55 protein-coding genes and 2 pseudogenes (2 of these 57 running past the window's edge) are annotated in these 57,671 nt (G+C 34.7%); 23 read left to right on the top strand and 34 right to left on the bottom strand.

What is annotated here, in order from left to right; all coding sequences use genetic code 11:
* The 7 genes from LF886_RS12510 to LF886_RS12540 form a co-directional block, all read left to right on the top strand.
* Positions 1-784 carry the 3' portion of a hypothetical protein gene (locus LF886_RS12510; protein WP_236849874.1) on the top strand. It extends 710 nt beyond the left edge of the window, so the window shows 784 of its 1,494 coding nt (coding positions 711-1,494); its start codon lies beyond the left edge, outside the window; the stop codon is at positions 782-784.
* 106 nt (positions 785-890) lie between these two features.
* Positions 891-1,418, top strand: a complete 528-nt coding sequence (locus LF886_RS12515; RefSeq protein ID WP_236849875.1) for a DUF1697 domain-containing protein — start codon at positions 891-893, stop codon at positions 1,416-1,418.
* Positions 1,419-1,751: 333 nt separating this feature from the next.
* Positions 1,752-2,561: a 3-deoxy-8-phosphooctulonate synthase gene (gene kdsA, locus LF886_RS12520; RefSeq protein WP_124531689.1), complete on the top strand. Its 810-nt coding sequence runs from the start codon at positions 1,752-1,754 to the stop codon at positions 2,559-2,561.
* A gap of 43 nt (positions 2,562-2,604) precedes the next feature.
* Complete coding sequence (locus LF886_RS12525; protein ID WP_236849877.1) at positions 2,605-4,842, top strand: TonB-dependent receptor plug domain-containing protein; 2,238 nt, start codon at positions 2,605-2,607, stop codon at positions 4,840-4,842.
* Between the two features lie 132 nt (positions 4,843-4,974).
* The gene (locus tag LF886_RS12530; RefSeq protein WP_236849879.1) at positions 4,975-5,355 is read left to right on the top strand and encodes an HYC_CC_PP family protein; all 381 of its coding nucleotides are present in this window, start codon (positions 4,975-4,977) and stop codon (positions 5,353-5,355) included.
* Positions 5,356-5,474: 119 nt separating this feature from the next.
* On the top strand, positions 5,475-5,948 hold the full coding sequence (locus LF886_RS12535; RefSeq protein WP_109738635.1) for a DUF3347 domain-containing protein: 474 nt from the start codon (positions 5,475-5,477) through the stop codon (positions 5,946-5,948).
* 104 nt (positions 5,949-6,052) lie between these two features.
* The gene (locus LF886_RS12540; RefSeq protein WP_410685632.1) at positions 6,053-8,584 is read left to right on the top strand and encodes a multicopper oxidase domain-containing protein; all 2,532 of its coding nucleotides are present in this window, start codon (positions 6,053-6,055) and stop codon (positions 8,582-8,584) included.
* 373 nt (positions 8,585-8,957) lie between these two features.
* On the opposite strand, the gene LF886_RS12545 is transcribed toward LF886_RS12540, so the two are convergent.
* The 10 genes from LF886_RS12545 to LF886_RS12585 all read right to left on the bottom strand — a co-directional run bounded on the left by LF886_RS12545 (position 8,958) and on the right by LF886_RS12585 (position 18,173).
* Positions 8,958-10,991 (bottom strand): alpha/beta hydrolase family protein, encoded by a 2,034-nt coding sequence (locus tag LF886_RS12545; RefSeq protein ID WP_236849886.1) that lies wholly within the window; start codon positions 10,989-10,991, stop codon positions 8,958-8,960.
* A gap of 75 nt (positions 10,992-11,066) precedes the next feature.
* Positions 11,067-12,185: an FAD-dependent monooxygenase gene (locus LF886_RS12550; RefSeq protein WP_236849887.1), complete on the bottom strand. Its 1,119-nt coding sequence runs from the start codon at positions 12,183-12,185 to the stop codon at positions 11,067-11,069.
* 77 nt (positions 12,186-12,262) lie between these two features.
* Positions 12,263-12,763 carry a GNAT family N-acetyltransferase gene (locus LF886_RS12555; protein WP_236849888.1) on the bottom strand — a complete coding sequence of 167 codons (501 nt, stop codon included), beginning with the start codon at positions 12,761-12,763 and terminating at the stop codon, positions 12,263-12,265.
* 14 nt (positions 12,764-12,777) lie between these two features.
* Entirely contained in the window at positions 12,778-13,398 is a 621-nt protein-coding gene (locus LF886_RS12560) for a hypothetical protein (RefSeq protein ID WP_236849889.1), read from the bottom strand.
* Positions 13,382-14,182 carry an alpha-ketoglutarate-dependent dioxygenase AlkB gene (locus LF886_RS12565; protein WP_236849890.1) on the bottom strand — a complete coding sequence of 267 codons (801 nt, stop codon included), beginning with the start codon at positions 14,180-14,182 and terminating at the stop codon, positions 13,382-13,384. The genes LF886_RS12560 and LF886_RS12565 overlap by 17 nt, the downstream gene beginning before the upstream one ends.
* Positions 14,183-14,190: 8 nt before the next feature.
* On the bottom strand, positions 14,191-15,426 hold the full coding sequence (locus LF886_RS12570) for a hypothetical protein (protein ID WP_236849891.1): 1,236 nt from the start codon (positions 15,424-15,426) through the stop codon (positions 14,191-14,193).
* 94 nt (positions 15,427-15,520) lie between these two features.
* On the bottom strand, positions 15,521-16,096 hold the full coding sequence (locus tag LF886_RS12575; protein WP_236849892.1) for an Imm26 family immunity protein: 576 nt from the start codon (positions 16,094-16,096) through the stop codon (positions 15,521-15,523).
* A gap of 87 nt (positions 16,097-16,183) precedes the next feature.
* A complete protein-coding gene (locus LF886_RS12580; RefSeq protein WP_099767369.1) occupies positions 16,184-17,050 on the bottom strand; it encodes an RNA polymerase sigma factor RpoD/SigA in 867 nt (288 codons plus the stop codon).
* Positions 17,051-17,382: 332 nt separating this feature from the next.
* On the bottom strand, positions 17,383-17,658 hold the full coding sequence (locus LF886_RS24120; RefSeq protein WP_410684818.1) for a S1/P1 nuclease: 276 nt from the start codon (positions 17,656-17,658) through the stop codon (positions 17,383-17,385).
* Positions 17,598-18,173: a S1/P1 nuclease gene (locus tag LF886_RS12585; protein ID WP_410684820.1), complete on the bottom strand. Its 576-nt coding sequence runs from the start codon at positions 18,171-18,173 to the stop codon at positions 17,598-17,600. Before LF886_RS12585 ends, LF886_RS24120 begins: the two co-directional genes overlap by 61 nt.
* Positions 18,174-18,678: 505 nt before the next feature.
* Here LF886_RS12585 and LF886_RS12590 point away from each other — a divergent pair.
* From LF886_RS12590 to LF886_RS12605, 4 genes are all read left to right on the top strand, one after another.
* Entirely contained in the window at positions 18,679-19,620 is a 942-nt protein-coding gene (locus LF886_RS12590; RefSeq protein ID WP_236849893.1) for a type VI secretion system baseplate subunit TssG, read from the top strand.
* Positions 19,621-19,740: 120 nt separating this feature from the next.
* Complete coding sequence (locus tag LF886_RS12595; protein ID WP_236849894.1) at positions 19,741-20,577, top strand: TssN family type VI secretion system protein; 837 nt, start codon at positions 19,741-19,743, stop codon at positions 20,575-20,577.
* Between the two features lie 24 nt (positions 20,578-20,601).
* Positions 20,602-21,741: a hypothetical protein gene (locus tag LF886_RS12600; RefSeq protein ID WP_124531663.1), complete on the top strand. Its 1,140-nt coding sequence runs from the start codon at positions 20,602-20,604 to the stop codon at positions 21,739-21,741.
* Between the two features lie 101 nt (positions 21,742-21,842).
* Positions 21,843-23,018 (top strand): aminotransferase class V-fold PLP-dependent enzyme, encoded by a 1,176-nt coding sequence (locus LF886_RS12605; protein ID WP_236849895.1) that lies wholly within the window; start codon positions 21,843-21,845, stop codon positions 23,016-23,018.
* Here the strand turns inward: LF886_RS12605 and blaIND are convergent.
* Positions 23,015-23,759 (bottom strand): annotated as a pseudogene (gene blaIND, locus LF886_RS12610) (IND family subclass B1 metallo-beta-lactamase). The gene LF886_RS12605 and the pseudogene blaIND overlap by 4 nt on opposite strands.
* A 294-nt stretch (positions 23,760-24,053) precedes the next feature.
* Between blaIND and LF886_RS12615 the strand changes: the two are divergent.
* Entirely contained in the window at positions 24,054-24,908 is an 855-nt protein-coding gene (locus LF886_RS12615; protein WP_236849896.1) for a TonB-dependent receptor plug domain-containing protein, read from the top strand.
* Positions 24,909-24,958: 50 nt separating this feature from the next.
* Entirely contained in the window at positions 24,959-26,482 is a 1,524-nt protein-coding gene (locus LF886_RS12620) for a TonB-dependent receptor (protein ID WP_236849897.1), read from the top strand.
* A 68-nt stretch (positions 26,483-26,550) separates the two neighbouring features.
* Here the strand turns inward: LF886_RS12620 and LF886_RS12625 are convergent.
* Positions 26,551-27,203: pseudogene (locus LF886_RS12625) on the bottom strand (metal-dependent transcriptional regulator).
* Positions 27,204-27,530: 327 nt separating this feature from the next.
* On the opposite strand from LF886_RS12625, the gene LF886_RS12630 reads away from it, so the two are divergent.
* The 3 genes from LF886_RS12630 (at position 27,531) to LF886_RS12640 (ending at position 32,170) form a co-directional block, all read left to right on the top strand.
* Positions 27,531-30,542: a zinc-dependent metalloprotease gene (locus LF886_RS12630; RefSeq protein ID WP_236849898.1), complete on the top strand. Its 3,012-nt coding sequence runs from the start codon at positions 27,531-27,533 to the stop codon at positions 30,540-30,542.
* A 293-nt stretch (positions 30,543-30,835) separates the two neighbouring features.
* On the top strand, positions 30,836-31,057 hold the full coding sequence (locus LF886_RS12635; protein WP_236849899.1) for a hypothetical protein: 222 nt from the start codon (positions 30,836-30,838) through the stop codon (positions 31,055-31,057).
* Between the two features lie 84 nt (positions 31,058-31,141).
* Positions 31,142-32,170 (top strand): threonine aldolase family protein, encoded by a 1,029-nt coding sequence (locus LF886_RS12640; RefSeq protein ID WP_236849900.1) that lies wholly within the window; start codon positions 31,142-31,144, stop codon positions 32,168-32,170.
* A 180-nt stretch (positions 32,171-32,350) separates the two neighbouring features.
* On the opposite strand, the gene LF886_RS12645 is transcribed toward LF886_RS12640, so the two are convergent.
* On the bottom strand, positions 32,351-32,719 hold the full coding sequence (locus tag LF886_RS12645) for a hypothetical protein (protein ID WP_236849901.1): 369 nt from the start codon (positions 32,717-32,719) through the stop codon (positions 32,351-32,353).
* A 159-nt stretch (positions 32,720-32,878) separates the two neighbouring features.
* Here LF886_RS12645 and LF886_RS12650 point away from each other — a divergent pair, with 159 nt between their 5' ends.
* Positions 32,879-33,838, top strand: coding sequence for a hypothetical protein (locus LF886_RS12650; protein WP_236849902.1), 960 nt, complete (start codon positions 32,879-32,881; stop codon positions 33,836-33,838).
* Positions 33,839-34,597: 759 nt separating this feature from the next.
* On the opposite strand, the gene LF886_RS12655 is transcribed toward LF886_RS12650, so the two are convergent.
* The 11 genes from LF886_RS12655 to LF886_RS12705 form a co-directional block, all read right to left on the bottom strand.
* Entirely contained in the window at positions 34,598-35,152 is a 555-nt protein-coding gene (locus LF886_RS12655; RefSeq protein ID WP_236849903.1) for a DUF4256 domain-containing protein, read from the bottom strand.
* 251 nt (positions 35,153-35,403) lie between these two features.
* Positions 35,404-35,802, bottom strand: a complete 399-nt coding sequence (locus tag LF886_RS12660) for a DoxX family protein (RefSeq protein WP_236849904.1) — start codon at positions 35,800-35,802, stop codon at positions 35,404-35,406.
* A 17-nt stretch (positions 35,803-35,819) separates the two neighbouring features.
* On the bottom strand, positions 35,820-36,398 hold the full coding sequence (locus LF886_RS12665; RefSeq protein ID WP_152288843.1) for a YdeI/OmpD-associated family protein: 579 nt from the start codon (positions 36,396-36,398) through the stop codon (positions 35,820-35,822).
* A 132-nt stretch (positions 36,399-36,530) separates the two neighbouring features.
* Positions 36,531-36,995: an SRPBCC domain-containing protein gene (locus LF886_RS12670; RefSeq protein ID WP_236849905.1), complete on the bottom strand. Its 465-nt coding sequence runs from the start codon at positions 36,993-36,995 to the stop codon at positions 36,531-36,533.
* 142 nt (positions 36,996-37,137) lie between these two features.
* Positions 37,138-37,470: an ArsR/SmtB family transcription factor gene (locus LF886_RS12675; protein WP_236849906.1), complete on the bottom strand. Its 333-nt coding sequence runs from the start codon at positions 37,468-37,470 to the stop codon at positions 37,138-37,140.
* A 151-nt stretch (positions 37,471-37,621) separates the two neighbouring features.
* Positions 37,622-39,736 (bottom strand): carboxy terminal-processing peptidase, encoded by a 2,115-nt coding sequence (locus tag LF886_RS12680; RefSeq protein ID WP_236849907.1) that lies wholly within the window; start codon positions 39,734-39,736, stop codon positions 37,622-37,624.
* Between the two features lie 314 nt (positions 39,737-40,050).
* Positions 40,051-41,985: a DUF3732 domain-containing protein gene (locus tag LF886_RS12685; protein ID WP_236849908.1), complete on the bottom strand. Its 1,935-nt coding sequence runs from the start codon at positions 41,983-41,985 to the stop codon at positions 40,051-40,053.
* 10 nt (positions 41,986-41,995) lie between these two features.
* Positions 41,996-42,487 (bottom strand): three component ABC system middle component, encoded by a 492-nt coding sequence (locus LF886_RS12690; RefSeq protein WP_236849909.1) that lies wholly within the window; start codon positions 42,485-42,487, stop codon positions 41,996-41,998.
* A 1-nt stretch (position 42,488) separates the two neighbouring features.
* On the bottom strand, positions 42,489-42,965 hold the full coding sequence (locus LF886_RS12695; protein ID WP_236849910.1) for an ABC-three component system protein: 477 nt from the start codon (positions 42,963-42,965) through the stop codon (positions 42,489-42,491).
* Between the two features lie 203 nt (positions 42,966-43,168).
* Positions 43,169-43,657 carry a hypothetical protein gene (locus tag LF886_RS12700; protein ID WP_236849911.1) on the bottom strand — a complete coding sequence of 163 codons (489 nt, stop codon included), beginning with the start codon at positions 43,655-43,657 and terminating at the stop codon, positions 43,169-43,171.
* A 55-nt stretch (positions 43,658-43,712) separates the two neighbouring features.
* The gene (locus tag LF886_RS12705; protein WP_236849912.1) at positions 43,713-44,138 is read right to left on the bottom strand and encodes a helix-turn-helix transcriptional regulator; all 426 of its coding nucleotides are present in this window, start codon (positions 44,136-44,138) and stop codon (positions 43,713-43,715) included.
* 149 nt (positions 44,139-44,287) lie between these two features.
* On the opposite strand from LF886_RS12705, the gene LF886_RS12710 reads away from it, so the two are divergent.
* Positions 44,288-44,521, top strand: coding sequence for a SymE family type I addiction module toxin (locus tag LF886_RS12710; protein WP_236849913.1), 234 nt, complete (start codon positions 44,288-44,290; stop codon positions 44,519-44,521).
* Between the two features lie 353 nt (positions 44,522-44,874).
* Here LF886_RS12710 and LF886_RS12715 read toward each other — a convergent pair whose 3' ends face one another.
* The 3 genes from LF886_RS12715 to LF886_RS12725 form a co-directional block, all read right to left on the bottom strand.
* Positions 44,875-45,636: an O-methyltransferase gene (locus LF886_RS12715; RefSeq protein ID WP_236849914.1), complete on the bottom strand. Its 762-nt coding sequence runs from the start codon at positions 45,634-45,636 to the stop codon at positions 44,875-44,877.
* 813 nt (positions 45,637-46,449) lie between these two features.
* Entirely contained in the window at positions 46,450-46,923 is a 474-nt protein-coding gene (locus LF886_RS12720; protein WP_236849915.1) for a DUF6265 family protein, read from the bottom strand.
* 66 nt (positions 46,924-46,989) lie between these two features.
* Positions 46,990-47,802 carry a helix-turn-helix domain-containing protein gene (locus tag LF886_RS12725; RefSeq protein ID WP_236849916.1) on the bottom strand — a complete coding sequence of 271 codons (813 nt, stop codon included), beginning with the start codon at positions 47,800-47,802 and terminating at the stop codon, positions 46,990-46,992.
* A 153-nt stretch (positions 47,803-47,955) separates the two neighbouring features.
* Here LF886_RS12725 and LF886_RS12730 point away from each other — a divergent pair, with 153 nt between their 5' ends.
* On the top strand, positions 47,956-48,738 hold the full coding sequence (locus LF886_RS12730) for a YdcF family protein (RefSeq protein ID WP_236849917.1): 783 nt from the start codon (positions 47,956-47,958) through the stop codon (positions 48,736-48,738).
* 384 nt (positions 48,739-49,122) lie between these two features.
* Here LF886_RS12730 and LF886_RS12735 read toward each other — a convergent pair whose 3' ends face one another.
* On the bottom strand, positions 49,123-49,992 hold the full coding sequence (locus tag LF886_RS12735) for a DMT family transporter (RefSeq protein WP_236849918.1): 870 nt from the start codon (positions 49,990-49,992) through the stop codon (positions 49,123-49,125).
* A 197-nt stretch (positions 49,993-50,189) separates the two neighbouring features.
* Positions 50,190-50,585 (bottom strand): VOC family protein, encoded by a 396-nt coding sequence (locus LF886_RS12740; protein ID WP_236849919.1) that lies wholly within the window; start codon positions 50,583-50,585, stop codon positions 50,190-50,192.
* A 231-nt stretch (positions 50,586-50,816) separates the two neighbouring features.
* On the opposite strand from LF886_RS12740, the gene LF886_RS12745 reads away from it, so the two are divergent.
* On the top strand, positions 50,817-51,410 hold the full coding sequence (locus tag LF886_RS12745; protein WP_236849920.1) for a hypothetical protein: 594 nt from the start codon (positions 50,817-50,819) through the stop codon (positions 51,408-51,410).
* 235 nt (positions 51,411-51,645) lie between these two features.
* On the opposite strand, the gene LF886_RS12750 is transcribed toward LF886_RS12745, so the two are convergent.
* From LF886_RS12750 to LF886_RS12760, 3 genes are all read right to left on the bottom strand, one after another.
* Positions 51,646-52,803, bottom strand: coding sequence for a hypothetical protein (locus tag LF886_RS12750; RefSeq protein WP_236849921.1), 1,158 nt, complete (start codon positions 52,801-52,803; stop codon positions 51,646-51,648).
* A gap of 143 nt (positions 52,804-52,946) precedes the next feature.
* On the bottom strand, positions 52,947-53,477 hold the full coding sequence (locus LF886_RS12755) for a T9SS type A sorting domain-containing protein (RefSeq protein ID WP_236849922.1): 531 nt from the start codon (positions 53,475-53,477) through the stop codon (positions 52,947-52,949).
* 266 nt (positions 53,478-53,743) lie between these two features.
* Positions 53,744-55,192 (bottom strand): PLP-dependent aminotransferase family protein, encoded by a 1,449-nt coding sequence (locus LF886_RS12760; RefSeq protein ID WP_236849923.1) that lies wholly within the window; start codon positions 55,190-55,192, stop codon positions 53,744-53,746.
* A gap of 116 nt (positions 55,193-55,308) precedes the next feature.
* On the opposite strand from LF886_RS12760, the gene LF886_RS12765 reads away from it, so the two are divergent.
* From LF886_RS12765 to LF886_RS12775, 3 genes are all read left to right on the top strand, one after another.
* Positions 55,309-55,479 (top strand): antibiotic biosynthesis monooxygenase family protein, encoded by a 171-nt coding sequence (locus tag LF886_RS12765; RefSeq protein WP_236849924.1) that lies wholly within the window; start codon positions 55,309-55,311, stop codon positions 55,477-55,479.
* A gap of 75 nt (positions 55,480-55,554) precedes the next feature.
* The gene (locus tag LF886_RS12770) at positions 55,555-55,890 is read left to right on the top strand and encodes an antibiotic biosynthesis monooxygenase family protein (protein WP_236849925.1); all 336 of its coding nucleotides are present in this window, start codon (positions 55,555-55,557) and stop codon (positions 55,888-55,890) included.
* Positions 55,891-55,914: 24 nt separating this feature from the next.
* Entirely contained in the window at positions 55,915-56,322 is a 408-nt protein-coding gene (locus tag LF886_RS12775; RefSeq protein WP_236849926.1) for a GNAT family N-acetyltransferase, read from the top strand.
* Between the two features lie 73 nt (positions 56,323-56,395).
* On the opposite strand, the gene LF886_RS12780 is transcribed toward LF886_RS12775, so the two are convergent.
* Positions 56,396-57,331, bottom strand: coding sequence for a TonB-dependent receptor (locus LF886_RS12780; protein WP_236849927.1), 936 nt, complete (start codon positions 57,329-57,331; stop codon positions 56,396-56,398).
* A 23-nt stretch (positions 57,332-57,354) separates the two neighbouring features.
* On the bottom strand, positions 57,355-57,671 hold the 3' end of the coding sequence (locus tag LF886_RS12785; RefSeq protein WP_236854311.1) for a TonB-dependent receptor. It continues 1,084 nt past the right edge of the window; 317 of the gene's 1,401 nt are visible here — the last part of the coding sequence; the start codon falls outside the window, past its right edge — the gene reads right to left on this strand; it ends in the stop codon at positions 57,355-57,357.

The following is a 57,671-nucleotide window of genomic DNA, read 5'->3' on the forward strand; positions in this document are numbered from 1 at the left end:
TATCGGCTACTTTTTTAAGAGTTTCGGGAACTTCTGGGGAATGCTTAAAGTTCCTAGAGATTTCAACCCTATGACTGTTGTTATCTTGATTTTTGAGCTGGTTTGCTTTATTTATCTTATCAGACAAAGAGAAAAGAGAAACTATTTTTTATGGATGATCTTTATTTTTGGATGGGCAAAACAGATTATTTTTCTTTCTCAGAAAAGCCTGTTCGACTGGTATTACTGGGTACCACAGCTACTACTTTTTGTTCCTATTCTTATTTTCGTATTGGAGCAGAAAGAGAGGAGAAACCTATGGCTGTCATTACTGGTTATATTCTATATCTTCCCAATGCTTATTTTCCAGACTGTTCACTGTATTGCAACAGGAAACGGAGAATGGAACTACCGTAGAACGATTGGAACATTTTTAAACCAATATGAGAAAGACAAAAATCAGTGGATCTTATTGGAACCGGCTGGTTATGTTCCTTATTTTTCTGGATTAAAAACAATTGATGAGGTTGGGTTGGTAGACAAGCAGATTCAGGAAGAAATTAAAAAGGACAAAGTGAATTACTGGATCAATACGGTAAAAACAAGAAAACCGAAATATTTACTTTCCTACCAAAATATCTATGAAGGGAATAATGCCAATGCATTGTATTACCAAACCCATTACAAACTTTTAAAGGAATTCAGAGTGAAAGACCACCTGAAAAGTGACAATAAGATTTTAGAAAAAATATATAATCTGAAACCTTCCGGAACAGACTATAATTTGTACATTAGGGTTGATTAAAGGATTGAAAATTGCAGAGAGTTCAGAAACAAGGGTTAAAATACTCTCTCAAACCCTCAAACTTAAAACCTGCAACCTAATATCTAAAAACTAAAACCTAAAAAAAATGAAATACTGTGCTTTTCTCCGCGGTGTCAACGTAAAAGGAACCAATATGAAAATGGCTGATGTCTGCCAGGTTTTTAAAGATGCCGGAATGAAAGATGTGAGTTCAATATTAGCTTCAGGAAATATTGTTTTTTCTTCAGATAAAAATGCAGAAGATTTAAAAACAGTTCTGGAAAAAGCAATGTCAGAGCATTTTTCTTATGAAGCTTTCCTGTTTGTAAAATCTCAGGAAGAGACAGCCGTTTTCTGGAATGGTATTCCTTTTGAAAAAAACGAAAATCTCCATATTTATAGTTTTGTCGGAATGCCGGGAGTGGAAAAAGTGCTGATGGACGAGTTTCAAAAAGCTGCACAGGCAGAAAACGAAAAGGCAGAAATTATCAATGGTATATTTTACTGGCAAGTCCCGAAAGGAAATACCTTAGATTCTACCTTCGGAAAAGTATTAGGCAAAAAAAGTCTTAAAGATCAGTTCACCAGCAGGAATGTAAATACGTTTGAGAAAGTCTTGAAAAAGATGAATTAAAATGTTTCATCAGTGAATTTTTAAACGTTCTGTTTATTTTTTAAGTTTTGGCTGAAGCTAAACTGATGGTTTGTTTTTTATTAAACGGGCTAAAGCCCGTTCCTATTGAATGTTAGAATTGCCCACAGATTGCGCAAATTTATACAGATGATTTTGCTTAATTAATTATAGAATAAAAACGTACGGTTTGTCATTCCGTAGCAATCTAATCTATTATATATTAAAGAAAGATTATTTTAGTCTTCGGTTTCCCTAAACCCTAACTAACCCCCAAATAATTTCCAAGTCTGAAACTTTCTCAGTATTTTTACTGAACTTTTTAATTACAACAAAATGATTCAGTATTTAGATAATATTTCGCACAAAGATTCAAAAAACTTTTTCCTTATTGCCGGACCTTGTATTATTGAAGGAGAGGATATGGCATTGAGAATTGCTGAAAAAGTAATCACTATAACGGATAAATACAATATTCCTTATATTTTCAAAGGAAGTTTCAAAAAGGCCAACAGAAGCCGTGTAGATTCTTTCACAACCATTGGTGAAGAGAAATCTCTTGAAATCCTTAGAAAAGTAGGAGAGACATTCAATATTCCGACAACTACAGATATTCATGAGAATGAGCATGCAGCATTAGCGGCTCAATATGTAGATGTTCTGCAGATTCCTGCATTCCTTGTACGTCAGACCGATTTATTGATCGCTGCCGCTAAAACAGGAAAATGTGTTACCCTGAAAAAAGGACAGTTCCTTTCACCGGAAGCAATGAAGTTTGCTGTTCAGAAAGTGACGGATTCTGATAACCAGAAAGTAGCCATCATTGAAAGAGGAAATTCTTTCGGATATACAGACCTGATTGTAGATTACAGAGGAATTCCTACGATGAGAGAATATGCTCCTGTTATTCTGGATGTTACACACTCTCTACAGCAGCCAAACCAAAACTCAGGGGTTACTGGAGGAAGACCGGACCTTATTGAAACCGTTGCCAAAGCAGGAATTGCAGTAGGTGCAGATGGAATTTTCATCGAAACGCACCCTACACCGGAAACTGCTTTATCTGATGGTGCGAACATGTTAAGATTAGATTTATTAGAAGATTTGTTACAAAAATTGACAAGAATTAGAGAATCAATTTTGTAATTGTTAAAAAAACATTAATTTTAGAAATTCTAAAACATTTCTTTTGAAAAAACTAGTTTTACCGCTAAGCCTTATGGTCCCTTTTCTGATTTTCTCCCAACAAAGAAAAAAGGATACGGCGACCACTAGAGTGACCGATATAGAGGAAGTTGTCTTCCAGAAAAAAGTAACAGGAAGAACCAATGACCTTACCAATGTGAGAATTTCAGCAAAAGAAGCGAAATCAGTAGCTTCTATTAATGGTGGGATTGAAGGATTGCTTAAGACGCTTCCTTCCGTAAACTCCAATACCGAGCTGTCTTCCCAATATATGGTTCGTGGTGGAAACTATGACGAAAACCTTATCTACATCAATGATATTGAGATCTACAGACCTTTCCTGATCAGAAACTCTCAACAGGAGGGGATGAGTATCATCAATCCGGATATGGTATCTGCAGTGAATTTCTCAGCAGGAGGATTTGAAGCCAAGTATGGTGATAAAATGTCTTCTGCTTTAAATATCTATTACCGTGAACCTGAAAAATTTGAACTTTCAGGAGAGGCAAGTTTAATTGGAGGCAGACTGACAACTGGTTTGGCTTCAAAAAATAAAAAATTTACAGCCTTATTTTCCGGAAGATACAGAAATACCAATCTTGTTCTTAATACCTTAAAGGAAGATACAGATTTTAACCCAACGTATTGGGATTTCCAGTCTTATCTGAATTACCATGTTAATGATAAACTCTCCATGTCATTCATTGGGTACTATTCCAAGAATGACTATGAGATGATTCCTAAGGCAAAAAGTGTCACTTTTGGAAGCCTTCAGCAGCCTATTACAGTGAATATAGGATATGCAGGTAAAGAAAATGACCAGTATAAAAATATGATGGGGACATTCTCCATGAACTATAAGCCGACAGACAAATGGAAGCTTACCTTGGATGCCTTTGCTTATCAGAACAGAGAAAGAGAATATTATACAATACAGTCGCAATACGAATTGCAGACCTTTGATCCTGTTACAAAGCAGCCTGTGACATCTTTCGATATTGGAGGGCAGATAGAGCATGCAAGAAATGATTTATTTGTAAGAACATACGGAACACAGTTCAGAGCGAAATTCTCTCCCAATGTAAATACGGATATTGAGGTTGGATTCAAATATGAGAAAGAAAACCTTAAGGATTTTACCAATGAGTGGAAGCTTGTAGATTCTGCCGGATACAGCATTCCAAGACCGGAAATTATTGATCCGAGAACAGGGACTACAGGAGATCTGAAGCTTGCTTATTATATTGCCGGACAAAACAATATTGAGCCTACAAGACTTTCTGCATATGCGCAGTATTCTCAGAAATTCTATTGGGGAGCCAGTAAAGTATTTGTGAACGCTGGAGTACGTGTTGCCAACTGGAGTTTCAATAAAGAAACCATATTCTCTCCAAGAGTTCAGTTTGCAATAAAGCCCGACTGGGATAACGATATGCTGTTCAAGATTTCCGGAGGGATCTATTATCAATCTCCTTTCTATAAAGAGATCAAAGATTTAGATGGTAATTTTAACTCTAATATAAAGTCACAGCGCTCTATTCAGGTGATTCTTGCCAACGATTATGAGTTCCAGATGTATGACAGACCCTTTAAGCTGACTACAGAACTGTACTATAAAAAAATGGATAACCTGATTCCGTACTACATGGATAATGTGAGAATCCGTTATTCCGGGCAGAATAATTCTAAAGGATATGCATATGGTATTGATACCAGATTATTTGGAGAATTTGTTCCCGGTGTAGATTCGTGGTTGTCTGCGAGTTATGCCAGAGTGTACGAAAATATTGACGGAAGGGGTGATATCCCAAGACCTACAGATCAGAGGCTGAGGTTTGCGATGTTCTATCAGGATTATATGCCGAGTTTCCCGTCTATGCGTGTCAATCTTACTTTAGTATATGCAATGGGATTACCAACAGGAGCCCCTGTACTATTCAACAGCAATGGACAGCCTGATTTTAATGCAGCTTATAATTATCAACAGACTCTTCCTTCTTATAAAAGGTTAGATTTAGGATTAACAAAAGTATTTATTGATCCGAAAGAGAAAAATAAGAGATCCGGTTTCTGGGGTAATTTTGAAGAACTGACATTAGGGGTTCAGGTTTTCAATGCATTTAATATCAACAATACGGTAGCCAACCAATGGATTACAGATTACAACAGCAATTACATGTATCCGGTTCCAGTACGTCTTACAGGACGTTTCTTTAATGTAAAACTGGAATTCAGACTATAAGCTGAAATCAAAAAATAAAATAATAAAAAGCTTCCGGAAAATTCGGGAGCTTTTTATTTTCCTGAATTTTATAACAACATTACCAAATTTTATAACAATGCTGTCATAGATATTTTTAAATTTGTCCTATCAATGAAAAAGATTCTTGCCATATTGTTTTCTATTTTCTACTTCGGTTTTTCTTCCGGAGCGGCTTTTAGCATTCATTATTGCATGAAAGAACTTGTTTCTGTGAGCCAGAAAACAAGTGATATCTGTGCTAAATGTGGCGTTAAAGAGAAAAAAGGATGCTGCAAAACAGAGATCAAAATAGTAAAAGTAGATGATTCCCAGAAGTCTGATTTCCTGAAAATTGATTTTTTAAGTCAGATTTCAGAAATTCCGGTGAGACATCAGGTTGCTGTTGTTGATAAGTCTTTTTCGGCCACCAAGTTTACTCAAATCCAGATCAATGCACCGCCTGAATATCAGCAGGTACCGATCTACATCAATCATTGTAATTTTAGAATTTAGAATCCGTCAGTCGTTTCTGGTATCATCAATTGTATACTGTTGTGAACGGCATGTCCTGATGCATTTTCTGATGCATCACCCATTCTTTATTAAAAAACTTAATTCTAAAATTTAAAACAATGAAAAAATATATCATCACAGCAGCTTTCTCTTTATTTTCAATTATTTCACTATCAGCACAATCTAAAAAGGATGCTCAGGTTTCTAAACTGTATCAGAACTATATCGCGATCAAATCGGCCTTAGCTTCAGATGATGCTGACAAAACTTCAAAGGCAGCAACAGAATTCATTAAAACAGCATCTGTTATCGATTACAAAGTAGTTTCTGAGGGCAATCTTAATGTTCTCAGAAAAGATGCTTCTGTTATTTCTGAAGCAAGAAATGTTGCCGCACAGAGAGAAACGTTTTTAAATCTTTCAGACAATATGATTGCTTTGACTAAGCAGTTTAAACTTTCTGAGAAACCAGTCTATGTTCAATATTGTCCAATGGCAGACGGAAGCTGGTTAAGCGATGAAAAACAGATTGCTAATCCATATTACGGGAAGTCTATGCTTACTTGTGGAAGTGTAAAGTCGGAAATTAAATAATTACCGTATTATTCTTTAAAATAATGAGTTGCATAGTTTAATGTATAATTAACTTTAAGCTGTGCAACTTCTAAAAAGTTCGAAATATTATGAAAAAGCTTATAATGTTTCTGGTACTTTTGTTCTCTGTATTTACTTTCGCACAAACTACAAAAACATTTTATACCTGTCCGATGCACCCTGAAGTGGTGTCCTCTAAACCTGGAGACTGCCCGAAATGCGGAATGACTCTGGAGGAGAAAACTGTTGTCTTAAAACCAAAAGCGAAATCTATATCTAACACAGAGACAAAACTCTCAGAAACAAAAATAAATAAGGATAAAAGTGAGAAAAAAGAAGCTGAAAATCCAAAAGAAGAAAAATCTGTTTTAAGAAGGAACTCCGAAAACGGAAGAATAACCTTCGGAGGAAAAAAAGTTCGCTATGACCTGTATGTAAAAGATACCATTGTCAATTTTACAGGGAAAAACAGGAGAGCGATAGCGATCAACGGGAAACTTCAGGCTCCGACTTTATATTTTACAGAAGGAGATACAGCTGAAATTTACCTGCACAATATGCTGAAGGAAAAAACAGGACTGCACTGGCACGGAGTAATTCTTCCGAATGAACAGGATGGCGTTCCGTTCCTTACCACAAAACCCGTAATGCCGGGAGAAACCCATTTATACAAATTCAGAGTTTCCCAAAACGGAACGTATTGGTATCATTCCCATGAAGCGCTTCAGGAACAGATTGGAATGAATGGGATTCTGGTTTTCAAAAAAAGAGAAGGCGAGCCTAAAACAGAATATAACGCTGAGATTCCTGTATTGCTGGGAGATTGGAGTGATGATGACCCGATGCAGATTGCCAGAAGGCTTCATATGGCCAATACAGACTGGTATGCTGTAAAGAAAAATGCCGTACAAAGTTATTGGGAAGCCATTAAGTCTGGAAACTTCGGGACAAAAGCTCTGAATGAATGGAAAAGGATGGAAGCTATGGATGTGAGTGATGTCTATTATGACAAATTTTTGATCAATGGTGCTCCCAGTTCAGATTATTCCAATTTAAAACCTGGGGATAAAGTAAGATTAAGAGTGGCAAACGGAGGTTCCTCCACTTATTTCTGGCTGAATTATGGAGGTGGAAAGATCAAAGTGGTAGGAAATGATGGGAATGATGTGGTTCCGGTAGAAGTTGACCGTTTGATTGTTGGGGTTTCCGAAACCTATGATATTGAGGTTACTATTCCTGAAAATAAAAGCTTTGAATTCAGAGCGACTTCAGAAGACAGAATAGGACATGCTTCCCTTTGGCTGGGTTCCGGTGAAAAGGTAGAAGCTCCCAATCTTCCAAGATTAATGCTTTTTGAAGGAATGAAAATGATGAACGGAATGATGGAAATGAGTGGGAATATGAAGCCAATGAATATGACGATGGGAAATCAGATGATGGATATGAACGAAGTAATGTATCCGGAATTATCTGAAAACCAGAGAAAAACTACGGCAAAGCATATCAATGAGATGATGGGAGTAAAAACAAAAGATGATAAAAGTGAAGATCATTCTCAACATTCCGGAATGGATATGAAAGAGGAAAAAACGATCAAAAGATTGTCTTACAATATTTTAAAGTCTCCTGAGAAAACAATTCTTCCAACAGACAGTATTCGTGAAATGAAATTTACGCTGGAAGGAAATATGAACCATTATCTGTGGACACTGGATAATAAAACCGTAACGGAAACAGATAAAATTCTGATCAAAAAAGGAGAAGTTCTTAGAATTAAAATGTATAACAATTCGATGATGCGCCACCCAATGCATCTTCACGGTCATGATTTCAGATTAATCAATTCAAAAGGAGAGTATTCACCATTGAAAAACGTAGTGGATATCATGCCTATGGAAACGGTAACAATAGAATTTGCAGCTAATCAGGATGGTGACTGGTTTTTCCACTGTCATATTTTATACCATATGATGGCGGGAATGGGAAGAATCTTCAGTTATGAAAACTCTAAACCCAATCCACAGCTTCCGAACAGAAAACTGGCCTGGAAAAACTTTATACAGGATAATAAAATGACCAGTTCTATGGCCATGCTGGATGTAGCAAGCAATAAGATTCATGCAGAAACCATGACGATGTTCGGACCAAGATGGGCCAACCTGAATGAGTTTCATTCCAACTGGAATTTTGATCACTTTGAAGGAAGTGCAAAAGTAGGACGATTCTTAGGAAAATTTCAATGGGCGCTTCCTTATGCAGGAATCAGAGTTCAGAAAAATCATGAAATCATGGAGAGACAGATGGCTGAAGATATGGGAACGGATTTTCATGGTAAAAAGACCTGGTTTGGACAACAGAAAGCTTCAAAAAACAAATTTGCTTTTATGGTGGGGATGCAGTATGTATTACCTATGTTGATTACCGCTGATGCAAGTGTCGACCAAAACGGAAAAGTACTCTTAGAGCTGAGCAGAGAAGATATTCCACTTTCCAGAAGGTTGAGAGGAAACTTCAGTGTAAACTCCGATGGCGAATTTTCTACCGGAATACGATATATCGTTCAGAAATGGTTTTCGCTTTCCGGAAATTATGATAATGAAATGGGCTGGGGTGCAGGTGTTACTTTAACCTATTAAATAAAAATAAATTATATTAAAAAGCTGTCTCACTGAGGCAGCTTTTTTGCTCAGATAAATGGTAGCCATAGGGAAACTTTTTTGTGAACGCAAAGAATAGGTGATTCCAATGCTTAATTTTAGAAGGCAAAGAACTGAGACTTTGTCGCTGATGAAGCTTTAAAGTAATACATTCGCTTAGAAAAATCAATGAAATTGATTCTATCTTTGCTCACTTAAAATATTACAGATTAAAAATGAAACCTTTGCGTTTTTAATACTTTCCTGCAAATTGTCATTATATCTGCTTACCTATTACTTTTACATTTATCTAGTTAAAACAAAAATCCACCTCATTTTCATGAGATGGCTTTATATAATTGATACAAGTACTTTATTTAGAAGCTCCTGCTGGCTTTTCAGTTTTTGCTGGTGTATAGGTCACTTTTGAAATATCAACAGTCATTTCCTTCAGACGTTTTGCCACATTTTCAGGCATTTCTTTCTGATATCTTCCTCCAATTACTTCTGAAAGGAATTTCTCTGTTTCGGCATACATCGCCATGCTGTTCACTGGCTTACGGAATCCGTGGCCTTCATCATCGGCAAGGATGTAATTTACCTTTTTACCTTTATCACGAAGAGCAATTACAATCTGATCTGCTTCAGCCTGTTTTACCCTTGGATCATTAGCGCCCTGAACGATCAACAAAGGTTTGTTGATTTTATCTACGCTAAATAACGGGCTTGCAGCATGCATTAACTTTTTACCTTCTTCAGTTTTAGGATCACCTACCATACCATATAGGAAGGCGCGTGCAGCTTCCCAGTAAGCAGGAACAGAATCCAATAGAGTAAACAGGTTGCTTGGTCCTACGATATCTACGCCGGCAGCATATACATCAGGCGTGAAGGCTAACCCAGCCAGTGTTGCATATCCACCATAGCTTCCTCCCATGATAACGACTTTGTTTTTGTCTGCAATTCCTTGATCAATAAGATATTTTACGCCCCATGTAATATCATCCTGCATCAGTTTTCCCCACTGAAGATCTCCGCCATTCTGGAACTTTTTACCATATCCGCCACTCGCTCTGAAGTTAGGCTGTAATACGGCATATCCTCTGTTGGCTAGAAATTGTACTGTTGAGTTGTATCCCCAGTAATCTCTTGGACCTTTTGGACCCCCGTGAACCAGAACTACTACAGGAACATTTTTTCCGGTTGATCCCACAGGTAATGTCAGGTATGCCGGAATTTCAAGTCCGTCACTGCTTTTATAAGTAATAGGTGTCATGGCAGCCAGATACTTTTCAACTTTCTTCAATTCTGTTCTTGGAGTATACTGAAAAATCAGCTGTTTGGTTTTTGCATCAAAGAAATACGCTTCGGACGCATATTTATCACCTCCAACACCAACTAAGAATTTAGAATAATCATTGGTTGAGCTTGAAAAATTAACTTCTCTTCCCGGGAATTTACTTTGCAGAAATTTATAATTAGCTTCCCATGTTTTATCTTTCCAGTAGTATTCTGTTTTATCTCCTGTGTAAGAGGTATAGATCATCTTTCTGGTATTTCTGTCTAGGGACAGCCCTCCAAAATCTACTTTATCTTTGGGATCGCTTTCTATTTTTGTGATCTGCTTGGTTTTTGGATCCATCAGGAACAATGTAGATTTGTCAAGATTCCCTTTGTTGGTTACCAGATAGAATTTAGAATTATCTTCATTCCAGTTCGAGATATAAGCACTTTCCGTTACTAAAGTCTCATAAATAGGGGTAAGTTTATCTCCTTCTTTATAAAAAAACTGGGTAGTCCCTTTATCATCCGTTTTGGACAACACTCTCAATTTTTCATCCCAGTCAAACTCATAACTTGTGATACGGTCTGTATTTTCAAAAATCTTTTTCAGCTCGCCTGTAGAAATTTTCAATGAATATAAATCATGCCACGCTTTATCACGGTTGTTTAGCCCAATCATCAATAAGTCAGGATTTTTTCTGCTTACCATGTAGATTTGGGCGGTTACATCTTTAAGAGGGGTTATATTTCTAGACTCAGGAACTCCACTCGTTACTTTTGCCATGGGGTCTACAGCGAAAATATTCATGTTTTCATCCCCGTTACCATCTTTTACGTAAAGAATATACTTCCCGTCTTCTGACCAGAAATATCCGCTCATCGGTCGTTTACTATCCGTTAATGGGCGGGCTTTTTCAAAAGGTTCATCAATTTTTTTCACCCATATATTCATGATGCCTCCGTATTCTTTTGTAAAGGAGATCCATTTTCCATCCGGGCTCAGCTGTCCTCCGGCAATTTCCGGGTTTCCAAAGAATAGACCTCTGTCCAGTACCGGGACTTCTTGTGCTCGTGCTGTATGAACTCCTATGAATAAGAGCAATACATAAAAGATTTTTTTCATGTTTTTTTGATTTAGTTGTTATTAATAAATTGAATATAATTTTTTACATTTTATCTTTTCTTAAAAACGTAATCTCTACATTTCCAGTTTTATAATCTTTTTAGCCATTTTTTGATTCATACTTTCCGGAATTAAGCCCATCAGAAAATTACGAAGAGAATTTCCTCTTTCCCATTGAGAAACCTTTCCGATAGTCCGGCTTGTATTGACAATATAATCTACTTTTTTTCGTCTGATGCTTTGAAACGTTTTAAAAATGGTATTGAAATCCTGACTCTTTTCCAGCAGCTTGCCAATAATATAAGCGTCTTCAATAGCCTGGCAGGCACCTTGCCCCATATTGGGAGTTGTTGCATGGGCGGCATCTCCGATCAGGCATAGATTTTCAGAATACCATTGGGGAATAGGAGCGAGGTCGGAAATGGTGTTACAAATAATATTTTCGCTTACTGTAGCTTCAATAAGTTGTAAAACTAAGGAATCAAAATCATTGAAAATATCCGCGATTTCAGTAGATTTCCCGAAACTTTTCTCATTGACACAGGCATACCAATACACTTTTTTGTCAGAAATTTTCACAAATCCGAAACGTTTTCCCTTTCCCCACATTTCAAAAGCTTCCTGATGATGTCTTTCAGGCAGATCGAAATCCAGCAGACCACGCCAGCATTTCTGACCTGAATTCCTGATCGTTCCTGTTTTTAAAATCTGATTCCGGATAGGGGATTTTATACCATCAGCTCCAAAAACGATCTGACTTTCAATATGATTTCCGTTTTCAAAATCCAGAATATAGTGCTCTCTCTTTTCTATTTTTTGTAATGAATGATTGAGCTGAATGGCATCAGGAGATAGGTTTTCAGCCAGAATTCTTTGAAGCTCTGCCCGGTGAATGGCAACATTGCAGGAGTTGTACTGCGCTTCCAGTTCCAGAATTTCCGTTTTGGAGATAGGTTGTAAAGATTCATTGGCGATAACAATTCTATGAACTTTATTTCCTGCATTTTCAATCTTCTCTTTTAAACCCAATTGATCAAAAACCTGCATCGCATTGACCGCCATCATGATTCCGGCTCCTACAGGTTTTATTTCAGGAGCAGCTTCATAGATCGTGAAATCATACTGATGCTGTTTCAGTATATTTCCGAGGGTAAGTCCTCCGATTCCGGCTCCGATGATTGAAATGGTGTTCATAAAGATTTGGTTTTTGTTGTCCGCTGTAAGGCGCTGAAATTTTTATATTTGATACAATTTCACTCTATTATTTTAATTTATAACGTTAAAATATAGCTTTCCGATACCTTTTTAAAGCCATATTTACTAAAAAAGTTATGAGCTCCATGATTGTTGACTCCGCTTTCCAGCAAGATAAAACTGATATTCCAGTTTTTGGACTCAAGAAGGGCTTCCTCCAAAAGTTTGCTTCCAAGAGATTGACCTCTTATAGACTGGTTCAAAAGCATATCCTCTAAAATCGCATACTTTTTAAAAGGGCTGTTGATCACATTGAAAACAAGCATCCCTACAATATCCCCGTTTTCATTTTCTGCAATTAAAATATTCAATTTTGAAGCTTCATTATAGTCATAATCGTTCATAAGCTGCTCTGTGAATACAGCTCTGACATCAGGATTCCAATGATTAGAATCTAAAGCTCTTCCATACATGATTTCACTATGGGAGATGTATGAATCTGTTTTATGAGTAATAAAAAAGTCTACCAGTTCTGCTACGCGTGTTTTATCCGTAAGCCATTTTGTAGTATATTTCATGAGGTGTAGTGTATTTATTTTAATTTTTTCAGTTCTTCCAGCAGTGTATTCTGCTTATTGATGAATTGAGTGAGGCTGTCCGTTTTCAAAAGATGAGCATTCTGATATTTTTCAATTTCCGGAAGCGTTTTTCTGATTTTGAATGCAGAATACAAACTATAAATGCTCTGTTTATTGCGGCTTATTGCATGTTTAAGCTCTTTTATTTTTTGAATTTTCAAATAATATTTATCTGAACTTTCTTTGACAAGGTTCATCATTTCCTTTCTTAAAACCGAATCGTTAATCGCTTTTGCCTCGCTTTCCGCAATCAGATAATAATCTTCGGAATTAGCAATAATAGTATTATATATACTTTGCATTTTGCGGGCATTTTCTTGCATTAAAGAAATTTTTTCATCCATTTTCTTTAGTGCATCATCATTTTTTATTTTCTCATAATAAATGCCATTAAATATATCTTGGGTTTTGCTAAGTCTCTTTATTGGCATACTGGATTCTGTGTTCTCAGCAGCTTTCTCAACAATATCATGATTTTGCGATTTGTTTTCTCTACAGGAAAGTACAGATAATGCCAGGGCAGAGGCGAAAAGTATTTTTTTCATACGTGTTTGTTTTTTAATATTTTTTCTCAACAGGAGGAATCAGATCTCCCTGGCTTATTGTATACAACAGATGGGGATAAACGAAATCCAATGATCTGTTTTCCTGACCTCTGAGCTTAAAAAAATCTGATTCCTGCTCTTTATCAGCTAATGTTAATACTTCTCCGGAAGAAAAATGAGGTTTTTCATTATTAAACTGAATAGATGTTTTCGATTTTCGGAAGGTAATTCCCAGCCATTTATTATCATTAACAGTCTTTTTTTGATCATGGGTTGAATTCAGGATAATCTTATGTTGAAATTTTTTATTGGTTTCCACAGAAAATAAAACAACAGAGTTATGATGTAAAATAATTTCAAATTCTTCATCTGTTATTTTATCTTTCACTATAAGCTTTCTCAACTGAAAATCTTCTAATTCGTCCGGCTGCTCATAACATGAAAAAAGTCCTATAAAAGAATTATTTTCTAGGTCTAAAGCCTGGTCAGAATGAAAACTCATCTTGGAGTAGGTAGAATCATAAACTTCAATTAACGCATTGTCAAAATACTGTACAGGTATTTCTGTATTTTCAGATAAAAGAGTCGCATTAATTTGTTCAACAAGTTTCTCATGAATTTCCGAAAATGCAGCTGCCGGAATATGATATCGGGTAGTGGTTCTTACAATTGAGATATACTTACCTTCTACTTTTACCAGATGATTTCCAAGTCTTCCTTTTCCTGTTGACTCAAAATCAACAGAATGGAATAAATTCATAAACATATTGCTGTCTAAGGGAAGCCGTATTTTTTGAAACTCAGTTCTATTCATTCTTTCTATTAAAATATAGGTTTTTCATAATCTCCTGAGTTCATACTGAAATGAACTTTGCCATATTCTATCATGTTTTCAGTACTGTTTTCTTCGTAATAAGAACTTCTTAGCTCTTCACGAAGTTCCGGAGTCATCTCTTCAAGCTTAATATAGTGGCCATTTTCTTTTATATAGGTCTGATTATTGGTATGCATCGCTTCCACATTAGAGCAACGAACTACATATCCCATTCTTATCGGGATTTGGTTAACACCCAAAGCTGAAGGTCTGATTTCATGAGTATACAGCCTGTTAGTAGAAAGTGGAATAAAAAATGCAGAATTTGGGTATAAAGTAACAGTGAATTCTTTTTCCAGTGAATCATCCTCAACCGTTTTTTTTAGCCTAAAATGAAGTCTTGTTAAAGCACTTGTCTGTTTATAACACCAGTCGAACCTGTCAGTAGCTGATGGCTTTAATTGTTCTATATTTGAATGATCATAAAACGTACAAAACGCAATAAGTCCTTCTTTAGGCATATCTTTGGTCTTGTCGGAATGGGCTTTGATTTTGGCTTTTACTTCCTTGTCAGAATCAGTTGTTTTCTGTTTATTTTCATAAATCTGGACAAGAGCATGATTCATATCTGTTCTATACTCAAATGTATCCTGTACACATTCATTCAAAAGATTGATAATCTGAGTATCTACATCGCGGAAATTATCAGTAGGGCCTGTTAAATTGCTTGAACATCGTAAAAGGTTGTAATGAAAAGCTTCTTTTCCTTCCTCAGTAATTTCTTTGGTAACTTTACTCAGATAAATTCCTTTTCTGAAAGCTTTAGTTTCTTTGTTAGACTCTGTTAATTCTTGAAAGTCGTGTTGAGATTTAATGGTATCGAAACTGTAGTCATCACCAAAGAGTTTTCTGTAATAAACTCCGGCATTGCTGATAATAATAGGAACTTCTCCTAAACTTACTGTTTTTAAAAGGTTTTCAGGATAATTTTCATAATTCACCGAAAGCTCTTTTATAACGGATAAATATAAAGTATTTTCTTCAAGGCTCTTGAGATCCCCGCAAATATAGATTTTTTTACTGCTTACATTTTTAATGTTTATATCAGAAAATCTATTGACAACCGATCCGCAAAAATGATCAATTAAATATTGAAGTTCCGGATTGATATCTTTATCATGCTGCAAAACAACAAGAATATTTTTGTCATGAATAATTTTATTTTCAAATGATAGAATAGTCATTGTTTTTTTAATAAGGTATTATAGGGTATTAGTTGAAAATATTTTTAGGTTTGTTACAAAAACATATGAAATAGAGTTTAGATTATTCAACCCTTTATCCCCAGCTTTTAAATTTGTCATGCATTATTTCTGCTATCTCGTTTACTCTTTTCTGAGCTATCTCATTATCCTGTCTGTATTCCATAGGTATCTTGTCATAGTCCATAACTTCATCGTTAGACAGGAATCCTTTTAAATGATTTAATACTCTAAAGATCATATGGTCCATACGCCAGCAAATAGAAGGCTCAATGTTTTGCATTTCATCAGTTTTTATTCCTTTCGTTTCACCGCCGACCCAGAGACTTCTATCAAATACGAAAGTAATGTCCTTATAATTTGACTCAGATTTATCATATTCAGGATTACTGAACAGTATTTTCCATCTTGGAATACCTGCTGCGAAGCGCATACTGCAAAATATGGGCTGGAATAATCTTTTACTTGTATCTACATCAGAAATATTTTTTGGAGGCTCGGTGTAAAAATGGTCAAAAACCTCAATAAGATGACCTAAATTGGGTTTAATAAATTCAATATAACGGGCAATAACAAATCCATTTTCATTCGATTGGCTGATAGAAGGAATATAAAACAGATCCCCTGGTTTTGGCTTCATTAATGACTTCATTATACAATATTTTAATAGTACTATCTGGATATTTATAAAAAAACGGAGCCTGAAAACAGACTCCGTATAAAATTTTTTACGCTAAAATTATTTACCTAGATAAGATTTAAGGATCTTGCTTCTGGTATTGTGTTTTAGTCTCTTAATTGCTTTTTCTTTGATCTGACGAACTCTCTCTCTTGTAAGATCGAAAGTTTCACCAATTTCTTCTAAAGTCATTGGGTGTTTTCCGTTCAGTCCGAAGTATAATCTTACTAAATCAGCCTCTCTTGGCGTCAAAGTATTTAATGCTCTTTCGATCTCGATTTGTAGAGATTCAAGCATCAGATCTTTATCTGGACTTGGAGATTCTCCTGAACGCAATACATCATAAAGATTAGAATCTTCACCTTCTACTAAAGGCGCATCCATAGACAGGTGTCTTCCGGAGTTTTTCATTGATTCTTTAATATCTTCCTCGCTCATGTCAAGAACTTCAGCCAATTCTTCCGGAGAAGGTGGTCTTTCATTTTCCTGCTCAAGGTGAGCGTATGCTTTATTGATTTTGTTGATAGAACCAATTTTGTTCAATGGTAGTCTTACAATTCTTGACTGCTCAGCCAATGCCTGTAAAATTGATTGACGGATCCACCATACTGCATAAGAGATAAATTTGAAACCTCTAGTTTCATCGTACCTTTTTGCCGCTTTCATGAGTCCTAAGTTACCTTCATTGATCAAATCGGGTAAAGAAAGACCTTGATTTTGGTATTGCTTAGATACAGAAACTACGAAACGAAGGTTGGCTTTGATTAATTTCTCCAGTGCGGCTCTATCGCCAGCACGTATTTTTTGTGCCAATTCTACTTCTTCGTCCGCAGTGATCAGTTCCACTTTACCAATTTCCTGCAAATACTTGTCTAATGAAGCAGTTTCCCTGTTGGTAACCTGCTTAGTGATTTTTAATTGTCTCATTTATTTTATCCTCAAAAAAAGAGTTACTATAATATATACGTATGAAAAGGTAAAAAGGTTACACGAGGTAGAATCTTTTTTCTACAATGTATACTATAAAATGTGTTAATGTTTTTATAAGGCTTTTTAATTGTTTGATAATAAGCGCGTTGGCGTTGTTTTTTATTGAAGTTTAAAATGTTTTTTAATGATAAAAGAATTAATATTCGGGATACTTTGTTATAAATGAAATCAAGTATTTATAATGATTAGACTTTAAAACTCATACTTTAAACAAAAAAAAACGAAACCGAAGTCCCGTTTTTTTTATATTATTTTAAAATAATTTTCAACTAAAAAAGTTCGTTTAAAACTTTTGCCAGTCTCAATCCTCCGTATAGAAGCTGTCTTTCCATCGTATCGTTGAACTTATACTGGTAGTCGTAAGATAGTTTAGAATCGTTAGGAGTCTGTGCATAGATTTTGTTGGCAATTTTATGAGAATCATATAACCAATCTTCTAATGTTCCGGACTGGATCTGTGCTACTTCTTCTTTAGATTTAATGTCTAAAAGCTTAGAATATTCTGTGTAGCTGTATTTTGAGAGTCTACCAATTTTCCGTCCCAAACTGAGTGTAAATTGGTTTTTTCCCCGAAATAAGTAACATTGATCTTGTTTCCACCCAAATCTTCCGCTCTTCCTACGTGTAGAGGCTGTGCCAGGTCTCCCATAATATGGATAAGGAAGATTAAAGCAATTTTTCTGTCCTTTTCAGAAGTGTTTTTGTCTTTGATCTGGCTAGACAGTGTGTTTACCTGTGTATAAAGGCTTGGCCCTGCCTGTGCTTTTAAGTTTTGTTCAAAAGCTTTAAAGTCAGTCTGTGGATCAATGTTTACATAATGCCACGATGAAGCCTGCTTCCATGCACCTGTTGTATCAGATTTGATAAAATCCGGCCAGTTTGCCCAGTAAGCCAGACGTTCTCTTCCCATCATTTTTTTAATTTCTCTTCTCGCCTTGCGGGAAAGATGGTTTTCTGCAATGTCTGCAATAACCCTGTGTCCCGTTAATCCCCACGCATAAGAATAAAGTGAAGAGGCCATGAATGCTAAAATCAGAATTTTAAAATAAATACTTTTCATTTTGAATAACAATTTTCAGTCTGCAAAGATACGGCCCACTTTCGAAATGAGCATGCATTATCCTGAATTTATTCTATAAGATGATATTAATAAAAATTAATCTCAATAAAAGAGGTAATTACCCTAGGTTTGAAAGGTCGTTTTTTGAAAAATACAGAAAGAAAAGCAGATGTATACTATACTATACTATACTATACTATACTATACTATACTATACTATACTATACTATACTATACTATAAGGATAGGGAAGCGTGGAGAGAAAAGACAGTAAGATAGTAAGCCTCTGAAAAATCCATGTGGTTTAAACATTTGATCCTGAACAAGGAATTTTATTTTTAAAAAACAAGCAAATCTTGTATTTACCGTATTTTTACGGAATTTGTTAGAATTTATTCTATCTAATATTAATAAATTACTATTTTTAGGATAAAATTATTGTAAAAATATTTTTTCAAACTTATGAGATATATTATCTTTACAAGTCATAATCAGAGGAAACACTATGTATGAGAATAATATTGTAGATATGCATTACAATAAGCTGCAGACAGATTTTAAAGCTGAAGCTGTGGCGGTTAACCTATTGAAGTACCATCGTGCGGTAAGCAATATATTCATCGAGCGTGTCGGAGTGAATGACCGTGCCTACCTGAAGGATATAAAAAGTATCTCAAGCAGTTATTTAGGATTTGATGAGGAAGTATTTACCATAGAGAGTTATAGGGAAGGCATTTATGACTACCTTCCGGAAGGATTGTTCCATCCGCCATCTCTTGGAGCTTCCAGAAAGAATGTAGATACTGTGGTAAGGGAAATCCGGAAACAGAAAAGGGTAGAAGATGACGCCCGTAAGTTTTTCCGTCCTTTTGAACTGGAAGTCTTTTTTACGGAGATCAGCGCTTTGCTTAAGGAGTCTGAATTTGATATGGCAAGCAATACAGATTCTTTACTGGAAACAATGAGTGAGCTTTGGCCTCTGGTAAAAATGCTGGATAAGCAGAGTGCGTATGTCTTCATGCATATTTTACCTTTTTTCCATCAGATCAGAGGAGATAAAAAATGGTTTGAAAGATGTATGACCGCTTTTCTGCAGGTGCCGGTAAAAGTAAGTTTTTCACCCAATATTATCGATCAGATTGAGAAAAATAATGATTCGATGTTATTGGGCAATTCAAGATTAGGGGTAACCTATATCCCAAGTGGTCCGCATATGGACGGGCAGCGAAACTGGGTGGTAAACATTGGTCCTATTCCTTATGGAGATATGAAAAAGTATATTCCGGGAAGTCCGTTCAGAAATGTGCTTCAGGCATTATATGATTATTTTCTTCCGGTAACAGTGGATGTGGAAGAGAATTTTGTCACAGAAAAAGAGGAATATTCATTCAGCCTTGAGGATGATGAAAGAAACGCCAGCCGCCTTGGATACTCTACCTTCCTCTAATTTATTTTATTATATTTACAGCTACCAACAAAGTATAAATTCGAAAAGAAAAAAATGGAAATTTCTTCAGTAAAAGGTATTTTTCTAAGGTATATCTTAATGCCTTTAATCGCAATTATTATGATGGTTATACTCGGTGTAATCAGGAGAAATAAGCCTGCGATCAAAATTAAAGTAATTATTGTATACGTACTTCTGTGCAGTTTATGTCTGGCAATCCCGGGTGTATTTGGATTTGCCGGAAATCTTTTTAATCCGTACTGGTATCTGATAGCACAGGTTATTTACCTTATTTTTGGGATTATTCATGTGAATTTATTACACAAATATTTCAAAAAACACATCGAATCTCTTTCAATGAGCATTCTGTTTGAATCTATACTTTCTTTGACGTGTATTGTATTAGGTGGGTATCTTTTCACTCTGATCTTTAACTGGATGAGCAAAGGGACAGGATATTCAGTAATGGCAGCAACAAGTATGGTGATCTTTGTGGTTCCTATGGTATTTTATTACTGCTATATCCAGTTTATCAGTATTCCATTTGATATTTATAAAACATGGAGGTATTCTCCGGATCAGAAGCTGCCAGATTTTGAAGGAGCAGATTTTGATAGATTAATGGTATTGAATGTTGAATTAAGCAAAAAATTAGAAGACACCAACCGTTTCAGAATTAAAGCTAAAACACTTCCGACTGGAGTTACTTTCGGAGATTGGTTTTACAGAGTAGTGGATGATTACAACCACAAAAATCCGGGATCTGTTATTCATCTTTCTGACGAAGGAAATGAGCCTTATTACTGGATCTTTTACACTAAAAAATCATTTTTCAGTTTCAGAAAATATATAGATTTCGACCAGGACATTACTTCAAACAGCATTTCTGAAAATGAAGTGGTGATTTGTAAGAGAGTTATTCAGCATGAAGAGGAGGGAGTCGCAAAAAAATCATAAACACAAAATTTAAAAAGTATTAACATGATACAACCTATTAAACATTTTGCAATCAATTGGGTGGATGGGATGAAAGTTTCCCAGAGACACCTTAATGATCAGGATAATTTCTTAATTGATACCATCAGAGATTCCAATTCCCTTGGAATTACTACATATAACTATGGGCTACTGCCTATTTCCACTGAATTTACAGACCGTACCATTTTTGATGTTCACAATACAGCAACCAACGATGTGCAGTTGGTCATTAAGCGTTGTAGCGCTGTTACCATGGCGGGATATCGTATTGAGCTGACGGACAGAAGAATCAGCGTAAAATCATTGGCGAAATCCATGAACGAAGAGCAGGCAGATGGTGAATATTATATTTTAATCTCTGTAAATCCTTTTGATAAAGTACCTTTTGGTGATATTGATCCTGAAGAAATTCCGCCTCGTCACCCAAGTGCACAGCCGAATCATCATATTGAACTTCTACCTGTCACTTCTTTGAACAGCAGCTACTCAGGAGGAAATTATCTAATTATCGGTAAAGTAGATTTAAAAGGGAATATTGCTCAGGTAGATTCCAACTTTATTCCGCCTTGTGCTTCCGTTCAGAGTCATCCGGCTTTAGTAGAGTATTATAGCAACTTTGCAAAATCTATAGGAAATCTTCAGCAGTATGCTTTTAAAATTATTCAGAAAGCATCTCATAAAAATCAAAATACAGCACTGGCACAGAATGTTAAATTCCTGTGTACGACCATGGTAAATACCTTTGGTGATATGTATTTTCAGTTCAGAAATGTTACTCCTTGGCAGCCGCCTGTATTTTTGATTGAGTCTTTTGCGAGACTGGCGCTTCATTTATACAACTCAACACAGCTTCTTATTCCGGCTGAACTGGAAGAAATGCTGAACTATAGCCTGGAGTGGAGTGAAATTGCTCCTCATACTTTATTGAACCAGCTTTCTATTGTTGCAGAGACCAATTATGATCATCATAACTGTGGTGAACCATTGCTTTACATTCAACAGATGTTGAGAAGCCTTGAAACGATTTTCTCTAAATTGAGCGAACTTGATTATATCGGTCAGAGAAAAGAAAACATTATCGTTAATGAGCAGGAAGTTTCAACGAACACGAATCCAAAAAGAGGTTGGAGTGTTTTAGATTAATAACATTGAAATAAATACAAGTCCCGGATGAAAATTCGGGATTTTTATTAATCGTAACAAACAAGATTTAAAGTACATTTGCTTTTACAGATTTATAGATAATGAATTTAGATTTAATAAGACAAGACACCCCGGGGTGTTCGGATAAGATATTCTTAAACAGTGCAGGATCTTCATTAATGCCTAAAACTGTGGTAGACACTATTGTGAACTATTTATATGAAGAACAACAGGTTGGAGGCTATACCGCAGCCGATAGAAACTCGGAACAAATCCATCAGTTTTATGAAGAAGCTGCAAAACTGATCAATGCCAAACCTTCCAATATCGCTTTTATGAGCAGTTCTACGGATGGGTATGCAAAGGCTTTGTCCAGTATCAATTTTAAAGATGGTGACTGTATCATTACAACCAATGACGATTATGTTTCCAATCAGATTGCTTTTATTTCTTTACAGAAAAGATATCATATTGACATTGTCAGAGTTGCCAATCTGCCGGATCATGAGCTGGATCTTGAAGATATGGAAAGACTGATTAAAAAACACAACCCAAAGTTAATTGCAGTAACCCATATTCCTACCAATTCCGGTTTGATTCAAAATGTAGAAGGTGTAGGAAAACTTTGCAGGCAATACAATATTCTTTATCTCGTGGATGCCTGCCAGTCTGTAGGTCAGATGGTGGTGGATGTGGCGGAAATCAACTGTGATTTCTTAACAGCAACAGGAAGAAAGTTTATGAGAGGACCAAGAGGAACAGGGTTTTTATATGTTTCAGAAAGAGTCTTAATAAGTGATTTAGCTCCCTTGTTTCTGGATAATAATGGAGCCGTCTGGACAGCATTTGACAACTACCAGTTAGACGACACCGCCAAAAGATTTGAACTTTTTGAAAGACCTAATGCTGCATGGCTTGGATTTATAGAGGCTTTGAAGTACGCCAATACGATTGGAATGATGCATATCCAAAATTACAACCGTGAACTGGCCGAAAAGTTGAGAATGAACCTGCAGAATAGCGGTTTCAGGATTTTGGATAAAGGAAATAGATTAGGCAGTATTGTCACTTTTTGTCAACAGGATAATAAAATTGAAAAAATTCATAAAGTGCTGAAGGAAAATAATGTATTTTTCACGGTCAGTAATAAAAGCAATGCATTAATTGATTTTACATCAAAAAATGTAGATCAGGCTATCCGCTTATCACCTCATTATTTCAATACCATGGAAGAAATTGAAAAAGTATCCCGGCTTTTGGAAAATATTCATCGTTAAAAATAACGTCTTAAATGATTATAAGAAAGCCCCGGCAGATGCCGGGGCTTTTCAATTTTATTTTTGTTCAAAAGATCAAGAGTATGTTCTACATGCCCGCCGCCTTTCCATTCATCATGTCCCGGAATAATCAGGGTAGCCTGGGAATACTTAGACTTCAGTTTCTCCATCGTTTTTGGCCATTGTGCAACGTTAGCTTCTCCAGTGTAGCCCAGATCTACTGCGGCTTTGCTTTTTACAAGACATCCGCCATCTAATATTTTATATTTTGGAAACCATACCACTACATTATCAGCAGTATGCCCTTCACCAAGAAAATCTACGGTAAATTCTTCTCCACCAATACGGTAAGGTTTTCCAGTTTTTATAAGTTCTGTAGACGTAGCTTTTCCATCTTTCTTTAGCAGTTCATTGGTTTTTGCCGTAGCATAGGTTTTAATTCCTTTTTATTATAAAAGCTTAAATCTCCAGCCCTGTCTTCATGAGAATGAGTGGCAAATACTGCAATGACAGGAAGGTTATGACGTTTTTGGATCGTATCCAGCAGACTCTGGTACTGGGTTTTCTGCCATGGAACATCAAATAAAACGACTCCTTTTTAGTAACAAGATACACCGCATTGGTAGAATATTCCTTCCCTCCGAATACGCCGAAAGTTTTGTAAATATAGAAGTTGGGTTTAATCTGGGGCTCAATAACAAAATCTCTTACCTGAGCATTTGCAAAAGGGCTTAACAACATCGAAATAATAAAAAACGGAATGCTTTTTTCATAATTTTTTTAAGTACTAATTAAATGTTTGTATTTGTCAGAAAAGACAATGCTATAGAAAGTTTTGCAAACCTAATAAAATTAAATTGTCATTTATTTTATGAAGGAGAGTTTAACCGTTTTTTAACAATTATCGAAAAGGCAGAAATAAATTCAAATTAATAATGCAACTTTGTTGCGATAATTGTTTTTTTCATTACATTTGATTTTTATTAATAACCATTTTTCAAAGTTTAAAAGACCTTAATAAAAATCTTAATGTATATGAAATTAAAATTAATGCTGTCAGTATTCCCTATTTTTATTATTTCGATGATGAATGCTCAGGATAAAGAAGTTGTGGGTAAGATACTTTTTGAAAATGGAGCCAACCCGGAAGCTGAAATAATACTCAAAGAGACTTCGGCAAAAACAACGGTCAATAAAAATGGTGATTATAAAATCAGAAATCTCACTCCTGGAAATTATCGACTTTTGGTGAAAGCTAAAGGATATGAAGACGTTGAGCAAAAAATTTATGTTGAACAAAAAAAAACGATGATTCCTGATATCTTTCTCGCTAGAAGCAGCAGCAGAATTGATGAAATAACAATAACAGGAGTTTCAAAAGAGACTTTAATTAAAGAAAATCCTGTTGCAATCCTCAGTATTTCTTCCAAACAGATTGAAAGGGCTGTCGCTACAAATATAATCAGTTCATTGGTGAAATCTGCTCCGGGATTAAGCGTTGTAGAAACGGGCCCGAATATTTCAAAGCCTTTTATCAGAGGATTAGGTTATAATAGGGTGTTGACTCTTTATGATGGTATACGTCAGGAAGGCCAGCAGTGGGGAGATGAACACGGTATAGAAGTCGCTCCGTATATCATTGATCATGCAGAAGTAATAAAAGGGCCAGCCAGTTTAATGTTTGGCTCTGATGCATTGGCTGGAGTAGTAAGTCTTTTTCCCTATATGCCTGTTCAGAATGATGGTCTTGTGCATGGGAAAATAATTGGTGAATATCAGGGAAATAATAACCTTATTGGAAACGGGATGATATTGGGCTACAAAAAAAACTCTTTTATAGCTTCGTTAAATGCTTCTTACAGAATGGCAAAAATTACAGAAATGCTATAGACGGCAGAGTATATAATACCAATTTTGAAGAAAAAAACTTTTCTTTCCTTTTGGGGCGCAAAACAAGCAATAGCTTTTCAAAAATCAATTTCACACTATACGACAATCTACAGGGAATCCCAGATGGGAGCCGTGATCCGCACACCGGAAAATTTACCTATCAGACTGGAGAAGGTGATGATGACGATGCAGAAAAAAGACCTGTTGTTTCAGAGAAAGATCTTAATTCATACACTCTTTCTCCTTTGCATCAGAGAATTCAGCATTATAGACTCTATGCGCAGCACAGTCAGCAGATTGGAAAAGGAGATCTGGATGTTCATTTTGCCTTACAACAAAATATTCGTAGAGAATACAATCATCCAACTGTACCCTCACAACCAGGGATGTATGTACGGCTTAATACCCTAAACTATGGGGTCCGTTATAATTTTCCCAAGTTTTCATCCATTGAAATCTCTGCAGGCGCTAATGGAATGATTCAAAATAATAAAAATAAATCAGCCACAGATTTTCCTATTCCCGATTACGATTTGAATGAAGGAGGTCTTTACACATATATCAAATGGAAATATAAAAGACTCAACATCAGTGGGGGAGCACGTTATGATATCCGAAACATCAGCTGGGGAAACTTCTACATCCAGACTAATCCGATAACCCAGTTTGAGGAACAGGCTGCTCAGGCATCTTCTACTACCAGACTTGGATTTGCATCCTATAACAAAACATTCGGAGGTTTATCAGCCAGCATAGGATCTGCTTTTCAATTGACAAAACAGATCAGTTTAAAAGCTAATGTAGGAAGAAGTTACAGAGCACCCAATATTACGGAGATTGGTTCGAACGGATTGGATCCCGGAGCTCATATTATTTATAAAGGCAACAGGGATTTCAATCCTGAGTTTTCACTGCAGGAAGATCTGGGAATCAGTACAAGGTTCAAAGATTTCTCGGCAGATGTAAGCTGGTTCAACAATAATATTCAGAATTATATTTATTTGTCATTACTTGTAGATGCACAGGGAAATCCTCTCGTAGATATGCAGGGAAATAAAACCTATCAATATCAGCAGGCTTCTGCTCAGCTTTATGGAATGGAAGCATGGCTGTCATTACACCCCGAAAAATGGAAAGGATTTAATTTTGAAACCAGTCTATCCCTTATTTACGGGTTCAATCGCGATAAAAAATTTAAAAATAAAGAAACCCAGGGAGAATATCTTCCTTTGATTTCTCCGTTAAAGTTGTCCGGGAACCTATCCCAGAAAATACCTGTGAGGTCAAAACTAGTTTCATCAATTACTCCCACAGCAGAAGTGGAGTTCTCAGGAATGCAGAACAGATATTTGGGATTGGATAATACAGAAACTGCAACGAATGATTATACTTTATTTAATATTGGGACATCCGTTGAACTTCATTATTCTGAAAACCATTCTGCCGTATTGCAGCTTCAGGTCAATAATGTATTTGACCGTGCTTATCAGTCGCATCTTAGCCGGTTAAAATATTTGGGAAATATTTACAATATGGGAAGAAATATCTCTTTAAAACTTATCGTTCCTTTCTAAATATAGAATATAAAAAAGGTGACCGAAGTTTTTGCGGTCACCTTTTTATATCATGTCATTGTAATTGATTACTTTTTAACCAATATTTTCTCAGTAGCTTTTTTGCTTAAAATTTCTGTTTTACCATCAATTTCTATAGCCATCGATTTATCGAAACTTTCAATTTTAATGATCTTTACTTTGGTGTTGAGTAGCAATTTCCTGTCATTAAGGTAAGTCAGGAAAGCATCATCAGAAAGAGTAACTGAAGCAAAAGTTACATTTTCACCAGCTTCGCAGCTGCTTAGTCTTTGAAGATCCTGTGAAATTATGTTTCCGTCTTTATCAGGAATAGGTTCTCCATGAGGATCAAACTTAGGATAATCCAATATTTCATCCATCTTATCAAAGAAGATTTGAGAATGTACATGCTCTAGCTGTTCTGCAATCTCATGAACGTTTTCCCAGCCAAAATTCATTTTTTTACCAGGAACATTTCGGTAAGTCTGTGCTTACGAACGACAAGAGCTGCCTCCCGTTTTCCGTTTTCCGTAACGATTAAAGGTTTGTAGGTTTCATAAATGACCCACTTCTTTTCTGCAAACTTCTTCATCATGTTATTGACACTCGGCATTTTTACATTTAAAAATTTGCTGAGCTCATTAATCGTAACCTTTCCTTCATTGTCAACTAAGTGAAACAAAGCTTTCAGGTAATTTTCTTCTGTTAGGGTTGTTCTCAAAATGTTAGATGATTTTCAGTGCAAAACTAACAAAATAATATTAAATCTATTGTGCTTATGAACCAAAATGATTGGGAAAAATTTTTAATAAAAAAATAGGATTATGAGTAAATTAATATGAATAAAATTAAAATTGGTTATAAATAAGGTTGTTATATCTGAGTTTATAGGTTTTGATATTTTTATTTATTCTGTTTTTAATGAATATTATTTTAAATAGTTGAAAATATTTATATTTTTTAATAGTATTCTTAATTAAAGTGTATGTTTTTCTTTTTATAAGATTTATTGCTTAATTACTTATCTTAACTCTCAAAAATTATAGCAATGAAATTAAAAATTACTTTTCTTTCAATCTGTGCATCTTTTTTTATGAATGCGCAGATATTGAACCCCATTGTGTCAAATAGTGATGATCTTCCCGGAACAACTTTTAAACTTAATATTGATGATTTTAAAAGAAGTATCAATGCAGATAGAAAAAAATCTGAAAAGATCAGCAATCAATCTATTGTTTTAACACTTATTGATGGTACTAAAAAAGAGTTTATTCTTTCTGAAAATAATCTTCTAAACAGGAAACTTGATCATATTGTTACTTTTGACGGATATTCAAAGGACAGAAAAGATAAGATAAAACTTACCCTGGTTGGAAATGAGATCTCTGCAATGGTAAAATCCGGTACAGGATATTATATTATTGAACCTTATAAAACTAAAAAAGGGGAATACCGTATTTACAACTCTTTTGAAATGTTTGGTGAGAAATTCATATGCGGAACGGATGAAAATGATTTCAAAGAAAGTCTGGAGGCTGTAGCCAAAGGGCTGAACGTTCAGAAGTCGGCGACAGGATTCCCTTATGGAAGCTCATTGAAAACTTTCAGAATGGCAGTGGCAACGACTGGCGAATTTACAACTGCTTTAGGAAATCAGGATGCTGCTCTTGGAGAATTGGTCGCTATGATGAACCTGATCAATCAAATATATGAATCAGAATTATCCATTTCTTTTACATTAATTGATAAAACAGTTAATAAAACCCTGATTTTTACCGATGGAACCACGGATCCTTTTACAATAGACCCATCTTTTGCTTCCGCGGCTAATTCACAATCCGGTTTTGACATTATGAATACGAACGGAACGCTGCCATACGCAGATTACGATATTGGTCATACCTTTAACATTATGCCGGGAGCCGGTGGAAGTGCCCAAGGACAGGCAGGTCCTCGTCCGTGTACGGCATCTCTTAAAGCGAGAGCCTGGAGCCAGTGGACGCTATCTATGCCAAAATCGTTATCTGCTAACCTGATCGTTCATGAAATGGGGCATCAGTTTGGGGCAGGACATACCTATAATGCGATAGGAGGAACTCCTTCAAGCCCTACATTCTGTACTTCCGGATGGAATTCTGCAGCAGCTACAGAGCCGGGTTCAGGATCTACCATTATGGCTTATAAAAATAACTGTACCACTCCTAATGATCAAACGAATACAGGAAATAACGGTTTGAATTATTTCCATGCTAAAAGTATTGATCAAATTTTAAATACACTTGCAGTATCTTCTACCTGCTATACTTCTGTGGCGGTAAATAATACACCACCTTCTGCCAATCCAGGGAATACAGCTATCAGTATTCCAAAAAATACTCCTTTTAAACTGAAAGGGATTGCAAGTGATGCTGAAGATACAAACCTTTCCTATACTTGGGATCAGGTAGACGTTGCTGTGGCTAACGATAAAGGAGCTTTTGGAAGTACTATTAACGGAAGTGGAGGTTACTCTGCAGTAAACAGTACTACAGCTCCATTGTTCAGATCTGAGCAGAGTACAACGACTACAGAACGATATTTTCCAAAAATGAAATTTGTTCTGAATAACCAGAATAATCCTCCTGTTAATGAAGCAGAAGCACTTCCTTTGGTAGCACGAACAATGAAAATGAGATTTACTGTAAGAGATAACAGTGTGATTTCAGGTGGGGCAGATTCTGATCAGGTGGTAGTGACGGTAACCAATCAAGGACCTTTAGCGGTAACATATCCTAATTCAAATGTAACAGTGAATGCTGAAACAAACATCAATGTAACATGGGATGTAAATCAGACCAACGTTCTAAAGAATACTGTAAATGTCCTTCTTTCTACGGACGGAGGAGATACTTTCCCTTATGTACTTGCTTCCAATGTTCCTAATAATGGAACTGCTGCTGTAGCTTTGCCATTTGTTCCTTATACAAGTAAAGCAAGAATTAAGGTGACTGCAGTAATCAATGATTATGCAGAATTTTTTGATGTTTCCGATACTAATTTTATTATCAGCTCAAACTGTAATGCTTTCCAAACCATTATGGTAGAAAATCCGAAGGTGATAACAGCAATACAGGGAAGCTCACAATCTAATCTTAATCTGTTGCCACAAACGCCATCTAATGATACCTACAATTCTAAAACATTGACTTTCGATGCTGCGAATATGAGCTCAAATAGCTGGTATATATTTAATCAGGCACAAACAGCTCCTTATCTGCTTAATGCAAGCTCAAGTATGCTGCCTTTAAAATTCAAAGCAACGGAAACCGGAAGTTATACATTAAGCTATCCTTCTCCAAGTGGAGTAGCTATCACTTTATATAAAGGAACTCAGACAGGAACGGCTAATTTCCTGACTTCGAATGCAGTATATTCAGGAACTGGTACCAGCTTTACTTATTACAGAACATTCACTGTTAATTTGGAAAAGGGTGCAGAGTATTTCATGACTTCAAGAAATCTGAGCAGCACTCCAGCAGGATCAAGTGTTGTGGTTAGCATTAACGGGCCTGGGCAATTCTATGATACTGTAAGTCTACCTGCAGGCGTTAGTTTCACTTATGCAGCTATTAATACAACAACCAATACAATCATTGCAACAAGTTCAACAGGTAACTTTACGACTTTACCTGTAGGAACATATACGGTACAGGGTATTTCGTTTACAGGAGCGGAAAGTGCCTTGGTTAATAAAACGATTGCGGAACTTAATCAGGCAAAAGTTTGTTATCAATTAAGCAGAAACAATATTACTTTAAATATTACTTCTGTATTAAGTACCAAAGAGCTTTCTAAAAAAACAATTGGTTTAGTTCCGAATCCGGTAAAAGATTTTCTTCAGGTATACAGTGATGAGAAGATCACTCATTATGAAATTTATGATATCTCAGGAAGATTAATGGAGAGTAATACGTTGAATAATTCAGTAATCAACTTTACTAAATTTGAAACCGGTGTTTATATGTTAAAATTATTGAATAATAAAACACTGATTCATCAATCAAAAGTTATCAAAAAATAATCGATACTATATATTTAAAGGGAGCTATATCATTATAGCTCCTTTTTTGTATAGAATTTGTATAAGTATCAATACAATACCATCCAGATGAAAAACATTATATTATTTCTGCTTTTTACACTGTTCTGTAATGTATCGGGGCAATCCGGAAGCTTTACATTTAATTTTAATCCTAAAAATTTATAAAGGAAAATAAACTGAATAAGGGAGGAGGAAAAGAGATTGTTTTTAATTTATATGATATCAATGGTAAGGAGACAAAATATATAACGGCAGATAGAACATCCGATGCATTGAGAAAAGAGGAAATATACAGTTTTAAAGGGAAATCCGAAGATGGCACCAAGCTTATTACTTTGACCATCGCCTCCGGAAATTTAACAGGAGCTTATATGGAGAATGGAATATCTTATTTTATTGAGCCGCTGGAAAAAAAATGTAAAAAGAAATATAAAATATATATGAATCCCGAAAAAGGGTTCCAGGTTGGGCAGCCTAATGATGTTGTCAAATAAACTCAATATGTACAGACATTGAATTTTTAAAAATATTTAGCTTTTTCATAGGACCAATTTTCTTTTATTTTTTAATTTTACTCTATGAAATTTTCATTCAAAAATGATTATTCTGAAGGATGCCACCCAAATATCTTACAGGCTCTTTTACAGTATAATCTTGAACAGCAGGCTGGCTATGGAGAAGATGAGTATTCATTAAGAGCTAAAACATTAATTAAAGAAAAAATCAACAACCCGGATTCGGAAGTTTTTTTAGTTTCAGGAGGAACGCAGGCCAACTTAATTGTTATTTCTGCGATCTTAAAACCTTATCAGTGTGTGATTTCTGCCGCTCCCGGACATATTCTAAATAATGAGACCGGAGCTATTGAAGCTACAGGTCACAAAGTACTGAGCATTGAAACAGCAGACGGGAAAATAAGACCATCAGATATTATCCCTGTTTTAGAGGGGCATAGTAATGTACCGCATCAGGTAATGCCTAAACTGGTGTATATTTCCAATTCTACAGAGCTTGGAACAATCTATCAGGCGAAAGAACTGGAAGAGCTTTCGGCATTTTGTAAGCAGAATAAACTGTATCTGTTTATGGATGGAGCAAGGCTGGGACATGGTCTGACAGCGGACATCAGCGATCTTACGTTAGAAAAAGTAGCTGCTCTTACTGATATTTTCTATCTTGGAGGAACCAAAAACGGAGCTTTAATAGGAGAGGCAATCGTGATTAATAATCCTGTTCTTCAGGAAGATTTTGCTTTTAATATCAAACAGAAAGGAGCATTGCTGGCAAAAGGAAGACTGTTGGGAATTCAGTTTTTGGAACTGATGAAAGATGATCTGTATTTTGATCTGGCAAGACATGCCAATCAGCAGGCGATGAAGATTAAAAATGCTTTGCAGAAAAAAGGAGCTGCATTTCTTTCTGATACGTATACCAACCAGATTTTTCCTATCCTGAATAACCATCTTATTGAGGTGTTATCTGAAAATTTTGAATTCTATGTATGGAAGAAGGTAGATGAAGATTCTTCTGCGATTCGTCTTATTACTTCATGGAGTACCGGGGATGAAGCTGTGAATCGTTTCATTGAAATTATTGAACAGAATTAACATAAAATAAAACAGCCTTGAAATAAGGCTGTTTTTTGTTTATAATGGATTATTTTAAAGCTTTGTTGACTGCTTTACAATCTGCAGTACTCAGCTTTTGACCGTCTTTATAGCTCACCTTTTTGTCGTCAGCATATTTAGACTGTCCGTCTTCCTCTTTATGATCACCAATTCCTTCCGTTAACGTATTATCTTTCTGAAGGAAGTAAATATCTGTTTTACTTTTTTACCTTCAGAAGTGAATTCATAAGTAAGCTTCAGGGTATCTCCGGATTTGAAACCGGTTACGTCTCCTTTTGAGCTGTCTTTTTCACTGTTTTTATAAGATAATTTTCCGGTGATTGTTCCTAAGTTGTCATCAATAGAAACAAAAACACTGTCTTTTCCTGTAGCTCCGATATAACAGAACGATTTTGGTCCAAGAGTATCTATTACAGGCTCAGCAACAGCAATCGTGTCCGCTTCTACTTTGGGAGCCGGAGTTTCAGTTTTCTTATTACAGTTAATTAAAAAAGCTGATACAGCGCCCAATAAGATTAATTTTTTCATATCCTTAATTGTTAAAATCAAATTTTTACCTTCCAAAAATAACAATACTATTTATATATTAAAGAATATTGTTGATAAATAAGAATAATTTTCAGTAGTCTTAAAAATGACAAATGCTTTTAGGCATGATAAATGATTTACCTTTTAAAATTGATTTTAATGAAAAAGATTACTAAAGTACTGGGATTGGGATTATTTATTTTAGGGTTACAATTTGTGACGGCACAGGCTCCTCAAAATTACATTTATACTTCCTCGGGAGACCTTCATGATATTGAAAAGATGATTATGAGGAAAGATATTGGTGGAGTACAGATTGTATATAACTGGAGGGCTTTGGAAACATCAAAAGATGTGTATGATTTTTCTGTTATTGAAAAAGATCTGGATTATTTAACTTCCGTAAATAGAAAACTATTTATCCAGCTTCAGGACAGGTTTTTTGAGCCACAGGCAAGATATATTCCTGATTATGTTTTGAATGATAAAGAGTATACCGGAGGATTGGTTCCTCAATATGATAATCCAGGTGAGAATAAACCTGTTGGAAGCGGTTGGGTGACTCAGCAGTGGAATCCCGCTGTCCGTGAAAGATTTCAGAAGCTGATAGGAGAGCTGGCAAAGAAATTTGACGGAAAAATTCAGGGGATTAATCTTCCGGAAACATCAATAGATATAGAAATGAAAGCAGATAAAACCGGTTTTAGCTGTGATCGTTATTTTCAAGCTGAATTGGAAAATCTAAAATTTGCGAGAAGTGCTTTCCATAATTCTTACGTTTTGCAATATGTTAATTTTTTTCCGTGTGAATGGGATAATGATCACCAGTATATGTCCAGACTGTTTGATTTCGCCTATAAAAATAATATAGGGCTTGGAGGGCCTGATATTGTTCCGAATAAAAAAGCGCAGATGAAAAACTCTTATCCTTTTTTCAATCAATACAAAGGAAAGCTTCCTCTGGTAGCAATGGCTGTTCAGGAGCCGACTCTTACGTATAAAAATCCTAAAACTAAAAAACCTTTTACCAAAGAAGAGTTTGTAGAATACGCGGAAAATTATCTTGGTGTGAAAATTATATTTTGGAGTGTGGAATCTCCTTGGTTGAAAGATTCCTAATTTTTACTGGAAATGAGTTTTTTTTTTAACCACAAAAGTCACAAAAGATTTTTAACACTTTAGTTCTTTTAAGTTTCCTACTTTGCGTATATGAAGTACACTTAAGTTTTTTTGAAAATCTTTGATTTTCTTCTAGAGAGAACTTATTTATGCAGGCCGATATTAAACTTTCTAAAGTGTACTAAAGTGTTTTAAAATCACAATGTTTATATTCTATTTTAACTACAAAAGTCACAAAAGGTTTTTAACACTTTAGTTATTTTTAAGTTTCCAGCTTTGTGTATATGAAGTACACCTAAGTTTTGAAAATCTTTGATTTTCTTCTGAAGTGAACTTATTTATGCAGGCTGATATTAAACTTTCTAAAGTGTACTAAAGTGTTTTAAAATCACAATGTTTATATTCTATTTTAACCACAAAAGTCACAAAAGGTTTTTAACACTTTAGTTATTTTAAGTTTCCAGCTTTGTGTATATGAAGTACACTTAAGTTTTTTTGAAAATCTTTGATTTTCTACTAAAGTGAACTTATTTATGCAGGCCGATATTAAACTTTCTAAAGTGTACTAAAGTGTTTTAAAATCACAATGTTTAGATTCTATTTTAACTACAAAAGTCACAAAATATTTTTAACACTTTAGTTATTTTAAGTTTCCAGCTTTGTGTATATGAAGTATACCTAAGTTTTTGAAAATCACTGTTTTTTTTGCACACTTTCACACCCTAATACTCTCATACTCTCAAAACTCTCAAACCCAATCTACACTCTCAAACTTCCCCTAAACCCTCTCGCTGCATAATAAGAATCTGCGCCATTGTGATACGTAAACACGGTGTTGTATCTTCTGTCACAGAAAAGGGCACCTCCAAGTTCCCGAATTTGCTGAGGTGTCTTGATCCAGCTTGAGGTTTTAAGATCAAATTTTCCCAGTTCCTGAAAATGGCGGTATTGTTCTTGTGTCAAAAGTTCGATGCCCATTTCAGAAGCGGTATCAATGACATTGCTTTCGGGTTTGTTCGCTTTTTTGGCATCCCAGGCTGGGTAATCATAGCAGAGACTCCGGCGTTTTGGGCTTTCTGGTGAACAGTCAATGAAGGAGTATTCGTCTGTTTTTTTATTGTAATCTACAACGTCGGGTTCGCCTTCTGTAGTTTCCATTTCGTTTAAAGACCATAGTTTTTCAGGGCTGGCTTCCAGTTTTTGCTGGATTTTCTCCCATTTCAGGTCTTTATGACGGTTCATATTTTTTTCAAAACGGGCTTTTAGTGTTTTTAAAAGTTCGTTCATTTGTTCCTGGGCTAGTTTCTTTTTCATATCAAATTTTGTTTTATAGTTTGTTGTGTTGTGTTGTGTTGTGTTGTGTTGTGTTGTTGGAAATCGCAAAGGCGCAAGTTTTGCTGATGAGGTTTTGTTTAAGGCGCAAGTATTTTATCGAAGATAAAATTTCTGACTCTTTATCTTTAAAATTATTCTGAAATTATTTTATTGGGTTTAAATGTTTTTTAGAGAAACGGAAGCTTTTGTGATTTTATAAAAAGTTTAAACAAATTTTAATATTAAAATTATTACTCAATAATAGTGATTTTTCTGTCTGCAGGTCTGAAATACCAGGAAATAAGAACCAGGACCAATAATAATACTGCCGGAAGAGTTCTGCCAGCCGGATCGCCAACAATAAGATGGGAAATAACAGCTCCTGACATGACGAAGAAAAAGCCGGCATAAGCCCATTCTTTCAACAGCAAGCGTTTCGGAATCAATATAGCTATAACGCCCAGGATTTTCCATACTCCAATGATAGTCATCAGGTAAGCCGGATAACCCAAATTGGTGAAATTGGCCAGTTCATCTTTATTTTTCATCAGTTGGACAATAGCGGTGGAAACCATTCCCAGAGCCATCCAAAGGGTAAATATCCAGTAAATAATCTTCGTTCTTTTTTGTGATTGTTGTGGTGTGTTCATGATCTGTTTTTTTATAGTTAGTCGTTTAATCCTATTCCGTCCATTATTTGTGGAATGCATTTTTCAATGCGGGCTTCACGGGTTTTGGACTGTTTTGCGGAGGAAAAATGGAGTAGATAGGCTCTTTGTCTTCCCGGAGTTAATGCTTTGAAAGCTTCCTGCAGTGCCGGATTCTGATCCAGTTTATTTTGAAACTCTTCAGCCATTTCAAACTCTTTTGTTTTCTTCAATTCAACTTTAGCGCCTGATTCTTCAATTTCAACAGCTTGAAACATATAAGATCGAAGAACTTCTTCCAGATCGTTGATTTGCTCTACATCAGTAAAACGAACCTGTCTTGCAGCCTGTACATTTTCAGATTGCTGAATCAAAATCTGGTCAGGATCTTTCATCAAAGCTCCTTTAAAGAAAAGAATTGCACAATATTCTTTAAAACCGTGGATCAGGAAAATATTTTTCCCTTCATAGGTATAACAGGGGCATCCCCATTTTAAGTCTTCTGCAAGCTCAGTGCTTAAAGCAATTGTTCTTAATTTTTCAAATTCTTTTTGCCATTGCTTGGCGTCATTAAAGAAAAAATCAACTTTTGTATTCATGTGTTTTATTTTTGAGGGTTTCTTGAGTATTAGAGTATTAGAGTAAGAGAGTTTGAGAGCATTAGGGTGGGAGAGTATTGTGTTTTGGAATGAGATTATCTCTATGATGGACAACCTGAAATCTACTATCTGCTACCTGCCACCTACTATTTCCTGTAAACGGTTATGTGCCATATTAATACCCTGTGCAAAAGGCATTTTCAGATGCTGGTCTCTGAAATCTACCGATTTATATACGGTTTGAATGGTAATTTTACTCGTTGTATCTGTTAATTTTTCAAATTCTAAAAACTCTATCTGAACAGGAAATGGAGTATTTTCCATCTGGAAAGTTCTTATAATTTTCTCATTCTGAACAATGTCATGAATAGTTCCATTGGCACTGAAAACCACATCGCCCTGAGGATTTAACGTTTCGAAGCGGTAACTTCCGTGTTGCTTGTTTTCGAATTTGGTGACTTTGGTTCCCATCCATTGCTCGAAAAGTTCAGCTTCTGTATAGGCTTTGAAAAGGAGTTCTACGGGAAGATCAAATTCTCTGATAATGAAAATTTCCTGTTTTCCGTCTTCTGCGTGGATTTTTGTTTTAAGTTCCATATTTTGAGTTTTCTTGAGTTGGATCGTTTTAGAATAGGAGGGTTTATTGGGTTTGAGAGTGGGAGAGTATTAGAGTATTAGAGTGGGAGAAAATTGATACTATTTGAAGTCTATGATCTATTCGTCTCTCATCTTTTATCTCTTATTCTTTGTTACTAATGTTTTGATACGCTTTCATCACACTTTCCAGCTTGTTGAACTTTTCGTCCCACATTTTGCGGAATGGTTCTATAAAATCGGCTATTTCTTTCATTTTATTAGGATTAAGGTGATAGATTACTTCTCTGCCGTTTTGTTCAGATCTTAGCAGTTCACATTCGGTAAGGATCTGGAGATGTTTTGAAACGGTAGGTCTTGCCGTATCAAAATTGGAGGCAATGGCTCCCGCTGTCATGGACTGTGCCGCCACCAACATCAATATAGATCGTCTCGTAGGATCTGCAATCGCCTGAAAAACATCTCTTCTTAAATTCATCGTGTAGTTATTTGACTACAAATATATGTGTAGTTATTTAGCTACGCAAATATTTTATGTGAAATTTTTGATTTTAATAAAAAAAAGCTCAAAAATGTAGGGAAATACATTGTTGAGCTCTGTAATTTTGAATTTTGAATAAGAAGTACGCTTAAGATCTTACTTCCAGATCTTCAACTATATGGATGGCTTCCTGCAGATAGAGATCTTTTTTCAGATTTTTAACCCATAATTCCGATTTATTTTTGAATGCTGCATCATTTTTCTCTCTTTCAATATCCTTGGGATAGAGGGTGAATTGAAGACCGCTTTCTAATGTTTGCAAAACTTTGAATTTATCATCCTGAGCTTTTCTTTCCTTCATCAGGTCGCTGTATTTTTGCATGCTCAGGGGCACTGTTTTTTCTTTACCCAGATTTTCTCTCCATTGGGCGTATTCAAGTAATAATTTATAATTATCGTTTTTAGCAATTCTCTCTGTACCTACTTTCTGCAAAGCCTGAATATTGAGAAAGTTTCGTTTGGTGAAGCTTGTTCCCGGTATTTTATCCCAAGCTAATGCATAGTCATCATATTTTTCACCTATGTCTGCGTAAGAAAAGACATCTTTCATCTGGATATCTGAGCTTACTCCTTTTCTCTGTGTAGATTCTCCGGTGATTCTATAATATTTCTGAATGGTTAGTTTTATGGAACCAAAGTCTTCCTGAGTATTGAGAAACCTGTTCAAATCTACAAATACCTGCACGGTTCCTTTTCCATATGATACAGGAGATCCCATGATAACTGCTCTTCCATAATCCTGCATTACGCCGGATAAAATTTCTGCCGCAGAAGCAGATAATTCATTTTGTAGAATCACAAGTGGACCATTCCAGATGGGAACTTCATTTTTATTTTTTAAGGTGGTAATCTTTCCATTTCCATCCTTCACCTGCACATAAGGACCTGCATCCATGAAAAGACCCATAATATCTCCAACTTCCGTTAAAGACCCTCCGGAGTTGCCTCTAAGATCAAGAACAATTCCCTGGATATTTTGCTCCTTAAGTTTGATGATTTCTTTTTTAATATCGTCAGATGCATTTCTGCCATCTTTATCTTCAAAATCAGCATTGAATTTTGGTAAATTGATCAATCCGTATTTTTTATCAGATGCATTTACGATAATACTTTTAGCAAAAGTATCTTCAAGAGTTATTTCTTCGCGAAGCATGGTTACATCCTGAATGGTACCGTCTTTTTTCTCTACCGTTAAAGTAATTGGAGATCCTTTTTCGCCTCTGATTAATCTTATGGCTTCGCTGGAAAGCATATCAGCAACATTTACAGGATCAGTATTGGGGTTAGATTTTATTTTTAAAATTTTATCACCCTCAGTCAGTTGCTTGGTCTTCCATGCCGGAGCTCCAATGGATAATGTACCGATAAAGAGATTTCCTTTCTTTTCCTGGATCATTGCACCTATTCCGATTATTTTTCCTTTGAAGTCCGTATCAAAATCCTCCTTGCCCTGTGGTGAATAATAGTTTGTATGCGGATCAAAAATATGAGTATAGGCATTCATATATACCGTAAACCAATCCATTTTTTTTCTTTTCTTGAATCGGATAAACTTTTCTTCCAGAAGATCTTTAACATTTTCTGTCGCTTTTTTTACCTTTTCATCCTGGCTCAGTACTTCGGGCTTACTGCTGTTTTCTTTGTTATTGGCATCCTCCTTCTTTTTTTCCTCGCTTTTCCTGTTCATGGATTCTATTTCCTGCAGAATATTGTATTTCACATATTTCCTCCATTCATTATACTGCTGCTGCTTGTTGGCCGATGCATTTTTCAGCTTAGGTTCCAAAGTCAGTATTTCATCTTCTTCCAGATTGATCGGCTTACTGAAAATATTCTTGGTCATTTTATCTATTTCATCAATCCTTTGATACAATTTATCGACTGTCAGTTTATAAAAAGTCAAATCTCCGGTATTCAGATAATCATCCAGTTTGGTTTCGTATTTACGAAACTCATCCATATCTGATTGGAGGAAATATATTTTTGTAGGATCTATGGATTCAAAATACTGTTTATACACTTCTTTTGAATACGCATCATTAATAGGTTTTGGGCTGTAATGCAGATAAGACAAAATATTCTTTGTATTGACCATGATGATCTGCATCTTTTCTTCTTCATTGTTGGGAGGACGAAAACCGAACACACAAAATGTAAGCGGAAGAAGAAGTAAAAAACGAACGGTTTTAAAATTTTTCAACATATATATGATTGTGCTTTTAATTGAAAATTACACTTGTTTTGTTGCTGTTAATTGATCTATTTTCAATGTATTGATTGAAAATAGTAGTAAACAAGAGCTTTCAATGTGCTTTTATAAAAATCATGTGAATGTATGAAAAATATTGATAATAAGTAGTTGTGGAGTAGGATTTTAAGATAAGTTTATGGTTTGAAGGGTCTGTCTGTCTTCAATACCAATATTAGGTTGTATAAAATAAATCTATTCATAAATTCATCGTGTATTTGTTTGATTATACAAGTTTTAATAATAAAAACTTTTTTTATTTTTCAGAACTAATTTTGTATCCAGTCTACTGGTATTAATTTTATTCCATTTCTCCACTCTTCAATAATTGCAGTTTTAAATTGTTCTGTTTTTAACTTAGCATGGTCAGTTATAATTACTTGAAAAGAGGGAGATAATGATTCGGTTACATTGAAAATGAAGTCATACATCTGTCTAACAGCAGCTTCATCAGAACTTTCATTAATTTCACCTGTTTGATTTATATCTTTTTCTGGTGGAAAATATATTTGTGATGGTTGGTCTAGTACAAGGAATCTAGGTACTGGTCTGTTAGTTTTTACAAAATATTGATGTAAGGCAAAATGAATTAGTAAATGGGCCGCAAGCCAATTAGCACCACTACCCATGTTGCTTAGAGGAATAGACCTATCAAGAGTATCAATAAATATAGTTAGTTTCTTTATATCAAAACGTATTGGTGAATTTTGATGTTCTATATCTAAATTGGCTGCCCAATTTGTCATTTGTGTATTAATATGGTTCAAAACAGCATTTAAACGGCTTTCTTTTTCTTCAGAACCAATTTGTTGTTCTAATTCTGAAAGTTTTGCTTTCAACAATTGAATTTTATCATGTAATGTTTTATCTTCTTCGACTAGATGTAAACTTTCAAGGAATAATGATATTTTGCCGATGGTTTTACCCCGCCTCAGATTTAAGTCTTTTAGTCTCCCAGCTTGTTCCTGTTCTGTATATATTGCTTTAATACTATTTTGTTTTAACTCAATTTGCTTTTTTAAATCATCTTGATTTGAGGTTAATTTTTCTATATAGCTTCCAAGTTTCGGACGTTCTTGGATTGTGTTTGTCAGGTTTTCCGAAATTTGAGAAAGTGATCGATTTATTGCTTCAATTGAAGGTATTGTTGTATCAATCGTTTGACTACATAAAGGACAATTATGTAATTCTGCCTCAGTCTCGCCAAATAATTGAATAGATTCCAGTCTCACTTTTTGTTGGGTAGCCTCATCAGAATAATCAGAAGTTTGGTTGATGAATATTTTTACGGCTTTTACATCATCATTTATTCTACCCAATTCCTTTATTAATTCATTTTTTTCTTCAATTATTTTTTTCAAATTCTCATTTTCACCTTCTGCTGTTTCATTAAATGTTGTTTCCCATTTCAAAACTTCTCTTAATGCTACTAATGCTGAAGATTCATCTTCTGTTTGTTGATCTACAGGAAGTAAATCTAGCTGTTTTGATTCTTCAACAAATTCAAAAATTTTTTTACCACCATCTTGTTTAAGACGTTCATACTCTTTTAGCTCTTTTTCATATTTTGCTAATTCACGTTTTTTTGCAGAAATTTCTTGTTCTAAACGATAGGTATCCTCTCTTAAAACACCTAAAAAATATGGAAGTGTATCTTTTATGGATTGAGCAATAAAAGGATCTGATTGATTATAAAACAAATAATTTCGTTGAGCAATTAAATCTTGAGGTTGATAGGAATAATATCTACTATGTTTAAAATTTACTGTTAGAGGAGCTCTTGTCCCTGAATCAGGGACATTTGTAAATTCAGCTATAAATAATTTCTTGGTTAGAAAATCTTTCAGAGTATTAATGTCTGAATTATTATTAAGTTCTGATAATTCAGGAATTTTTATGGTATCAGCATTTTCAAAATGAATATATTGTGTAGAAGCTTGGTTTAGCCTATTAGGATTTTGTCGGGCAATAAATATTTGTTCTGCATCAAGTTGTAGTAAAATACCAAACCATTCAACAGTATCTCTAATAATGCCTTCAGAAATTCTACAATCATCACTGCATAAACAATAATTTATAATGTCTATTATTGCTGTTTTTCCGGTTTTAGATTCACCTGTAATGATATTTACTTTGCCAAGTTCAAAAGAAAGAATTCTTTTATCTCCTTGTCTATTGTAAAAAATTAAACTTTTTATTTGCATGAAAAATATTTTATGGTTTAATTCCAAACATGGAATATATTGTTATTGGTGTACCAGATTTAGAAAATAATTTCCCAAGTAGAGCTGCTTTAGTTATACAACTTTTGACTTCATCGTTATTTTGTTTGAGTTTTTTTCTTCTTACTCTTATATCTATATTACCGTCCTCATCAATACTTAATGAATCATGAGCAATTCCAAACATTATTGCTTCTCTTGAAAAGGGTAGATAGCTATTAACATGTAAAGCAAATCCTATCTTTAAATCTTCGTTTCCGTTTATCCAACTATGAAGAGTGGTTGCTTTTGTCTTTGGTAGTCTTTCCCTGATTTTACTTGTTAAAACAATTGGTAAAATGAGGACAGATAATGAAAAAGGTAAGTTTTTATTTTTTTCATTCTTATATGCCTTAATACATTCTCGTATTATCTCGCTACAAAATGCTGGGTTAACAAGATGAGCTGTCACTTCTGGTCTGTTTTCCCATTTTGGTAAATTCATATTAATTTATCTTATTTTCAAAATTAGGATGCCAACCTATTTCTTTTTTATCAGAGATCATATGGCAAGAACCTGTTATCATATAATTCTCTCTAAAACGGTCTTTAATAAAGATTTGTGGGCATTGACTTACATAGTGTGATTCATAAAAAGTTTTTCCAACACGCTTTTGTGTTTCCTCATCATCGGTTGGATTTATTATAATAGAAAACTTTTTATCCCAATCTTCTTTTAACTTGTTTTCATAAATTATATCATCACTGGGATTAATAAGTCCTTCTCGAAGCCATTTAGACTTTTGGCTAAAGGTCCGATGATAATCACTAATAGCATGATTTATTGATCTTGGATTTACTTCTACCAGCTCCAATTGTTTTACGAATCTAAAACTTCTGTATGTATTTAGTTGAGTAGTATCACCAGTAATTGAAACATCAAAATCATTTGGCAGATTATCAATTTTTAATGTGTCTGCCACATCAATGACTTTTAATCTGACTTCTTTAGCCGTAATTTCATCTCTTAGATTTTGTAATTGTAAAATAACTTCACCTAAAAACCAACCTTCTAATCTTTCATAAAGAGCATCTTTTTTTAATGATGAATTCCTTATTTCATGAAGAATTTTAGTTTTAGCTTCATTAATATCAACTGAAGCATCTGTAATAATTATTTTTTCAACTAATCCTTTTTTTGCTCTACTGTCAAACTTAAGAATGAAGCATAAGCACTAGAATTAGTTATATTAGTAGATGTTCTTGCAACCTCAGAAAGATCATTTACAATATTATCTATATCGCGAGTAGATTGTGTTCCCTGTTTTAATTTAAATGGAATTGTACCGTTAGATGCAGTAGCAGTTGTTATAAGATTGAAAATAGAGTTATCTATATTAAAAGTACCATCCTGAATTCCTTCGCTCCAAACTCTTATTGTTTTCCATAAATCAACACTTGCATTTGTAAGATTGGTTACAGAATTAAGATGGAATTTAGTTTGATAAACATCTAATGAATTAAGAGAATCTATACTAATGTCATCAATTTTTTCAAGTAATAGTTTTGCATCATCGTTAGATTCAGATATAATGAGCATTAATCCATACCTGATTTGGTATAGGTAACCTAAATTAGGCTCACTGGCAGAAAAAATAGAAGGGTTATTAGTCATAATTATATTTCAATAGTTCTTATGGCATACTTATTTTAAAATATAGATAGGTGCATTATATTCTTTTCTCTATTAATGTCTCTAATTTTTCAATCATTTCCTTCTGCTGTTCTAGCATACGCTCATAAAGCTCAACCATTTTATCAAGAGGATTAAAAGTACAATGAAAATTTGCTTGTCCACCGTCACTAAAAGTATTTGCAACGGCGCTGTCGTGGAAAGTATTTGCTATGATATTAATTGCTGATTCCTCATCAAAATTCTCAATCGCTTCTGCAGGAACTTTCAGGATTTGAGCTACCTGCGCCAGAATATCAGATTCTACGGTTTCTTTTTGCTCTAAAAGGGAGATTTTCTTCTGGTTCCAGTCATCACCCAGTTCAAAAGCTAGGGCTTCCTGTTTGATGCCCAGCATTTCGCGGAAACGCTTTATATTTCTACCCTGATGTATTTTCTTATTTTGCATATCTGTGTAACTCATAATAACAAATATAAAGCTTTAGAACAAAAAAATAAAGCTCTGTTTTAAAATAAATACTATTCTAAAATATCTCTCTTTCTGAATAAATTATCCTTTCCTCAACTGGTATATCCTCCTGATTATGTTTTGATTTGTTGAAAATAACAAATATGAAAAGAAAAATAAGAATGAACAGCAGCAAATATAATGAACTGCGCAATCGTAACCTTACGGTTTTCCTCAAATCGTTTTCAAGATCGTATGGCAAAATAGTTTACTTCCCGGAAATAAGAATTGCAGGGAAGTGGGTAGAGCAATGTGGTTTTCAGGCAGGAGATAAGATACTGGTTACCGTAAGTAGAAACCAGATTGTTCTGGAAAGGGAAGTAGATTATGGGGGATAAAATTTTTAATTGTCGCACGCAGATTTAGGAGATTGCGCAGATAGAGTAAACAAAAGAATCTGCGATATCTGCCTGATTAGCGAGAGATTTTTTTTGAACCATTAAGGGTTCTTAAGGTTTTAAGTGAAGTTAAGACTCAAATAAATTTGAGTGAAGCGTTATGTTTCTTGAATATCTTTAGATCTTCTCTTAATTATTCTTAACAGCTTATCTATTTCTTAATGGTTCAAATATTTTATTAGAATTTTTAAACGCAAAGTTTTCAGATGTAGGCTTTTATATTTTTAAGTAGGCTAAGGATGGACAAGTGAACTTGTCTGATGAAGCGGATGATAGTCGCACGCAGATTTTATTTATTTTACAAAAATTCCGATATATTTTCCGCTATATTTTACTACAGAAGTCTTAATCTTTTTTTTATTACAAAAATCCTGATACGCAGAATTGTCACCAATATCATCACTGATAAATACGGCACCAGGTTTCAATCTTTTATAGATTTGGTGATAAGCCCACATTCTTCCATAGTAACTTTTGTCAGAATCATAGTGGAAAACATCAAAAAAGGATGCTTTTTTAAAGATTTTAGGCAAAGATTCTCTATCTGCAAAACGAAATAACTTCCAAAATTTTTTGAGGCTTTCAGGAACAATATAACCTACATAGCGATCACCATCCTGAGCAAGATAAGGCATATCTGAGCTATATAGCGTGCCATTTCTTTTTTTAATTGAAAGCAATATGGCTAAGGAAGACCATCCATAAGCTACTCCTGTTTCAAGAACGTTTTGTGCTTTGGTAAATTCACATGCATAATAAATAAGCTCCAGGGCACCAGGACCGCCCATTGTAATAGGGCATTCTTTTTCTTTTAAGTTTGCTTTTTCCAGAGTATCAGCATATACTTCTCTGAAATGATCAGTGTCCATAGAGAAAAGTCTGGAAACCGCTTCTTTTTGAGATACTGCTATGGAGGCAGCCCAGGAATTTGTTTTTGCTTTTCCTTTGAACGGGCTTCTTCTGTTGATTGTATTTTTAATAATTTTTCTGCCCAGTTCAGGATAAAGAGCAGGTCTTTTAAGATAAGCTACAAATGTTTTAAGAACTGTTGACATATCATTGATTGTATTAAAGTTACAAGACAAATGTATTTTTTTTAAAACCATATTGCATTGAGACAATATTAATTTTGAAATCAAATTTGTTTATAATCTTTTAATAATATGTAAGATAATTAATCAATAATAATTGTTATTTTTTAATTTAAATGTAAATTTTTAAAAATATGATTTTCTTTCTTTCAGTGAGCTAAAGATAGGTACGTGATCTTGCCTGATGGAGCAGAGATTGATCTCTTGTAGATTTTGGGATTACACCGTTTTTTAGAATATAATCATCTGCGATATCTGCTTGATCAGCGAGAGATTTTTTTAAACCATTAAGGGTACTTAAGATTTTAAGTGAAGTTAAGACTCAAATAAATTTGAGTTAAGCGTTATGTTTCTTGAATATCTTTAGATCTTCTCTTAATTATTCTTAACAACTTATCTATTCTTAATGGTTTAAATTTTAATTACACAAATATCTGTTTTTTACCTGTTTAAGGTTGCAGCCGTCTCTTAAGATGTAAGGAGGAGTTTTTGTTTTTTTGTCTACAAAAATGTCTGTCCAAAAATATATGGATTACAGCCATAAAAACGGCGATACTTTTCTGCTTTTTCACTAGGGTAGGTATTGGTTTTTCATTAACACACTAAATAGTGTGTTGTTTAATGACTGCAAATGTATAAATAATTTTGTATAAACAAAAAGATAAATGAGTCGAAATTATCTTAATAATTGTTCATTGTCTGTTGCTGTCAATACGTTGCAGGCTTTATAGAAATGCAGAACCCTGGTTATGATAAGCAGGATAAAAAGAACACCATTTATTGTATCTTCTTCATAGGGAATGCCTGTCTGGCCATTTTTCCGTTCACCATCCCGGAGATTTCAGCAAATAAAGAATCTTTGCGGATCTTTTTGTAAGTGATTCTTTGGGGAAAGTCATTCTCCTGATTCTCAAATATAAGTGAGTTGGGCTTAGACATAGAAGTTGATACAAAATCAACAGGCTTTTCATCATGCTGACCTTTTACAGATACCATATAATGCAGTTTTTTATCTTTTTCTACCAAGCGTACAGATTCAAAAAGGATGGTATCTTTTTGCTTCAGATAATAGCTTTTTGGCTGAAGTTCGGTATCACTTTTCCGGGTCCATGTTTCGTAGAGGCTTCCTTTGGAGGTTTTGGTTTCCCAGGTTCCGAGAAGCCATTCAATTTTTTTAGTTTCACTTTGTTGTTGTGTCCAGCTGGCTGCAATGGATAGACCGATCATTGCAAGGATTAATTTTGTTTTCATTGCCTAATTATTTTATTTCAGCAAAGTTCAAAATAAAAGGTACTTTAAAATTGTAAAAATGCGACATCAGGAATCTTTTCTGTAGAATAGAAGAGACATCTGCAGCATATCTCCGTAAAATTCTTTTGGGGTAAATCCTGTAAATTCCTTAAAATCTTTGATGAAATGAGCTTGATCGTAATATTCGGATTCGTAGGCGAGCGCTGTAAGACTGGCATATTCTTTATTCAGAAGATGTTTGATTGTAGTTTGAAGCCGGATGGTTTTTGAGAGCTGTTTCGGACTCAATCCAATGGCTGAAGAAAACTTACGTTCCAGTTGTCTTCTGTTGATATTTGTCTGTTTTGAAAGTTCATTGACTGATATTTTTCCGTCGACATTCAACAGCAAATCCACAGTAGATTGTACAATTTTGTCAATGGTTTCTGTATTAAGTCTTTCCAGTAGAAACGTTTCTACAATGGTTATTTTTTCCTGTACTGTTATAGCTTTCAATACATTTTTTTCCAATTCAGCTCCCTGTATTCCGAAGAGTTTTTCCAGCGGAATGGCCTGATCATCCATTTCTTTAATAGGAATTGTAGCAAATGGAATGAACCCATCATGATGAAAACGAACAGAGAAAATACCGGTAATACCTGTGGGCTCTATTTTCAGGGGTTCGGTCAATTGTCCAAAAACACAGCTTCTGGGTTGTAGAACTGGTTTCCCATCGATATATTGATTATAAAGATCACCATAATGAATGATCATTTCCATACAGCCATCCGGAACAATGGTTTGTACCTGAGGAACAGCTTCCCTGGGGCTGTCCAGAGTCCAGTAGCATTTTATGATAGAAGCCAGATCCGGTTGTGGTTGAAAGGTTTGATAATCCATTGTACTCAATATTCTAATCTTATAAAATTATTAAATAAAAAGTGAAATTACTTTAAACAGGCTATTGAAATATATTGACAATGGTAGCACTCACGAAATTACCCTTATCTTTGTACATCCGATGTTTCTAAACATTAATCAATATTATCATAGATGAAATTTTTACTAGACCTTTTATTCCGTGTTTTTCAGCTTTTTACAGAACCTTATTTCTTAGTATTTCTTGCGGTAGTTATTATAACCCTTTTAAAAAGAAAAAATAAGCGTAAAAATCTGAGGATAGGAATCTGTATATGGGCCGTTTTGATGATTATCTTTATAGGAAATGGCTTCTTGGGTAAGCTAACCTCCGGATATCTGCAGAAAAGTTATGTTAATATTTCTACTCCTAAAAATACACCTTCTCAGAGCGCTATTATTGTAGTATTGGGTGGCGGGGTTGTAAATTTTGACAATACAGAAAAGCTGCATACCATGTCTTATTCCAGAATTGTAACCGCTTATCAATTGTATCATGAATACAAGAAAAATAATCAACCTTGTAAAATATTAATTTCCGGAAAAGGAAGAGGGCATACAAGTGAAGCTGAAGTATTCAGCGAAAATTTTAAAAAGATGGGAGTGCCAGATTCTGATATTATTAAGGAAGATAAAAGCATGAATACCTATGAAAACGCAAAATATTCCAGCAAAATAGTAAAGCAAATGGCTCCTTCTAGTGTGTATCTGGTAACTTCCGGGTTTCATATGAAGAGATCTGTTTCTCTGTTTCAGACATTTGGGTTAAAACCTATTCCACAGGCATCAGATTTTATAGATACTGAAATAACGATATTTCCGAACAGCTATAATGCAGCATTTACATTTGTGATGCTAAAAGAGGTACTGGGAATATGGCAGGTGCAGCTGTATAACAGTTTGGGAATGAATAAATAGCATTCTAAAGTTTATTTTAAAACATTTTAGCTCACTCAGGAAAGTAAAGCTTAAGTGTTCAAAAACCGTTCTAATTAAGGTGAAAATTTGTAAACCATGTCAAGGTTCAAAACCTTGACATGGTTTGATTGTCATTCCGAAAGAATCCAAACATCATATAATTTTAAAACACTTTAGTACACTTTAGAAAGTTTTAATATTCTCCTGTATAAGTAAGTTCACTTAAGAGAAAAATCAAAGATTTTTAAACAACTTTAGTGTACTTTATATACGCAAAGCAGGAACTTAATAAACTTAAGTGTTCAAAACTTTTGTAACTTTTGTGGTTTAAAAGATGTCATCTTTTGGTATGGTTTAAATAAAACTGTTTAACAGCTTTAGATATTATTTTACTTTCTTCAGTGAAATGAGTGTCTGCAAAATTACAGAAGCAATAATGAACGTCAATCCTATATAAAATGGAAATCCTACTTCTTTGCTTTCTCCAAAAAACAGAAAGGCTATAATGATGGCATAAACAGGTTCCAGATTGAAGGTTAAGTTCACAGTGAATGCTGGAATTTTCTTTAAAACCTCTGCAAAGGCCACATATAACCCAACTGTACAAAAAAGAGCTAAAACGCTCAAATAAGCCGTGTCTTTCAAGTCAGGTACTATGCTATCTGCCGGGAAAATAACGAGGTATATGGGCAAAAGAGCTCCGAGGCCTAAAGTACCGCCAATCATCTGATAAAAGTTGATTACTTTGGTGTCAAAGTGTCTCACCAAACGATTATTATAAATGGTGTAGAGCGCTCCTAAAGCAGAAGAAATAACACCTAGCATAATTCCCAGCTGGTAAGAGGCATCGAAATGGAAGATCAGACTGATCCCCAACAAAGTCAATGTACTGAGAAGCAGCTCTGAGATTTTAAATTTCTCTTTGTCGATCAAAGGTTTAAATACAGCCGTAAAAAAACTGGTGAGACAATAACAGACTACACCGATTGATATATTGGAGTATTTGATGCTGGCGTAGAAAAAAAGCCAGTGTATGGTGATAAGCAGCCCAGCTTTCATTATACGGGTTTTTTCCTGTGTAGAAAGTCTATAGGGAATTCTCAGCAATTTTAAAATAAAGAATAAAATAATAGAGGAGAAGAGGAGTCTGTACCAGACCAGTAAGCCTTCATTAAGGGTGATTAATTTTCCGAACACACCTGTGAATCCAGCCAATACCACGGCCAGATGTAATACTACATATGATTTTTTCATTGAGAATGAACTGTAAAGATTTGAATTAATATTTTTATGTCAGAATCTGAAGCATAGTAATTCTGGCCATTATATTTTTAATGGCATAAGAACGCTTCAAATTAATTTGAAAATATTAAGGTGCCGGAGGAGGCAGACAGTTCGCGCGGTTCATATTTATTTGTTGAAGTTCAAATATAGGGAAAATATTTTCCAGGTTACATATAAAAAACATTAAACTTATGACCATCAGGATCGGCAAAAACAAAACCATAATAGTTGTCTCCGAAACTTTCCGGTTCTGAAATAATTTTTCCGCCAGCTTTTTCAACTTCTTGGGCCCATGCATCTACCTGATCTTTAGTATCGGCCGATAAGGTAAAAACTATTTCGTTTGCTTTCTCTGTGTCACAGAATTGTATCTGCTTCAGGTTAGATTCTATGATTTGTTTTAAGAAGAAATGAATAATAAAATCCTTTTCCCCGAAAAAGAAACTTACCAGTTGGTCCGAAGTATGCGGACCGTTCGGTTTAAATCCTAATTCAGTATAAAATTTGTGCGTACGTTCCAGATTGGCTACAGCCAGATTGGACCAGATCATTGTAGGTTTCATATTATTTTCTTTTGGTTGAGAGTAAAGTTATCATGTTTCACCATCATAAAAGCTGTCATGTGACAAGATTTTGTACTTTTATAGATCATTGAAATATCCACCTAATAACGTTTACAATAGGGTAATTTAACATAATATTAGGATGTAAAGGCAAAAAACATCAAATGAAAGACCATAGGTAATGTTTTATCGGATTGATTTTAAGTGATTTAAACTATTTAATTTAACATAATGTATACTGAAATAATAGAAAAACTGAACATATTAGGCGGAAATACAGAAGGTGTAAGCGCAGAAAAAAACTTCGCGGAGAACTGGAAGAGTCTGAAATTCAGCAATTATTTATACGATAAGGAATGGGATGTTTATGGAATAGATCAATTCTACGAAAATAAAAAGAGTTTATATGCCAATAATAATGAAGTTTTTTATCAAGATTTACTGGAGCATTATTTTTCAAATCATGAACAGTTTTACGGCCAGGATTTTTATAAAGACTGGTTGTTTTTGCCATTCAAGGAAGACTCAAAAGATTTTGGCGAGCTAGATGGGTTTGTAGAGGAAAATGAAATCAGAGAAACCGTACAGGGAACAGAGATGGAATTTATCTGTATATTTTATTCGTACGGATATCCGGATCATTATTTTGTATGCCTTACAGATCCTAACCAAAATAATCCGACAGTATACAGCACAGACCATGAAAATTATTTTGAGGAAATTGAAAATAAAGGAAGCCTTGAAACTTTTCTGGATAATTATATGACCAAAGAAGAGTTCTTAGAAGTCGTTAAAGAATATCTGGAAGAAAAATTTGGAAAATAATGGATTCTGAGTAGGTTAATACTCTATTCTAATAAAACAATAAAAGTCCTATAATTTATATTATGTTAAATTGAATATTGTATTCATTTTTCCAAAAGTGTCATTCTCATTTGGCTAGCCTCTATCTATTATAATTTTAATGAGATGTATAATCAACGTTTTTAGGGTAAGTTCAATAGGCAATTATCACTCAAGTCCAGTACTTCAGTTTTCCTGGTGCTTTGCTAGCTGACTTCTATTTAACTATTTCACGCAATTCAATTTCTAAATCCTTCTTATCCTTTTCCTTATAAAATTCAGAAGTTGCTAATGAGTTGATGAATTCTTTGAACGTTTCAGAGTAATCTTGTTTTAATTGGATCTTAGCCTTTATAATATTTAAATAAGCCTCTGAAAAGTTTGGATAAGAATCTGTCAAGATTTTCCAAGCTTGAATGGCTTTGTCATATTGTTTTTCATTATAAAAGTACCAACCTTTTCCATTTAAAATACCCAGTGAAAAATTGAGTTTTACGCCGTAATTGGACTGTATTTCTTTATCTAATGATGATTTAATACTTAAGTCTGTTTGTTTATTTGAAATATACTTTGACTGAATAGCAGACCAATCTTCAAATATTTCATAAAGAGCTGTGTTAATAAGTAAACCCGGCGTTGCATTATGATCTGCATTTTTAAACCTATACCCTTTCATATCTAAAAATGGATTGTGAATATTCTTAATGACTGAATCCATCTTAACGAAATCTTCAGGATAATCGTTTCCAATTCCATAGCGATAATACTTTTTTATAGGAAATGAACGCCTATTTAATTGACTTATTGAATCTGTTAAGTCAACATTTTCCTGAGTAAAAAACGGGCTCATAGAAATAATTCCATTCAAATCAGCTATTCTTGAATTAAATAGAGATGTTGTGAAATATCCATATCTCGAATGACCAATTAATAACCTAAAAGCAGAGGCTTTGTAATCTCTTTCAGCTAGTGGGATCAGTTGTCCAAAAATAAATTTTTCATTCTCAAGGGCAAGTCCGTTTGGATCAGAAATTTTGTACTGTGTTTCAAGATAACGATATCTTTGTTCTGATTGAACACTTATTATGATAGAGGAAGGAATTTGTTCATTACTCGTTAAATAGTCAATTGTATTGAGAATATAATTATTACTTCTTTTATTTTGCTTATCAAATACAATAATTAATGGGAATTTGTTCTTAGACTTCTTTTGCCATTCTATGGGAACCATTACAGAAATTTTTTTCTCAAATCCCAGACTTGTTGACTTTATTATGGTGTCTTTTAGTATTTTATATCTTTCGTAGTTCTGGGCAAGCAGTGAAGACGCTGCGGAAGTGAAAATTAAAAGAAATAGTAAATACTTTCTTATCATGGCATATTAGTTAGGACTCAAATTTATGGATTGTGCTGATAAAATTTGTAATGATGCTACTATTTTTTCAATTTTACCCATAAAAAGCTCCAAAATCCGTAGACTTTGGAGCTGATTTTAAAAGCAGCCTTTCAGCTGATCTGTTATTTCTTGATTATTTTAGTGAAAATATGATTTCCTTTTAATAGATAATTCCCTGATGGATAGCCAGTAAGATCAATACTGTTTTTTCCTTTATTTAAAGTCATATTTTTAATGATTTTACCGGTGATATCGTATACATAAACATTTTCGTTTTCAGTAGACTCTACAGTTATCACTCCTGTTGTTGGATTTGGATAAGCTGGGCTGGCTCTAAATCCATAAAATAATCCACTGCCGTTGGATACTTTCAATTTATAGGTGGCCTGGAGAGGATTTGTATTTAAAGATGTCCCAAAAGAAATCGTAATCGGGCTGCTGCTGTTAGAGGTTACAGAATTCATAAGTCCGCTATGCTGAGGATAGCCTACTTCTTCCCAGCTAATGGTGTAGCTTGTTCCGGTGCCACCAAAAGTTATTGAATTATCAATGGTGCCATTTACATTGGGCTTCCACAAAGTAATAAATTCAGTCTGCGCATAGGAAATGAAAAATAAAAAGAAAAAAATGATTATTAATTGTTTTTTGTACATACTTTAAAAAGAGTTTTAAGGTTAAAATTTGATTTACTAAGACAATAAATTTCCCGGGATTCTTTATCTTATTTCTACTATAAAGATAGAGACGCACAGCGACAGAACTTGTCGTATTAAAACAAATTACCTCTTTTTTTTAAGTTTTTTTTGGATTAATTTTTATATAAATAAGCTTGGTAAAAACCACCCGAGATGGTATTGTACTATTTAAGAACCTTTGTATAAAATCGACCAAATGCTATTTTTCTTTTATAGGATCTTCTCTATTCTGTGGTGAGAATTTTCTTTAATAATAAAATAGCTTCTTCCAGCTCTTTCTCATTCATTGAAGCAAAGCCAAATCGAAAAGCATTTTCTTTTTCACAGATTCGTTTGATTTGTAATTGTGAACTCATTTTCAATGTATTAATATTGTATGGATGTTTTAATTGGATCCAGACTGAAAGACCACCATCTGGTAAAGAAAAAGATGCGTAAGGTCTTAGATGATGATGCAAAAGTTTATTCAGATAATCTCTCCGTTGATGGTAACATTTTTTTGTTTTCTTCAGGTGCCTTCCTAAATCTCCATTTTTAATCAGTTCAGCCAGAGCATTTTGCATATATCCGTCACCACCAATATCAATCACTTTTCGTAAGGTGAGAGCCTCCTGGATAAAATTTTTAGGAGCCACCATAAAGCCAGTACGAATGGAAGAACCTATTATTTTTGAAAAGGAACCAATATAGATGATGTTTCCTTTATGGGCTCCACTTGCCAAAGGTAAATAAGGAGAGGAGGAATAATGATAATCATAATCGTAATCATCCTCAATGACTGCAAACGAATACCGGTTTGAAAGCTCCAATACCTTCATCCTTCTTTCCACGCTCAATGTTACCGTTGTAGGATAGTGATGATGAGGAATGATATATAAGGCTGCTACCTTTTTCCTTTTACATATATTTTCGAGAGCATTGATGTCTAATCCGTTTTCATCTACAGGAATTTCCACAACAGAGGCTTTTGTCTTTTCAAATGCGCTGTTGGCAATAGGATATCCTGGTTTTCCTAAAATAATAGTGTCTCCTTCCTGTAAAAGCAATTGAGCTGATAAATAAATACTCATTTGTGCACCATGGGTAATCAATACATTATCAGCAGAAATATTCAATCCTCTTGTCACAGATAAGTATCTGGACAGCTCTTCTCTTAATTTTAGTGTCCCTTGAGTTATCCCGACCGCTGCATTTTTAATTGTAAAACTTTTCGAGGTATAGCTGCGGTAAATTTTCAACAATTCATCTATAGGAGAAAGTCGAATATCAGGATGTCCATCATCAATAAAAATTTCAGGAGCCGCAATGAGTTCCTGCTGAGACGGATCTTTCTTGGATGTATGAAGTGGAAGGTTGAAATTATTTTCATACGATACAGATGAATCATGAGCGTTCCATTTTTGTGGTTTTAGATTGGGAATATTTTCAGATACCCTGACTTGTTTCCGGGGAATAATTGATATCCAATCCTGAGCATTGAGCTCCTCATAGGCCGCTGTTATAGTTTTGCGGTGTACACCCAGAATTTTTGCGAGCTCTCTGGTACTGGGAAGAGGCATTCCAGTGGGTAAATTTCCATTTTGTATAGCATTAATAATAGATATTGCGATCTGTCTGTAGACAGGAAGCTTTTTTTCTTTGTCGATACTGATGATATGTTCAAACGGAAACATTCTGGACTACTTTATATGTTCAATCTGGAGTACAAATGTAGTCCAAATTAAATATAATTTTGTCCTGTAAATCAAAATAGTTTTTGAGAAATAAATTTTTAATTGAAAGTAAAAGTATGATAACCGTAATATTTGAAGTAGTCCCTAAAGAAGGGAAAAAGGATGAATATTTAGATATAGCAAAGACCCTAAGATCAGAGTTGGAAGAGATTCCCGGGTTTATTTCCATCGAACGATTTCAAAGTCTTTGGACTACTTTATATGTTCAATCTGGAGTACAAATGTAGTCCAAATTAAATATAATTTTGTCCTGTAAATCAAAATAGTTTTTGAGAAATAAATTTTTAATTGAAAGTAAAAGTATGATAACCGTAATATTTGAAGTAGTCCCTAAAGAAGGGAAAAAGGATGAATATTTAGATATAGCAAAGACCCTAAGATCAGAGTTGGAAGAGATTCCCGGGTTTATTTCCATCGAACGATTTCAAAGTCTTGTGGATCCTAAAAAGATCCTCTCCCTCTCTTTTTGGGAAAATGAAGAAAGTATAAAAGAATGGCGCAACAGAACTACGCACAGGAATGCACAGCAGGCAGGACGAAACTCTGTGTTTGAAGATTACAGATTACGGGTAGCTTCAGTAATACGAAATTACGGGATGTCTGAAAGACAGGAAGCTCCCTCAGACCGTATTTTTTAAAATAATAATTAAAAAAGATAAAAAATGATTACCTATCAAATTGAAGAAAAAATTGGAATAGAAGAATTTACACAGGTCCTGATAAATTCTACATTAGGAGAAAGACGTCCGATAAACGAACCGGAAAGAATAATGGGAATGCTGCAGCATGCAAATCTTATCGCAACAGCACGTGATAATGGAAAATTGATCGGAGTATCTAGATCATTAACTGATTTTGCATTTTGCACTTATCTTTCAGATTTGGCAGTTGATGAGAATTACCAAAAGAAAGGAATTGGAAAAGAATTGATCCGATTGACAAAAGAGCATACTCCAAAAGCTACACTGATTCTATTAGCAGCACCAAAAGCTGAGGGTTACTATCCTAAAATAGGTATGAAACAATGGGAACAATGTTATCTAATAAACAATATAGAAGATTTGAAATAATGAAATACCATTCATAATAATAAGAAGACATGTGTATAAAATACATGTCTTCTTTCAGGTATAATAATTGGGTTTATATGGTGATTTTTACCCCTGCTGAAATATTAATTCCAGGAAGCGGACTTAGAAATTTCAACTGAGAGTTCTGAAGCCTTGCCTCAGAATTCAACAGATTATTTCCTATGATATAATATTCCAGATCACCGATGCCTAAACTGCTGTCTTTGTAAGCTAAACGGACATTCAGTAATGAAAATGCCGGCATAGGAAGCTCAGGATTAATATTTTTCCCTAAATATTTTTGCTTTAAATAATGATCTAAACTTAGATTCAGGCTGAAGTTCTGTATATTGCCTTCCAGATTGAATCCAAAACGGCTTGTAGGCATATTGGGCATATAATCACCATCGCTCCATTTTCTTATCGAGCTGTCGGCTACACTTATATTTCTCACCAGATCATAATATCCACCTATCTCCCACTTCCCTATTTTCCCCAGATCTGCTTTATAAGCGGCTTCTGCTTCCATTCCGTTGATTTCTGTATCATCAGAACGCCATTCTTTGACAAGGAAAACTTCCCTGGAAAGTCCTGTGTGGGCAAGATAAATGTAATTTTTATAAGACGTATGGTACCAGTTGGCAGATACTCTGAGGTTTTTTAGGTTTAAGCCCCCTCCTATTTCAACTGTATTTGCGGTTTCCTTATCCAGCCTGTCATCACCATTTTCTTCCGTGAGAATAGCAAAATGATTATTTCCTGAGTACAGTTCGTTCACTTCCGGTGCTCTTTCGGAATGATTATATTGTACTTTCAGATAGCCTTTTTTGAAGATATTCCATTGAGCAGCACTATGGAATTGATGAAGAGTAAAATCTCTGTCACTGAGTTTTCCACCGGAAAGTCCGCGACTTCTGACATATTTATTATCTGCTTCTGCCCTGCGTTGTACATGATCGTTTCTATAGCCAAGATCCAGTTGAATGATATTAAAGTCAAGGTGTTGCATCGTAAAGATTCCGATTTCACGGCTTATATTGTTGGGTAAGTATCTCTGCCCCCACTTCCTTCCATATCTCTGTATTGCACTTCAAGACCTGTGGTTCCGGTCAGGAATTTTAATTTCTGCTGTGCAATTTCCAAACGTCCATTGTGTTGGTTTACAGCAAACTGATTGGCTCTGAAGCGGTCAAGAAGTTCTGCGTTTTTTGAAAATACTCCCATATAATTTAGCTTGATACTGGAAATTGGGGAATGGGTAAATCTGTAACCTGTTTCAAACATTGCTTTATGGGATAAACTTCTTATATTGATGGGAAGATACTCTATTTCTTGCTGTGGCTTTCCAT

Source organism: Chryseobacterium sp. MEBOG07, from assembly GCF_021869745.1.
Lineage (GTDB): Bacteria > Bacteroidota > Bacteroidia > Flavobacteriales > Weeksellaceae > Chryseobacterium > Chryseobacterium viscerum.

Excerpts from the sequence above, each read along its gene's own strand:
- LF886_RS12515 (WP_236849875.1), top strand. The coding sequence starts at position 891 with ATGAAATACTGTGCTTTTCTCCGCGGTGTCAACGTAAAAGGAACCAAT.
- kdsA (WP_124531689.1), top strand. The coding sequence starts at position 1,752 with ATGATTCAGTATTTAGATAATATTTCGCACAAAGATTCAAAAAACTTT.
- LF886_RS12530 (WP_236849879.1), top strand. The coding sequence starts at position 4,975 with ATGAAAAAGATTCTTGCCATATTGTTTTCTATTTTCTACTTCGGTTTT.
- LF886_RS12535 (WP_109738635.1), top strand. The coding sequence starts at position 5,475 with ATGAAAAAATATATCATCACAGCAGCTTTCTCTTTATTTTCAATTATT.
- LF886_RS12540 (WP_410685632.1), top strand. The coding sequence starts at position 6,053 with ATGTTTCTGGTACTTTTGTTCTCTGTATTTACTTTCGCACAAACTACA.
- LF886_RS12545 (WP_236849886.1), bottom strand. The coding sequence starts at position 10,991 with ATGAAAAAAATCTTTTATGTATTGCTCTTATTCATAGGAGTTCATACA.
- LF886_RS12550 (WP_236849887.1), bottom strand. The coding sequence starts at position 12,185 with ATGAACACCATTTCAATCATCGGAGCCGGAATCGGAGGACTTACCCTC.
- LF886_RS12555 (WP_236849888.1), bottom strand. The coding sequence starts at position 12,763 with ATGAAATATACTACAAAATGGCTTACGGATAAAACACGCGTAGCAGAA.
- LF886_RS12565 (WP_236849890.1), bottom strand. The coding sequence starts at position 14,182 with ATGAATAGAACTGAGTTTCAAAAAATACGGCTTCCCTTAGACAGCAAT.
- LF886_RS12570 (WP_236849891.1), bottom strand. The coding sequence starts at position 15,426 with ATGACTATTCTATCATTTGAAAATAAAATTATTCATGACAAAAATATT.
- LF886_RS12575 (WP_236849892.1), bottom strand. The coding sequence starts at position 16,096 with ATGAAGTCATTAATGAAGCCAAAACCAGGGGATCTGTTTTATATTCCT.
- LF886_RS12580 (WP_099767369.1), bottom strand. The coding sequence starts at position 17,050 with ATGAGACAATTAAAAATCACTAAGCAGGTTACCAACAGGGAAACTGCT.
- LF886_RS12585 (WP_410684820.1), bottom strand. The coding sequence starts at position 18,173 with ATGAAAAGTATTTATTTTAAAATTCTGATTTTAGCATTCATGGCCTCT.
- LF886_RS12590 (WP_236849893.1), top strand. The coding sequence starts at position 18,679 with ATGTATGAGAATAATATTGTAGATATGCATTACAATAAGCTGCAGACA.
- LF886_RS12595 (WP_236849894.1), top strand. The coding sequence starts at position 19,741 with ATGATGGTTATACTCGGTGTAATCAGGAGAAATAAGCCTGCGATCAAA.
- LF886_RS12600 (WP_124531663.1), top strand. The coding sequence starts at position 20,602 with ATGATACAACCTATTAAACATTTTGCAATCAATTGGGTGGATGGGATG.
- LF886_RS12605 (WP_236849895.1), top strand. The coding sequence starts at position 21,843 with ATGAATTTAGATTTAATAAGACAAGACACCCCGGGGTGTTCGGATAAG.
- LF886_RS12615 (WP_236849896.1), top strand. The coding sequence starts at position 24,054 with ATGAAATTAAAATTAATGCTGTCAGTATTCCCTATTTTTATTATTTCG.
- LF886_RS12630 (WP_236849898.1), top strand. The coding sequence starts at position 27,531 with ATGAAATTAAAAATTACTTTTCTTTCAATCTGTGCATCTTTTTTTATG.
- LF886_RS12640 (WP_236849900.1), top strand. The coding sequence starts at position 31,142 with ATGAAATTTTCATTCAAAAATGATTATTCTGAAGGATGCCACCCAAAT.
- LF886_RS12645 (WP_236849901.1), bottom strand. The coding sequence starts at position 32,719 with ATGAAAAAATTAATCTTATTGGGCGCTGTATCAGCTTTTTTAATTAAC.
- LF886_RS12650 (WP_236849902.1), top strand. The coding sequence starts at position 32,879 with ATGAAAAAGATTACTAAAGTACTGGGATTGGGATTATTTATTTTAGGG.
- LF886_RS12655 (WP_236849903.1), bottom strand. The coding sequence starts at position 35,152 with ATGAAAAAGAAACTAGCCCAGGAACAAATGAACGAACTTTTAAAAACA.
- LF886_RS12660 (WP_236849904.1), bottom strand. The coding sequence starts at position 35,802 with ATGAACACACCACAACAATCACAAAAAAGAACGAAGATTATTTACTGG.
- LF886_RS12665 (WP_152288843.1), bottom strand. The coding sequence starts at position 36,398 with ATGAATACAAAAGTTGATTTTTTCTTTAATGACGCCAAGCAATGGCAA.
- LF886_RS12670 (WP_236849905.1), bottom strand. The coding sequence starts at position 36,995 with ATGGAACTTAAAACAAAAATCCACGCAGAAGACGGAAAACAGGAAATT.
- LF886_RS12675 (WP_236849906.1), bottom strand. The coding sequence starts at position 37,470 with ATGAATTTAAGAAGAGATGTTTTTCAGGCGATTGCAGATCCTACGAGA.
- LF886_RS12680 (WP_236849907.1), bottom strand. The coding sequence starts at position 39,736 with ATGTTGAAAAATTTTAAAACCGTTCGTTTTTTACTTCTTCTTCCGCTT.
- LF886_RS12685 (WP_236849908.1), bottom strand. The coding sequence starts at position 41,985 with ATGCAAATAAAAAGTTTAATTTTTTACAATAGACAAGGAGATAAAAGA.
- LF886_RS12690 (WP_236849909.1), bottom strand. The coding sequence starts at position 42,487 with ATGAATTTACCAAAATGGGAAAACAGACCAGAAGTGACAGCTCATCTT.
- LF886_RS12700 (WP_236849911.1), bottom strand. The coding sequence starts at position 43,657 with ATGACTAATAACCCTTCTATTTTTTCTGCCAGTGAGCCTAATTTAGGT.
- LF886_RS12705 (WP_236849912.1), bottom strand. The coding sequence starts at position 44,138 with ATGAGTTACACAGATATGCAAAATAAGAAAATACATCAGGGTAGAAAT.
- LF886_RS12710 (WP_236849913.1), top strand. The coding sequence starts at position 44,288 with ATGAAAAGAAAAATAAGAATGAACAGCAGCAAATATAATGAACTGCGC.
- LF886_RS12715 (WP_236849914.1), bottom strand. The coding sequence starts at position 45,636 with ATGTCAACAGTTCTTAAAACATTTGTAGCTTATCTTAAAAGACCTGCT.
- LF886_RS12720 (WP_236849915.1), bottom strand. The coding sequence starts at position 46,923 with ATGAAAACAAAATTAATCCTTGCAATGATCGGTCTATCCATTGCAGCC.
- LF886_RS12725 (WP_236849916.1), bottom strand. The coding sequence starts at position 47,802 with ATGGATTATCAAACCTTTCAACCACAACCGGATCTGGCTTCTATCATA.
- LF886_RS12730 (WP_236849917.1), top strand. The coding sequence starts at position 47,956 with ATGAAATTTTTACTAGACCTTTTATTCCGTGTTTTTCAGCTTTTTACA.
- LF886_RS12735 (WP_236849918.1), bottom strand. The coding sequence starts at position 49,992 with ATGAAAAAATCATATGTAGTATTACATCTGGCCGTGGTATTGGCTGGA.
- LF886_RS12740 (WP_236849919.1), bottom strand. The coding sequence starts at position 50,585 with ATGAAACCTACAATGATCTGGTCCAATCTGGCTGTAGCCAATCTGGAA.
- LF886_RS12745 (WP_236849920.1), top strand. The coding sequence starts at position 50,817 with ATGTATACTGAAATAATAGAAAAACTGAACATATTAGGCGGAAATACA.
- LF886_RS12750 (WP_236849921.1), bottom strand. The coding sequence starts at position 52,803 with ATGATAAGAAAGTATTTACTATTTCTTTTAATTTTCACTTCCGCAGCG.
- LF886_RS12755 (WP_236849922.1), bottom strand. The coding sequence starts at position 53,477 with ATGTACAAAAAACAATTAATAATCATTTTTTTCTTTTTATTTTTCATT.
- LF886_RS12760 (WP_236849923.1), bottom strand. The coding sequence starts at position 55,192 with ATGTTTCCGTTTGAACATATCATCAGTATCGACAAAGAAAAAAAGCTT.
- LF886_RS12765 (WP_236849924.1), top strand. The coding sequence starts at position 55,309 with ATGATAACCGTAATATTTGAAGTAGTCCCTAAAGAAGGGAAAAAGGAT.
- LF886_RS12770 (WP_236849925.1), top strand. The coding sequence starts at position 55,555 with ATGATAACCGTAATATTTGAAGTAGTCCCTAAAGAAGGGAAAAAGGAT.
- LF886_RS12775 (WP_236849926.1), top strand. The coding sequence starts at position 55,915 with ATGATTACCTATCAAATTGAAGAAAAAATTGGAATAGAAGAATTTACA.
- LF886_RS12780 (WP_236849927.1), bottom strand. The coding sequence starts at position 57,331 with ATGCAACACCTTGACTTTAATATCATTCAACTGGATCTTGGCTATAGA.